The organism is Paenibacillus sp. J22P143 (assembly GCF_059692035.1).
The window spans coordinates 1-57,671 of record NZ_JCAUAQ010000026.1; the positions used below are offsets into that span (position 1 = coordinate 1).

At 42.7% G+C, this 57,671-nt stretch carries 45 protein-coding genes, 4 pseudogenes and 1 riboswitch (1 of these 50 running past the window's edge); of the genes and pseudogenes, 31 read left to right on the forward strand and 18 right to left on the reverse strand.

Annotated elements, in window-relative coordinates; all coding sequences use genetic code 11:
- Nucleotides 1-374: 374 nt before the first annotated feature.
- Nucleotides 375-1,868 carry a peptide MFS transporter gene (locus AC58PQ_RS24315; RefSeq protein WP_497246198.1) on the reverse strand — a complete coding sequence of 498 codons (1,494 nt, stop codon included), beginning with the start codon at nt 1,866-1,868 and terminating at the stop codon, nt 375-377.
- Nucleotides 1,869-2,715: 847 nt separating this feature from the next.
- On the opposite strand from AC58PQ_RS24315, the gene AC58PQ_RS24320 reads away from it, so the two are divergent.
- The 3 genes from AC58PQ_RS24320 to AC58PQ_RS24330 all read left to right on the forward strand — a co-directional run bounded on the left by AC58PQ_RS24320 (nt 2,716) and on the right by AC58PQ_RS24330 (nt 8,013).
- Nucleotides 2,716-3,393: a class D sortase gene (locus tag AC58PQ_RS24320; protein ID WP_497246200.1), complete on the forward strand. Its 678-nt coding sequence runs from the start codon at nt 2,716-2,718 to the stop codon at nt 3,391-3,393.
- A 73-nt stretch (nt 3,394-3,466) separates the two neighbouring features.
- Nucleotides 3,467-3,557: riboswitch (cyclic di-GMP riboswitch) on the forward strand.
- A 12-nt stretch (nt 3,558-3,569) separates the two neighbouring features.
- Nucleotides 3,570-4,376, forward strand: coding sequence for a transglutaminase-like domain-containing protein (locus AC58PQ_RS24325; RefSeq protein ID WP_497246202.1), 807 nt, complete (start codon nt 3,570-3,572; stop codon nt 4,374-4,376).
- 301 nt (nt 4,377-4,677) lie between these two features.
- Nucleotides 4,678-8,013, forward strand: a complete 3,336-nt coding sequence (locus AC58PQ_RS24330; protein ID WP_497246204.1) for a collagen binding domain-containing protein — start codon at nt 4,678-4,680, stop codon at nt 8,011-8,013.
- Between the two features lie 143 nt (nt 8,014-8,156).
- On the opposite strand, the gene AC58PQ_RS24335 is transcribed toward AC58PQ_RS24330, so the two are convergent.
- Genes AC58PQ_RS24335 through AC58PQ_RS24355 form a run of 5 tightly spaced genes read right to left on the reverse strand, consistent with a single transcriptional unit; the run spans nt 8,157 to nt 14,154 of the window.
- Nucleotides 8,157-9,281 (reverse strand): Ger(x)C family spore germination protein, encoded by a 1,125-nt coding sequence (locus AC58PQ_RS24335; protein ID WP_497246206.1) that lies wholly within the window; start codon nt 9,279-9,281, stop codon nt 8,157-8,159.
- Nucleotides 9,278-10,378 (reverse strand): GerAB/ArcD/ProY family transporter, encoded by a 1,101-nt coding sequence (locus AC58PQ_RS24340; RefSeq protein WP_497246208.1) that lies wholly within the window; start codon nt 10,376-10,378, stop codon nt 9,278-9,280. Before AC58PQ_RS24340 ends, AC58PQ_RS24335 begins: the two co-directional genes overlap by 4 nt.
- Nucleotides 10,379-10,403: 25 nt before the next feature.
- Entirely contained in the window at nt 10,404-11,522 is a 1,119-nt protein-coding gene (locus AC58PQ_RS24345) for a Ger(x)C family spore germination protein (protein WP_497246210.1), read from the reverse strand.
- Complete coding sequence (locus AC58PQ_RS24350; protein ID WP_497246212.1) at nt 11,519-12,619, reverse strand: GerAB/ArcD/ProY family transporter; 1,101 nt, start codon at nt 12,617-12,619, stop codon at nt 11,519-11,521. Before AC58PQ_RS24350 ends, AC58PQ_RS24345 begins: the two co-directional genes overlap by 4 nt.
- On the reverse strand, nt 12,616-14,154 hold the full coding sequence (locus AC58PQ_RS24355) for a spore germination protein (protein WP_497246214.1): 1,539 nt from the start codon (nt 14,152-14,154) through the stop codon (nt 12,616-12,618). The genes AC58PQ_RS24350 and AC58PQ_RS24355 overlap by 4 nt, the downstream gene beginning before the upstream one ends.
- Nucleotides 14,155-14,617: 463 nt before the next feature.
- Between AC58PQ_RS24355 and AC58PQ_RS24360 the strand changes: the two genes are divergently transcribed.
- The 7 genes and pseudogenes from AC58PQ_RS24360 (at nt 14,618) to AC58PQ_RS24390 (ending at nt 19,920) form a co-directional block, all read left to right on the forward strand.
- Nucleotides 14,618-14,812 (forward strand): hypothetical protein, encoded by a 195-nt coding sequence (locus tag AC58PQ_RS24360; protein ID WP_497246216.1) that lies wholly within the window; start codon nt 14,618-14,620, stop codon nt 14,810-14,812.
- Nucleotides 14,813-14,845: 33 nt separating this feature from the next.
- Nucleotides 14,846-15,739, forward strand: coding sequence for an SMP-30/gluconolactonase/LRE family protein (locus AC58PQ_RS24365; protein WP_497246218.1), 894 nt, complete (start codon nt 14,846-14,848; stop codon nt 15,737-15,739).
- A gap of 6 nt (nt 15,740-15,745) precedes the next feature.
- Nucleotides 15,746-15,853: pseudogene (locus tag AC58PQ_RS24370) on the forward strand (transposase); the annotation flags it as partial.
- 997 nt (nt 15,854-16,850) lie between these two features.
- Nucleotides 16,851-17,618, forward strand: a complete 768-nt coding sequence (locus tag AC58PQ_RS24375; protein WP_497246220.1) for a hypothetical protein — start codon at nt 16,851-16,853, stop codon at nt 17,616-17,618.
- Nucleotides 17,619-17,808: 190 nt separating this feature from the next.
- Nucleotides 17,809-18,459 (forward strand): DUF3885 domain-containing protein, encoded by a 651-nt coding sequence (locus tag AC58PQ_RS24380; protein WP_497246222.1) that lies wholly within the window; start codon nt 17,809-17,811, stop codon nt 18,457-18,459.
- Nucleotides 18,460-18,728: 269 nt separating this feature from the next.
- Nucleotides 18,729-19,265, forward strand: coding sequence for a DUF4352 domain-containing protein (locus tag AC58PQ_RS24385; protein WP_497246224.1), 537 nt, complete (start codon nt 18,729-18,731; stop codon nt 19,263-19,265).
- A 208-nt stretch (nt 19,266-19,473) separates the two neighbouring features.
- Entirely contained in the window at nt 19,474-19,920 is a 447-nt protein-coding gene (locus AC58PQ_RS24390; RefSeq protein ID WP_497246226.1) for a hypothetical protein, read from the forward strand.
- A gap of 377 nt (nt 19,921-20,297) precedes the next feature.
- On the opposite strand, the gene AC58PQ_RS24395 is transcribed toward AC58PQ_RS24390, so the two are convergent.
- Nucleotides 20,298-22,685: a glycoside hydrolase family 2 TIM barrel-domain containing protein gene (locus AC58PQ_RS24395; RefSeq protein ID WP_497246228.1), complete on the reverse strand. Its 2,388-nt coding sequence runs from the start codon at nt 22,683-22,685 to the stop codon at nt 20,298-20,300.
- Between the two features lie 208 nt (nt 22,686-22,893).
- Here AC58PQ_RS24395 and AC58PQ_RS24400 point away from each other — a divergent pair, with 208 nt between their 5' ends.
- Nucleotides 22,894-23,682 (forward strand): helix-turn-helix domain-containing protein, encoded by a 789-nt coding sequence (locus AC58PQ_RS24400; RefSeq protein WP_497246230.1) that lies wholly within the window; start codon nt 22,894-22,896, stop codon nt 23,680-23,682.
- Nucleotides 23,683-23,801: 119 nt separating this feature from the next.
- Nucleotides 23,802-26,207, forward strand: coding sequence for an ATP-binding protein (locus AC58PQ_RS24405; RefSeq protein ID WP_497246232.1), 2,406 nt, complete (start codon nt 23,802-23,804; stop codon nt 26,205-26,207).
- A 457-nt stretch (nt 26,208-26,664) separates the two neighbouring features.
- Here AC58PQ_RS24405 and AC58PQ_RS24410 read toward each other — a convergent pair whose 3' ends face one another.
- Nucleotides 26,665-27,327 (reverse strand): hypothetical protein, encoded by a 663-nt coding sequence (locus AC58PQ_RS24410; RefSeq protein WP_497246234.1) that lies wholly within the window; start codon nt 27,325-27,327, stop codon nt 26,665-26,667.
- A gap of 221 nt (nt 27,328-27,548) precedes the next feature.
- Between AC58PQ_RS24410 and AC58PQ_RS24415 the strand changes: the two genes are divergently transcribed.
- From AC58PQ_RS24415 to AC58PQ_RS24435, 5 genes are all read left to right on the forward strand, one after another.
- Nucleotides 27,549-29,708 carry a hypothetical protein gene (locus AC58PQ_RS24415; protein WP_497246236.1) on the forward strand — a complete coding sequence of 720 codons (2,160 nt, stop codon included), beginning with the start codon at nt 27,549-27,551 and terminating at the stop codon, nt 29,706-29,708.
- Nucleotides 29,709-30,043: 335 nt separating this feature from the next.
- Entirely contained in the window at nt 30,044-30,244 is a 201-nt protein-coding gene (locus AC58PQ_RS24420; RefSeq protein WP_497246238.1) for a hypothetical protein, read from the forward strand.
- A gap of 23 nt (nt 30,245-30,267) precedes the next feature.
- Entirely contained in the window at nt 30,268-30,435 is a 168-nt protein-coding gene (locus AC58PQ_RS24425) for a hypothetical protein (protein ID WP_497246241.1), read from the forward strand.
- A gap of 74 nt (nt 30,436-30,509) precedes the next feature.
- A complete protein-coding gene (locus tag AC58PQ_RS24430) occupies nt 30,510-31,070 on the forward strand; it encodes a hypothetical protein (protein ID WP_497246243.1) in 561 nt (186 codons plus the stop codon).
- Nucleotides 31,071-31,833: 763 nt separating this feature from the next.
- A complete protein-coding gene (locus AC58PQ_RS24435; protein ID WP_497246245.1) occupies nt 31,834-32,313 on the forward strand; it encodes a PilZ domain-containing protein in 480 nt (159 codons plus the stop codon).
- A gap of 130 nt (nt 32,314-32,443) precedes the next feature.
- On the opposite strand, the gene AC58PQ_RS24440 is transcribed toward AC58PQ_RS24435, so the two are convergent.
- Nucleotides 32,444-32,866 (reverse strand): MarR family winged helix-turn-helix transcriptional regulator, encoded by a 423-nt coding sequence (locus AC58PQ_RS24440; RefSeq protein ID WP_497246247.1) that lies wholly within the window; start codon nt 32,864-32,866, stop codon nt 32,444-32,446.
- A 204-nt stretch (nt 32,867-33,070) separates the two neighbouring features.
- On the opposite strand from AC58PQ_RS24440, the gene AC58PQ_RS24445 reads away from it, so the two are divergent.
- Together AC58PQ_RS24445 and AC58PQ_RS24450 are read left to right on the forward strand one after the other, a co-directional pair.
- Entirely contained in the window at nt 33,071-33,526 is a 456-nt protein-coding gene (locus AC58PQ_RS24445; protein ID WP_497246249.1) for a CBS domain-containing protein, read from the forward strand.
- Between the two features lie 31 nt (nt 33,527-33,557).
- On the forward strand, nt 33,558-35,393 hold the full coding sequence (locus tag AC58PQ_RS24450; protein WP_497246251.1) for an LTA synthase family protein: 1,836 nt from the start codon (nt 33,558-33,560) through the stop codon (nt 35,391-35,393).
- A gap of 323 nt (nt 35,394-35,716) precedes the next feature.
- Here the strand turns inward: AC58PQ_RS24450 and AC58PQ_RS24455 are convergent, their stop codons facing one another.
- The 4 genes from AC58PQ_RS24455 to AC58PQ_RS24470 all read right to left on the reverse strand — a co-directional run bounded on the left by AC58PQ_RS24455 (nt 35,717) and on the right by AC58PQ_RS24470 (nt 39,753).
- Entirely contained in the window at nt 35,717-36,376 is a 660-nt protein-coding gene (locus AC58PQ_RS24455) for a putative endonuclease domain-containing protein (RefSeq protein WP_497246253.1), read from the reverse strand.
- Nucleotides 36,377-36,919: 543 nt separating this feature from the next.
- Nucleotides 36,920-37,276: a Uma2 family endonuclease gene (locus AC58PQ_RS24460; protein ID WP_497246255.1), complete on the reverse strand. Its 357-nt coding sequence runs from the start codon at nt 37,274-37,276 to the stop codon at nt 36,920-36,922.
- A 475-nt stretch (nt 37,277-37,751) separates the two neighbouring features.
- Entirely contained in the window at nt 37,752-38,738 is a 987-nt protein-coding gene (locus tag AC58PQ_RS24465; RefSeq protein ID WP_497246257.1) for a GNAT family N-acetyltransferase, read from the reverse strand.
- A 112-nt stretch (nt 38,739-38,850) separates the two neighbouring features.
- Entirely contained in the window at nt 38,851-39,753 is a 903-nt protein-coding gene (locus tag AC58PQ_RS24470) for a helix-turn-helix domain-containing protein (RefSeq protein WP_497246259.1), read from the reverse strand.
- Nucleotides 39,754-39,870: 117 nt separating this feature from the next.
- Here AC58PQ_RS24470 and AC58PQ_RS24475 point away from each other — a divergent pair, with 117 nt between their 5' ends.
- Together AC58PQ_RS24475 and AC58PQ_RS24480 are read left to right on the forward strand one after the other, a co-directional pair.
- Nucleotides 39,871-42,387: a glycoside hydrolase family 2 TIM barrel-domain containing protein gene (locus tag AC58PQ_RS24475; RefSeq protein ID WP_497246261.1), complete on the forward strand. Its 2,517-nt coding sequence runs from the start codon at nt 39,871-39,873 to the stop codon at nt 42,385-42,387.
- Nucleotides 42,388-42,412: 25 nt separating this feature from the next.
- A complete protein-coding gene (locus AC58PQ_RS24480) occupies nt 42,413-43,567 on the forward strand; it encodes a glycoside hydrolase family 88 protein (protein WP_497246263.1) in 1,155 nt (384 codons plus the stop codon).
- A 413-nt stretch (nt 43,568-43,980) separates the two neighbouring features.
- Here AC58PQ_RS24480 and AC58PQ_RS24485 read toward each other — a convergent pair whose 3' ends face one another.
- Entirely contained in the window at nt 43,981-44,541 is a 561-nt protein-coding gene (locus tag AC58PQ_RS24485) for a helix-turn-helix domain-containing protein (protein WP_497246265.1), read from the reverse strand.
- Between the two features lie 189 nt (nt 44,542-44,730).
- On the opposite strand from AC58PQ_RS24485, the gene tdh reads away from it, so the two are divergent.
- From tdh to AC58PQ_RS24505, 4 genes and pseudogenes are all read left to right on the forward strand, one after another.
- Nucleotides 44,731-45,819: an L-threonine 3-dehydrogenase gene (gene tdh, locus AC58PQ_RS24490; protein WP_497246267.1), complete on the forward strand. Its 1,089-nt coding sequence runs from the start codon at nt 44,731-44,733 to the stop codon at nt 45,817-45,819.
- A complete protein-coding gene (locus AC58PQ_RS24495) occupies nt 45,812-46,990 on the forward strand; it encodes a glycine C-acetyltransferase (RefSeq protein WP_497246269.1) in 1,179 nt (392 codons plus the stop codon). The genes tdh and AC58PQ_RS24495 overlap by 8 nt, the downstream gene beginning before the upstream one ends.
- Before the next feature lie 325 nt (nt 46,991-47,315).
- Nucleotides 47,316-48,125 (forward strand): MBL fold metallo-hydrolase, encoded by an 810-nt coding sequence (locus AC58PQ_RS24500; protein ID WP_497246271.1) that lies wholly within the window; start codon nt 47,316-47,318, stop codon nt 48,123-48,125.
- A gap of 86 nt (nt 48,126-48,211) precedes the next feature.
- A pseudogene (locus tag AC58PQ_RS24505) lies at nt 48,212-48,355 on the forward strand (chromate transporter); the annotation flags it as partial.
- 352 nt (nt 48,356-48,707) lie between these two features.
- Here AC58PQ_RS24505 and AC58PQ_RS24510 read toward each other — a convergent pair.
- Entirely contained in the window at nt 48,708-49,274 is a 567-nt protein-coding gene (locus AC58PQ_RS24510) for a hypothetical protein (protein ID WP_497246273.1), read from the reverse strand.
- 259 nt (nt 49,275-49,533) lie between these two features.
- On the opposite strand from AC58PQ_RS24510, the gene AC58PQ_RS24515 reads away from it, so the two are divergent.
- Entirely contained in the window at nt 49,534-50,019 is a 486-nt protein-coding gene (locus tag AC58PQ_RS24515) for a peptide ABC transporter substrate-binding protein (protein ID WP_497246275.1), read from the forward strand.
- 279 nt (nt 50,020-50,298) lie between these two features.
- Here AC58PQ_RS24515 and AC58PQ_RS24520 read toward each other — a convergent pair whose 3' ends face one another.
- Nucleotides 50,299-50,700 (reverse strand): VOC family protein, encoded by a 402-nt coding sequence (locus AC58PQ_RS24520; protein ID WP_497246277.1) that lies wholly within the window; start codon nt 50,698-50,700, stop codon nt 50,299-50,301.
- Between the two features lie 302 nt (nt 50,701-51,002).
- On the opposite strand from AC58PQ_RS24520, the gene AC58PQ_RS24525 reads away from it, so the two are divergent.
- The 5 genes from AC58PQ_RS24525 (at nt 51,003) to AC58PQ_RS24545 (ending at nt 54,586) form a co-directional block, all read left to right on the forward strand.
- Nucleotides 51,003-51,218 (forward strand): hypothetical protein, encoded by a 216-nt coding sequence (locus AC58PQ_RS24525; protein ID WP_497246279.1) that lies wholly within the window; start codon nt 51,003-51,005, stop codon nt 51,216-51,218.
- Between the two features lie 335 nt (nt 51,219-51,553).
- On the forward strand, nt 51,554-51,961 hold the full coding sequence (locus AC58PQ_RS24530) for a hypothetical protein (protein WP_497246281.1): 408 nt from the start codon (nt 51,554-51,556) through the stop codon (nt 51,959-51,961).
- Between the two features lie 390 nt (nt 51,962-52,351).
- The gene (locus AC58PQ_RS24535; protein WP_497246283.1) at nt 52,352-52,984 is read left to right on the forward strand and encodes a hypothetical protein; all 633 of its coding nucleotides are present in this window, start codon (nt 52,352-52,354) and stop codon (nt 52,982-52,984) included.
- Between the two features lie 171 nt (nt 52,985-53,155).
- Nucleotides 53,156-53,650, forward strand: coding sequence for a DUF2716 domain-containing protein (locus tag AC58PQ_RS24540; protein ID WP_497246285.1), 495 nt, complete (start codon nt 53,156-53,158; stop codon nt 53,648-53,650).
- A 735-nt stretch (nt 53,651-54,385) separates the two neighbouring features.
- Nucleotides 54,386-54,586 carry a hypothetical protein gene (locus AC58PQ_RS24545; protein ID WP_497246287.1) on the forward strand — a complete coding sequence of 67 codons (201 nt, stop codon included), beginning with the start codon at nt 54,386-54,388 and terminating at the stop codon, nt 54,584-54,586.
- Between the two features lie 394 nt (nt 54,587-54,980).
- On the opposite strand, the pseudogene AC58PQ_RS24550 reads toward AC58PQ_RS24545, so the two are convergent.
- Both AC58PQ_RS24550 and AC58PQ_RS24555 read right to left on the reverse strand, forming a co-directional pair.
- Nucleotides 54,981-56,246: pseudogene (locus AC58PQ_RS24550) on the reverse strand (IS110 family RNA-guided transposase).
- A gap of 431 nt (nt 56,247-56,677) precedes the next feature.
- Nucleotides 56,678-57,671: pseudogene (locus tag AC58PQ_RS24555) on the reverse strand (IS4 family transposase) (its annotated part continues 350 nt past the right edge of the window); the annotation flags it as partial.

Consider the following 57,671-nt stretch of genomic DNA (forward strand, 5'->3'; position numbering starts at 1 on the left):
GAGAATGTTCTTGATTCTCCCTTTTTTCGAACCACCGACTGGACAGCTTGTCCGTCAGGGCTAGGACAACTTACGCCGTCAATTGGCGGACGGTATGGTTTAGCAGTAACATTATGTATATTATAATTAAAAGGGGGTCACTTATTATTATAAAGAGTGGACTTTACCAATCGATGAATGTGATATTTCATTTTTGTTACAAAACAGAACTTCGACATCACCACGTTAGTTAGATTTCAGACTCCCTTACGATTTGCATACTGTGAAAATAACAAAGAAATGTCCTTTATACATGGGAGTTGGTGTCCCGGCAACCGGGAACTTTCTCAGGAAACAGGAAGCCGTCTTGCGATATGTGCAAGGCGGCTTTGTTTTTATCGTAAACCCTTCATATAACTTTGAACTTTCGGGGCAAGCAGTAGCAAGATGAGACCAAGGATTAGTGATATCGCTCCAATGACACCGAAGTAACCCATTTCGTTTTCTGGTGTGTAGAACTTAACAATCTGTGCATTAACGGCCTGAGCGGCAGCGCTTGATAAGAACCACAGGCTCATGCTTTGCGCGTAGAAGGCGGCGGGCGCTAATTTGGTCGTAGCGGAGAGACCTACAGGTGATAAGCATAATTCACCGAGCACACATATGAAATAGCTCAGAACGAGCCATAATGGATTAACCAAAGACCCGGTGCCGCCAAAGTAAGCAGGTAATAGAATGATAATGAAGGATAAACCGGAGAACAATAAGCTTAATGCAAATTTTACAGGGATGGATGGTTGACGTTCTCCAAGCTTTACCCAAAACCAGGCGAATATGGGTGCAAAAACGATAATAAACAACGGATTTAACGATTGGAACCAAGCAGGTGAAATATGAATGCCTGCAAAGTCTAACTGTGTGCGTTCATCGGCATAATTGGCAAGGATGGTTGATCCTTGTTCTTGGATCGCCCAGAACATAACGGAAGCAATGAACAGCGGAATGTAAGCAATGATTCTGGAACGTTCGATAGCTGTTGTTTTAGGACTTCTGTACATGACAACGAAATAAAGGGTTGGAATGAGAATTCCGAGAATTCCCACTAACTTAACAAAAGTACTAAATGTAAGCAGCCCCATTGGAATTGTAATAGCCAGTGCTATAGCGACGAGAGCAACACCCAAGCCAATCCTGAAGAACGCTTTTGCCCTTTCAGCCGGTGAAAGAGGATTGGCGACGAATGTGCCGGCAAGACCGAGATTTTTTTTCTTGGTGAGCGTAAAAACGACGAGCCCTAGAAACATCCCTACAGCTGCAAATGCAAATCCTAGATGGAAGTTATATTGTGTGCCTACAGTTCCGACAACCAAAGGAGAAAGAAATGCTCCAAGGTTAATCCCCATATAGAAAATGCTGAATCCGGCATCGCGGCGGTTATCTTTTTCACCGTAAATTTCACCTACAACACTGGAAACATTTGGTTTTAACAAGCCTGTACCCAGCACGATGAGCACCATGGAAACAAAGAACAACGAGACGCTTCCAGGCACTGCAAGAACAATATGGCCAAACATAATCAAGATCCCGCCGTAAAATAAGGCTTTTGAAGTGCCGAATATTCTGTCGGCCAGCCAGCCGCCGATGATGCCGGACATATAAACTAGCGAACCGTAGATGGACATAATGGCTAGAGAATGGGTTTTGTCCAGTCCTAACCCACCTCTTGACACCTCATAGTACATATAGAAAACAAGGATAGCCCGCATACCATAATAAGAGAAGCGCTCCCAAAACTCGGTAAAGAAAAGTGTAAATAATCCCTTTGGGTGTCCGAGAAAGCCCTGTTGGGGGACACTCTCGACAATTTTTTGTTTATTTGCATCCGACATAAAATCAACCTCATTTATTTTTTCTATTTATTGCCAATAAGTTATTAATTCCCATGTTGAGTATGATTTATGTGTTCAACACAAGTCGATTTAACTAATGGAATAGAATTCCCACTAATAAATACTACAAAGTTTGATTCATATACTGAATTAGAAGCAAATGTAAAGAAATATGCAGTTTCTGGTTATTTGGTGAGCGAATGGCTTGAGAGAATGAAATTAACTTATTTGTATTATGGGATCAACTCATTTTTAATATTTAATATACTTCTACTATTGGCAATGATTCTTGGAAAAAGAAAGAGTCTCACGAGGAGTAGTCAGTTGAATTCCCTCGGTATGATTTGATTTCCTCACGCAAGCTCGTCTATTCGCAGGATTTCATTCTTTATATATTGTTGATGAATGAAAGAGAGCGAGATATATTAGGACGTGTCGTTAAAAAGGCATGCGGGAACAGATGTGGAGTTGATTCACCCAATTCATTCCAAATGCTGCACGTATTCTCCACGGTGCCCTTAGCGATTTTCTCTCCCATGTCGGGGCGGGTCAAGTGCCCTTACATTCGTCACATCTATCTAAGGGGTGGAGTAGGACCAAGAACGGATTCGCTTGAATATATTTGTATTGCTTATTACCCTTCGAAGCATATAGAATTATGGTCAATGGAATGAAATTAAAAATATTAAGAGCATTTTCTAAACTACACCGTCTGTTAAATCTTACGATAAAACTTCGATGACCTGAATCAACAGGATGGTGAAGTTTTGAGAGCTACAATTATTGATAATCAGAGGCTTGCTTCTCTTCATAATGGATTATGCAAATATTAAGGAGTGGAACCCTGATGATAAAAAGAAATCTTTCACTTGTGTGCATCTTCCTAGGATTTATTATGTTGCTCTACCCGACGGTTAATGATCGTTATGAGAGCTATCAGCAACAGAAAATATTGAAGCAATGGCAGGAAAATATAAAGCATATCGATCAGGTTGCACCTGTGACTGATGCGGCGGTGGACTTTATTCCTTCTCCAATTTCGGCAGATGTGATGTCTTTGAATAGCCAGCCCAAACCTCTCATCTCAGAGCAGACATCTACCCCGGCCTCTATAATGCAGAAAAATATTGAGGGTGTTTTAGTCATAGACAAGATCAATCTGAAGGTTCCGATTCTAACGGATGCAACAGTGAACAATATGAAGCTTTCCGTAGCCAGCATCGCCAATACAGGCAATGTAGGCGCTATAGGAAATTATGCTATTGCCGGCCATAGGAACCTTACCTATGGAAAGAATTTTAATAGATTGGATGAAGTAACTGTCGGTGATTTGATCGAAGTGGATACGGTGAGCAAAAAGTATTTGTACAAAGTGCAAGTCAAGCAATACGTGCTTCCAGAAGATGTTTGGGTTCTTAAAGGAAACGGGAAGGATCGTGAGATTACGCTGATTACCTGCCACCCTATGGAAAATCCGACACATCGGATCGTCGTTAAGGGGATATTAGTAGAGCCAGCGGTATGAATAATTTAACTAATTAAGCCAACTAGCATATGATACCATAGCAATATTTAGAAAATATGACTTCGGTGCTCTTCACCGATAAAGGCAAATCTAGCGAAAGCTAGAGACGCAAAACTAAAGGGCCTTCCTTTGCATTTATGCAAAGTTGGCAGCCAGTTACCGAAAGGGGAGTTTTTGTGTTCAAAAAAACCTTGTTAATGACGATGCTTGCTGCACTTCTCCTGATTCTTACACCGAAAGGAACTTATGCAGCGTCCGCTCCATCCATCACAGACAAGACTTATTTGGAAAAGGGAATTATTACACTCAACTACTCCAATGATAAATACACGAAAGCCATTGTCCGTATTAAAAAGGGGAACGTCATGTACGACTATAATCTAGTAAAAGGGGCTCAATACCCCCTGCAATTGGGAGACGGCACTTACAATGTCCTGATCGCAGAATTAGTAAGCAACAACAAATATAAAGTAGTCGCGCAAGAAAGCATAAATGTGAAGATGGAAGACGAAAATGCAGTATTTTTGCAGTCAATTCTGCTTTTTAACTGGAACACGGATACGCAAGTCGTCATTGAGGCGAAAAAATTAACTGTGGATGCCCAGTCGGATTTGGATAAAATTGCAACAATTTATTCGTACATAACCGAAAATTTCGAATATGATTTTGATAAAGCAAAATCTGTAGAAGCTAGCTACATTCCTGATCTGGATGAAGTTTACAATGCCTCGAAGGGAATCTGTTATGATTATGCAGCTGTCTTCGCAGCTATGGTTAGAAGTGAAGGAATTCCTACACGTTTAGTTATGGGATACGAAGTAAGTGCTCCTGATACCTATCACGCGTGGAATCAAGTTTTCTTAAAGGATAGCAATGAATGGGTAACTATCGATACGACGTACGATTCCGCTCGTGTTCAAGGCGGACAAGCTACACCAATGCTTAAGGATGCGGCGGACTATATAATTACTAAAATTTATTGAAATGATACGTTCTATTTCGAAGTTTAATAAATAAGGGCCTGAATTTGAATCCAAATGCAGGTCCTTATTTAATTATTTATTTATAGCTCTTGTTCAAATTATGTTCAGGTTACCGTGAGATTCTTGGATTATACATTGGTGGTCACGAGAGTGCTAATGGCTGGCGAGACGTTCTAAATGACTGCTTTCTTTATCCATCGTCCCGATGGGAAAACCTACCTGATCCAAACTCCTTGACGCTTCCAGAATAAAAGTTGTAACTTCTTTATAGAGTCGGATGAGAATGGAGTGTTGAAAGACAATGTTGTTGAAAAAGACAAGTGCTCTGATGATCTCACTTATGATTTTCATGCAGGGGATATATGGAATCGGCTTTATGATTCCAGCTAATGCAGCCACCGCGATTTCAGGCAATATCATTGATAGCGTGACAATGGCTGTATACGACGATGAGGGACATAATGTGACCGATAACGTTTACGAACAAGGTTCCAAGGTGCAGGTGAACTATACCTGGTCACTACCGAATGACCATGGTTACGGTAACGGGGACACATATACGTTCACACTGCCGCAGCAATTTCAACTTTTTAATGATATCAGCGGACCTCTTACGATCGATTCTGAGAGTGTAGGAACGTTCAGCGTAAACTCGGATAATCATCAAGTTCTCATGACCTTTAATGATTCCATTCAGACTCATGATTATGTACATGGCATCATGACTTTCACAACGAAATTCGATACGCAGATCATTACAGGAAGTACGACTCAAATTATTAAAATTCCGATTCGCAGCGGAGAGCAAGTTTTTTCAATTAACTTTAAGCCGAACGTCACCTCAACAATTGAGAAAAGTGGAGTTCCGCAAGGTTTCAATGCCAAAAATATTGATTGGACCGTGGATGTGAATAAGGCGTTGAATTCCGTAGAGAACGCGGTCGTAAACGACCCGATTCCTACTGGTCTGTCCGTTCCAGTTACCGTTGCTGTCTATGATCTGGACGTTAAGCTGAATGGTACAGTGACGCAGGGAGCTGAGTTAGATTCAAGCAAGTACACAGTGGCTATGACGGGAAAAACTTTGACGGTCAATTTTACAGAGAGCCCTATTCGAACAGCATATCGTATTCAATATACGACACCGGCTACTGACTTTGCATCATTTGTCAACACCGCAACGTTTGAAGGTGCAAACAAAACGCCTATCAGCGCAACTGCAACTGTTGCAGTGCAGCATGGGAGCGCTTTAGAAAAAGAGTCGACGAGCTATGATTCAAGTACACAGACCATAAATTGGGCAATCAAATACAATTACAATGAAAAGACGATTGCCCAAGCGGTTGCCGTTTTGACAGACTTGTTCGATGATTCCCAGGAGTTGGTTGCTGACTCAGTTCATGTTTACTTGGTTACACTGAACGCATCCGGTGCTGAGTCATTGAGCAGTGAATTACCTAGTACTCAATATACAGTGTCTCCCGCGTCCGCGACTGGCAAAACTGGATTCAAACTGCAATTCAATAATCAGATTACATCGGCATACAAAATCGCGTATCAAACTAAGACAATCGAACGTGTTGTCGAAGGTGCAACAATAACGAATAAGGTTACTATCGAAGGTGGAGTTAGCGAAACGGCCGTTCGTGCCATTAATCAAGTGGTTATTGTCAAGAGTGTTGGAGTAGTAGACTACCAGGCTAAAACGGTAGCATGGAACATTGCTGTTGACGATGATAGCCAGCTGATGAACAGCGTTGAACTTACAGACGCTTTTCCTAATCTAGGGCTCAAATTCATACCAGGCTCATTGATTATTAAAAAAGGTAGCACAATATTGAATAATCCCGCTGATTACTCAGTGGACAATGCTACTCCAATTGATCAAGGCATTAAAATAACATTCAATAGTTCTCTTTCTGGACCGGTCACAATCAGCTACAATACGGAATTCAATAATGATTGGATCAATGGCAACACATCAGATTTCAAAAATGATGCCACAATCGACTGGATTGACGGCTCTGCCAACTCGCAGACGAAAACAGTTTCTGCAACGTTTGTCCCAAGGAATGAAGTGAAGAACAATGGATTCAAGTTTGGATCGTACAATGCAGTTACGAAACGAATTTCATGGACCGTTGGGGTAAACTATAACGGTAAAGCTCTTACCACAGCTGAAGTTCAGGATATTCTAGAGTCGGGTCAAAAACTAGTTGAGGGAACTCTTAATGTGTACAACATGAACATCCCAGTCAATGGTAATCCTTCGCTAGGAACGATCGTAACTAACACCTATAACTATTTAGTTGGCAATGACAATAAGCTAGTTGTGACATTCTTACAGCCCATTACTACGCCATATTATATCGTCTTTAATACAAGTCTTGCCGGTGAAATAATCGATAATCAAGTCAGCAATACGGCTAAATTGTTTGACGGGACTAATAATCCAGTATCCAAGGACCTGAAGGCTTCTGTTATCATCCCCCACGGGGGGGAGTATGTTAACAAGGACGGCATACAAAACGGCGACAAAATTAACTGGACGATTAATATGAATCGCGGACAGTCTACAGTAGCAGATGCGAAAATCATTGATACTCCAACAGGCAACCAGCTCTTATTGCCAGATTCGTTCCATCTATTTGCAACAAGTTTAGCTGTTAACGGTGACGTGTCCAAGGGAGCGGAACTGACCAAGGGCACGGACTACACCTTGGTTTTCCGGACTGATGATGATGGCAAGCAGACTTTCGAGTTAAGCTTCTTGCATCAGATTACTACCGCGTATATCTTAGAGTATCAATCGTTGATTGTTGCCAACGACCATGATTCGGTCTCGAACGCAGTCAGCTTTAGCGGCAACAATGTGACTACAGGGACTATAGCTACAACTAAAAGCATTGTGGTCGGTGTCTCAAGCGGATCCGGCACAGGCACCGGTGTCAGAGGCTCGCTAACCGTACAAAAAGTTGATTCAGCTAACAGTACTTTACTGCTAAGCGGAGCAACCTTTGAATTGTATAGGAAGACTGGTTCGACACAGTCACTTATCAGTACATTGACAACGGATTCGACAGGTAAGGTCGTTTTCAAGAAGTTATTATCAGGAGACTATATTGTTAAAGAAACAGTGGCTCCAGCTGGGTACGTGCTTGATTCAAGCGAGCATCCAGTCACAATTAATTCAGTGTCAGGCTTCAGCTTAAATGTAACGAATGCTAAACAGGGATCGTCGGGAACGGGGGGAAATCAACCAACTCCGACTCTGTTCAAGTTAACACTGACACCATCGCCATCGGCAGCACCGAGTACGAAACCAACATCTACGCCGACGCCGGTATTACCATCGCCAACACCATCGCCAACTCTGTCCACAGATGATAAAACAACGGATAAGGACACACCAATTGAAGTAGACATTGATGTGCCGAAGGGAGGTATTCCGTCCATCAGCAAAAAACCGGAGCTCGGAAAAGTAACAATAGATCCGGATACTGTATCTGACAAAGAAACACCAGGACAGACACTTCCTAAGACTGGGGAAGCCAGCCATTTGTATGTTGAAATAGCAGGTGCCGCTTTGATTCTTTTAGGAGTCATTCTGAGAAAGAGATTACTGAAGAGCAAATAAGTTAAAGGATTTCCAATTGAATTACGCTCCACAAACTCTTTCATTTTCGTGAATTGAGATGTATTCAACCTTTTCCTAATGAAATGTTTTGTCTTACATTCGTCGTCGAGCTTGATCTGCGCTTACTCTTGTTCCAAAACCAGTCATTTCACTGGTCCCATGCTTTCAATGGTCACCTTAACGGAGACGTGAATGTCCGCCTTTGACAGCGCTTCTCCCCAATGATCCTCCACTTTCTTGAATTGACTATATTCGTGGGCCCGAGCGTAGAGACCAAGCCCTATCGGATCAATTTTATGCTTTTGTATGCTTTTGATAAGGTTCTCGAATTGCTTTTGCATATGTTCAGAAATCATTTTCTCTAACTCTTTTCCATTCTTTCGTACATCAAAAGGGAATAAAAGTTCAGTAAGAGCGGCTGGCATATTAATGTTGATATCGAATCGAAACTTGTTCTGCTTGTACGAAGTTATTATTTTCGCTTTCATTCCTTGAACCGAAATACTTAAATGGTCTGTATGGAATGGACCGCTCTTCTTTTCGCCAGGAATCGGAAGTGTAAAGCTTACTGATTTCTTGGCGTTTTTATTCAATATCTGAAGTAACATGGTTTCTTCTACATTCAGCGAGGTCGCATATTTCCCTTTATGATCCAGCAGCGTTACACCAGCCAGATTGATCCGTTTGGCCTTGTCCAACTGAATTTTGGAAATATAAGGCGTCACTCCCTTCTCATACATTTGCCAATGCAGCTTCTGCAGCGTTGTTTTTGCCGTTTCCGATCTAGCGCTCTTCGTATCGACCATCCCCCGCAATAATAAAGGCAACATCGGCTGATCTTTCGGATGAAGGTATACAATGTCGGAAATAGATCCATCGACAACGATGATTCTGGGTGTTAATGGATTTTTCATATCACGAAAAAAGACATCAAGTATCTGGAACCAGTCCTCATGTTCCAAGATACGTTTCCCGATAAGTATGACCTGAACATTTCTGCCTGTAATAACGCCAGGCGCAAATTCATCTTGTTGCTCTCTCGATTGACGAATCGTTTGCGATTTCACTTCAATTTCTATTGTTTTCTTCTTGATATCTCTGCCGTATGAAGGGCTATTCATAAATACAAGCAGGTTGCCTTCATTATCAAGATCCATGCCAAGTGCAAGGGAGTTAGTGGAATCTTCCATTTCCAACCGGTCGCTGCACCCTGGAGCGATAACAATAATCATGATAATAATCAAAATGTACAGCGGCCGCTTGTTCATATGTGCTTCCTCCATCCCAAATGATCATGTATCCATAAATAAAGGAGTAAACAACCAGGCACTAAGTACTCAACAACAAAACCGATTTGTCTAAGAAGCGTATTCATCTTTTCGCTTTGAAAAAAATTAGGCATGAAGAAATACGTGCCCACAGCGATGAAAAGCCAAAGCAGCCGCAAATGATTACGGTGGTCCTGCTTTCCGATTAGCCAAGTTGTGCAAAAAACGCTCATGTACATCGTGGGTATCCATGACAATGAAAAGATAAGTAAATAAAACCCGATAAATAGCACTTCGAATCTTGATATGATCTTAAACTCGATAGCTCTCAATACATTGATCGTCGGTTCGTTGTACATGATAATTTCATCTGGACTGAAATAGACGAAACAGATCACCGTTATGAACAAATATATGAGCATCGCCAGTGTATACGAGATAACGATTCCTGCTGAGGCCTTCCGTTTGTTTTTGAGAAACGGATACAAAATAAACGTGGTCGAAAACCCTATATGATAATATAAAGTGCCGGGTAAAGCTGCGAAAACAGGTTTCCAACCTTCTTTAAGCACAGGAAGCAGACGGAGCCAATGAGCGTCCTTAAGCGGAAGCAAATAAACGAAGGGGATCCAAAGAGATAGGAGTATAATCACTTCCACATACCTGCCCAATATGCGTGGTCCATTCCGCACAATGACATAAGTGGGAACGAGCAGAAGAAGCATAATGATATAAGCTGGGGTTTGCTGCAAAAGGTATTGCTTTGTAATCAATATTGTATATACGAGACCTGTGTATCCGTAGTAAAAGAGATAGAGGGCAAATAGGACAGCTCCGACTTTGGCTGCCCATTTGCCCAAATAAATTGACAATAGATCTAACAAGGTACCATCTGGGTACCTCTTCATCACTAGTATGACGATCAGACTCGCCACTATGGAGAGGACCCAAACGATGATGAGCGTAATCCAGCCTGCTGTGCCTGCCTTCTCGGCTAATACTCGCGGCAGCGACAAAAATCCGATGCTCACTACCATACCAAAGTTGAGAAGGATATACTGCATAAAGGTGATTTCATTCAAGGCATATTTTTTCACTTGTTGTGGTCCCCCTAGATGGCTGTTATTTCATTGTTCCCATAGCTCCGATAATTGTTTTCAAGGAAACTTGAATGTCCGCTTTGGCCAGCGTTTCACCCCAATGATCCTCCACTTTCTTGAAATGGCTATATTCATGCGCCTGCGCATAGAGCCCAAGCCCTATCGGATCGATTTTATCCGTTTGTATTTTCTTTATGAGATTCTCAAATTGCATTTGTACTTGTTCGGTAATCTTATTCTCCAATTCTTTTCCTTGATTACGTACGTCGTAAGGGAACAAAAGCTCTGATAGTTCAACGCGCATAGTAATGTGAATATCGAACTGAAATTTGTCCTTGAGGAAAGTGGTATTGATTTTCACCTTTATTTCATCCGCGTTTAAACTTACTTTATCTGTATGGAACGGTCCAATCTTCATTTCTCCGGTAATGGGAATTGTTAAGCTGACGCTCTTTTTTGTATTTTTTTGCAATATGCGCAGTAGAATAGTTTCCTGCATGTTCAGAGAATCCGCAAATTTCCCATTATGGTCCAACAGTGTCGTACCTGTCATCGCTATCTGTTTATCTTTCACTCGAACTTCAGAGATGAAAGGAGTGACCCCCTTTTCACGTAATTGTTGGTTTAGCCCCATTAAAGTCGTCTTTACCGTTTCCGATCGGGCGGACTTCGTTTCTACCATTTCCCGCAGCAATAAGGGCAGCATCGGCTGATCTTTCGGGTTCAGGTATATGATTTCAGAGAGAGGTCCATCGACAGCAATGATCCTTGGCGTTAATGGATTTTTCGCATCGCGAAACCAAACATCCGTTAATCGGAACCAATTTTCTTGCTGCAATATTCGCTTAGATATTAGTATGACTTGAATACTTCTCCCTTGGAAAACACCCTCTGTATAACTGTCTTGTTTTTCTCTTGATTGACGATTCGTCTTTGGTTTCACTTTAAGTTCACGCGTTTTTTTCTTAACATCTTTGATGAAAACTGGAGATGTGCTATAAAAAATGAACTCGTTTTCTTTATCTAGATCAAAACCTACTAATAAGACATGAGGAGCGTTTTCCATATCTAACCTGTCACTGCAGCTCGGAAGGATGACGACAACGGCGATGAGTAGAACATGAAGGAGCCGCTTGTTCATAAGCGCCTCCCCCACTGAAAACGATCATGCAGCCATAAATATACGAGTAAGCAACCCGGAAAAACGTATTCGACTGCAAAACCAATCTGAATGAGAAAATCACTCATGCGATCGTACTGATTAAAAGTTGGTATGAAGAAAAACGTGCTCACAGCCGTAAACAACCACAGTATCCGCAAATGATTTCGGTGATCTTGCTTTCCGAAGAGCCAGCTTGTGCAAAAAACGCCCATGTATATAGCCGGTATCCACGCTAATGAAAAAATAAGCAAAAAAAACGCGATAAACAGCATTTCCATCCGTTCTACAAAATTAAATTCGAGGGCCTTTAAGATATTAACCACAGGTTCGTTGTACTTCTGAATTTCGTCAGGGCTGTAATAGACAAAACAGATAACCGTAATGAACAAATATCCAAGCATCGTCAGTGTATTGGAGATCATGATAGCGCTAGAAGCTTTTTGTTTGTTCTTCAAAAACGGATACAAAATAAATGTGGTAGCAAATCCGATATATGAAAAGAAAGTTGTAGGTACCGCTGAGAATACAGGCTTCCATCCTTCCTTTAATAAGGGGACTATATTGAGCCAGTGGGCGTCCTTGAGCGGAAATAAATATACAAGAGGTATCCACATAGAGATAATAAAAACAAGTTCTGCATATCTGCCCAAGACGCGTAGTCCATTACGTGCAATCACATAAGTGGGAATGAGCAATAATAGCGTGACGGTAGATGCCGAAGTCTGCGGTAAAAGCCACGCCTTCGTGAGCAAAACCGCCTCAACGAGTCCAGTATAAGCGTAGTAAAAGAGATAAAGGGCAAAAAAGATGGCAGCCACCCTGCCTGTCCATTTGCCCAAATACCGTACTATTAGATCAAACAATGTTCCTTCGGGGTGCTTCTTCATCACCTGAATAACAATCAAGCTTGCTGCAACCGTAATAGCCCAACCGATGATAAGTGCGATCCAGCCATCCGTGCCTGCCTTCTCAGCTAATTTTCGCGGCATAGCCATAAAGAACACACCCATTTGAATGCCGCTATTCAGAAAAATATATTGCATAGAGGTGATCTCATTGTAAGCATATTTCTTCATTTCCCATCACCTTTTGGACGATTTGTTCCTTGCCTCTTCGATTGGGTCGCTCTAGTGCTTAGAGGTCGCTTGCCCATTGCCCACAACGGCAAACGAATGAATGTATCTTTCCAATCGGCAAAACGAACCGGCGCGAAAGGGGTACCATACGGCGTTCCAAGCGATTCGAGCGCAATCAGATGCCCGATCATCGTCATCAAACCAATAATGATGCCAACTATGCCGAACATGGCGGCAGCTATCATCATGCCGAAGCGGATAAGCCGGACGGCCGCTGCCATATCATAATTGGGCAGGATGAACGATGCAATAGCCGTAAAGGCAACTACAATCACCATGATATTACTGATGAGTCCTGCCTGTACGATCGCCTGCCCAATGACAATCCCTCCAACAATGCCAACGGTTTGCCCGACCGGAGCGGGCAGGCGCACACCTGCCTCACGCATCATTTCTAAAGTCACCTCCATGAGGATCGCTTCTACAAATGGCGGAAATGGCACTCTTCCTCTGAACTCGCCAATCGTGAGCAATAATTTAACAGGGATGATCTCGAAACTATAGGAGATGACGGCAATGTAGAATGCCGGCAAAAATATGGCGACGAAAAATGCCAAAATCCGCAGGAGCCGTATAAAAGTAGCAATCGACCAGCGTGTGCTGTAATCGTCGATGTTCTGAAAAAAAGATATAAATGACACTGGTGCGATCAACACGCTTGGCGATCGATCGACGACAACAGCGAATCTTCCTTGCAATATTTGTGAAGCCACTGCATCAGGTCTTTCCGTCGTAATAAATTGCGGGAAGGGGGAAAACGGATTGTCCTCAATCAACTCTGCCAACTCACATGTGTTAAGTATGATATCGATATCAAGTAGCTGAATCCGGTCTTCCAGTTCTTTCAATATCTCAAGATTCGCGACATCTGCTAAATATAAGATAGAAACTAAACTGTTCCCTCTTCGTCCAACGATCAGTTCTTTAATTTTCAATTCACGGTTTTGAATATAACGACGGATTAAAGCAATATTTTGGCTTCCTGTTTCAACAAAGCCTTGATGTGCTCCTTTTAAAGAAACCTCCATCTGTGAATCTTCAATCGCCCGCTGCGGCCACCCTTGCGTTCCTAAGGCATAAGTTTCCGTTCGATTGCCAACTAAGAGAACACTACTGCCTTGAAAAATAGCAGACTCGATTTGTGGCCAAGATATCAACGGATTGATTTGACCTACATCTATCGTAAAACCATAACTCGAATCGCTGCTTCCCGTTTCAAATTGAAGTGGGCGAAGTACATTGTTATTAATGGCATTTTTATCTACTAGTCCACTTAGGTAGACAAGTGCTGCTTGTTCACCAGACTGCTTGATGATAAAATGACGCACAATCAAATCGGGAGTTTGGCTGAACTGACTTTGTAAATAAGTTATATTTTGCGCCAACGACGCACTGATCGAGTCGCTAGACGGCTGATTAATTTGCGCTGGAACCGAACGATACTTCTTCCTTCCGAACAAATTTGAAAATAGCAACGAATTACACCACCCTCACCCTATTATTTCTTGTATTGTTAAAATTATGCGCTAGCGTTGCATTGAATTTCTCTGAATCTTAATAATCTTCTGTCCTTATTAAACCCAAGCATAAAAAATCCTTTACAATGGAATGGCAGGTAGTTCCTGTCCAAAATCCACTGAAAAGGATCAGCTCATGGACAAGGTTGCCCTATTTTCTTCATTTGGTAAATGGTTAGAACCAATTTGTTTAAAACATTCAAAAAACGCATTGATGAAACACATCGGTGAAAAAGTTGACAACTGAGGCCTACTTGAACCGATCTCAGCTGCGCAGTTATGTCGCAAACATAATCAGGTAGATTCTTTTCTATTCGATCAGATTTTTGCAGACCTCGTAGCCCAAATTTTAAAAGAAGCCAGTTCCACGAAATACCGAAATCACTTCAAAATCATTGATTCAACAACCAACGGGCTTTGGTTGCAAAAGTACAAATGGGCTGTTTTTCGAAAGATAAAGGCAGGCATCAAGGTACACTTGCGCCTGGTCTTTATTGGCGAAAATGATGCGATTCCCGAAAAAGCGGTCGTAACACCAGCTAAAAAAATGATCGGACTAGGATTTTTGATTGATGATGGGTATCATTTTGGAGATGTGAAATATAACTATTTGTAGGCGTCAAATTTGATCGGGAGAGAGGTGTTGATCATGGAAAGGGAACTCGAAATGCATGCGGTGCAATTGGTGGTAGACTCAAAAGCCGAAACTGGAGAATTGCCAACTTGGGATGCTCGCAGGAAAGTGCTGTACTGGGCCGATACTACGAGATTCAAGCTGCATGTCTACAATCCGTCGACAAAGACAGATATCGCCTTTGACACAGGCCAATATATCGGCGCGATTGCGCCGAGACAATCAGGTGGCATAGTTATTGCACTGCTGAATGGATTTTATACGTACGATTTCGAAACACGGAAATTGACGCTGATCGCTGCCGTCGAGCAGGATAAGCCGAACAACCGGATTAACGACGGGAAATGCGACCCGGCCGGACGCCTCTGGGCAGGGACGAAGAGCTTCGACGGTACGCCGAATGCGGGAGCGTTGTATTGTTTGGATACGGACTGGAGCGTGAGGAAGGTTCTGGATCGGGTAACCGTATCGAACGGCATCGCTTGGAGCCCGGATTATTCGACGATGTATTATATTGATACGCCAACGATGAAAGTGATGGCCTTCGATTACAATTTGGCTGCCGGAACGATCAGGAATCCTCGGGTTGCCATCGTATTCGCCAGTGGCGGAGGGGTCCCGGACTCAATGACGTCGGACGAAGAAGGGATGATCTGGGTAGCGGTCTGGGGCGGGCATGCGGTGACGCGATGGAACCCGAGAACCGGGAAATTACTTGAAACTGTGAACGTTCCAGCTACACGGACATCGAACTGCGTTTTTGGCGGAGACTGCTTGAACGATCTATACATCACCACGGCGCGAAAAGGGTTGGAAGAAAGTGTGTTATCAAAAGAACCCTATGCTGGGGGGTTGTTTGTCCTCAGAACGAATGTCAAAGGAATGCCGACCTTTACGTTCGGCGGGTAGGCAGTATGCCAGGGGCACCTGTATAAAATGAAGTGGCCTTATGGGTATTGCTGTCCAAAGTGTAAGCACGATAAGGCTTATGAAATCAAAACTAGAAGGTTACCTCTGTACGAGTGGTCGGGGCGTGATGGTTTTTCCACGTTTCAGGGACCAAAACGACACCGGTATCTGTTGTAAAGAGTACCGACGTAATCCATTCACTTCTCAGATACTAAGCAGGGCGAAGCTTTGTTCTTTGTAGGGGATGAAACGGATGATTGATCGTGACCATTCCTAAATGCGAGTTGACTATATGTGCATTTTGCATTGACCGTTCCAGCGTATGAGGACAAGCTAGTACAAAAAGCGGTGAAGAACCTGCTTGAGGCGATTTTGTTCGATCATGCCAGTTCCTCCAATTTCCTTACTTTACCACTTTACGTACCCTAGATTGGAGGAGAACATACGAAAGGTTATGACAAGAAGGTAATTATTGAAAACAGCAGAGGTGGAGTTGATTCACCCAATTCATTCCAAATGCTGCACGTATTCTCTACTATGCCCTTAGCGATTTTCACTCCCATGTCGGGGCGGGTCCATAGCTCTTACATTCCTTCGTCACATCTATCCAAGGAGTCGAGGTCGGTCTTTCTAACGGAATGGGTCGGAGCCCTTTTGTTTAACGTATACCGATACTCCGTGCTTTCTTTGTCTCCTGCGAATACGCCAACTTGCGTGAGATAAGGTTTATTTTAGGCTGCCAGCGCAAAGATTCTTTTGGGGTTGTAGGCTTCGCACTACGAACCACTCCAACTAAGAGTCGAGCTAGCTTTCCACATAACTTCATTATAGATGGAAAACTGTTGGATCTAAGCAGGCAACAAATGCTTACAAACTCCATCTGAGCAGCTCCTTGAAGAACATGACTTAGCTACAGAGGCGCTCCTTTTATTACAAAGCTGAAATTTATCCATCTACAGGAATCTAACGGATAACGATAGTGAAGGAGCTTGCCTCGCGGCAGCTCTTTTTTTGTTCAGTCAAGTAAGGGGAGTTTAACACAGGTGTTTGCATACAAGTTCATCTTTTGGAAAACTTTATATATTATGCTTTCCAAAGGAGAAAGAAAAACATGAAAAAAACTATACTAACAATACTTCTATTTGTTGCAAGTGGCATCACTTTTCAATCGGTTTGTAATTCTGCTGAAATAGTGCCTTTTACAACAGATGATTACCAACAGATCCAGTTTATTAATTTTTCTTCGCCTGACAAAAAAGTAATACATAAAGCTGAATTATTTGGTCCTTTCAGCGGAGGTGTTCCAAGAGGTAAGTATATAAAAATTGATGATAAATTAGTGGATCAAAATAGGTATTTCACGAGTAGGATCATGCTTGGAGATGTGACGAATGATCAACTAGATGAGGTGTTTTTTTATCAATATTCACCAGGTAGCGCAGGAGAGATGGGATTAAATGTTTATAGTCTGATCGATAGTAAATGGAGTTCAATTTTCAACGAACCAAGCAATTCACACGATAATAATGAAACCGATCGATTTAGTAATGAATATCTAACAAACAACCGAATTCGCTTTTATGATAAACGGACAGATTTATCTGGAGTTATTGATATTTCAAGGTTGAAATTTTCAGAAGAACGTTTGAGAACGATGAGTCTAAAAACTGATCCAATCTCTGAGTATGTAATTCATTATGAAAACATTGGTTGTGGAATTGAATCCATACAATGGATTTTTGCTTTTTCTCACCCTAACGCTGTTTTTTCTTTGCATAACCATTACATTTATAAATTTGATGAACATAAATTCTCGCTGTATGAAACGAGAATTCATGATAACGAAGGATTAATAATTACACGAAAAAAGTATTATTAGGTTAAGGTTAATTCAGTTATATTGTAATATTGAGGAAGAAAGCTCAAACGGAGGGATTTCTGATGTTCGAAGTATTCCAATTACAAGATAAAATGGAGTATTTTGATGAAGCGGTAAACTATTCTGGAATCAATGGCGATGCTACAAAGATTTATGAAGTTTCAACTCGCTAATACTAATGAGGTGTGAGTTGGTTTTAGATGACTATTTACAGATGTATTTTCCCAACTTAAAGCTTTGTCCACCTCTTTTTTATAATTGGGAATTTGGCATTCGATTTGAACTTGGAAACCCGCCGATATTTAAGGTTGATAAAGCGTTATATATGCAACAAGTTTATGATAGGGCAATTAGTATCTACAGGTACTTACATAAAGATAATGATGAAATATTTATTGTAACAAATGCACATTTTGCTGATAAACCGAATCCAATAAGACGAAAACCCAAGGTTTACAGAAGATATATAAACAATAAAGATGTATTGAAAGGGTTGCAACACAAAGTAATTCCATATGTTTTTGCTGATGTTTATGAGATAGATGATTTTGAAACTCATCGGTTTATTTTAAAGTGTCATGGAAGGAACACTAAGTATGGAAGTTTGATTAAGGCAATATGTAATAATGATGTTGCAATCAAACCTTCGATTTATCATGATGTTTTTTTTGTTAATATTTCCGCTGGTACCATATTTCATGTTTATGATGACAGGGGATGTGATGTAGTCGCTTCATCAAAAGAGGCGTTATTAAACATCTATAGAGATTATGAAGAATGGATTTTATACTACGATAGATCAAGAATTGACCAACTATTTGCAACCTTAGACGATCATTAATGTCAAAAGGCAAACTGTAAGCAAACATGAAAGTACGTTTAAACTCTAACGCAGAACATTAGTTCAATCAACTACAAATTGAGGCTGTCATCGTGAAAACGCCACAGACAAAATATCGCTTATTCCTTAACTAGGAATGGCGGTTTCTTTTTATTAGGTTATAGCAGGTTATAGAAGCATAGTTAAGCGGGTTGTCGACCTGCGTATCAGTGTATAAATCAGGGCATGCTGATAATATGTATTCTTATTCAAGGAAGGAACATTGAAAGATGACTCAGTCGGACTCAATAGACCAAGACCAACAAGAAGAGTCGAAGCAAAAAGACAATCGAAGTCCTGGATGCTTTAGCGCCCTTGTTGGATTAGCAATAATAGCAGCCATCCTATTTGGCATATTTAAGTTTTTCGCGTGGTATTTTTTTCCATCCAATGTGAAACCTACAACTATTACTACACCCGATCAACTCGAAATTCAGATTACGGGCGGTAAAATGAGCTCATTCGGAATGTTACCCCTTATGTTAACAAGGGACGTGTACGTTGGTGTCAAAGTAACCAATCATTCAAACAAGACACTGTCCATCGATAACTTAGATTTTACCCATATCAAATCGGGCAGAAATTCTACAGCTTCCGATCCTTATGAGGATGAAGAATGGCTAAAGGGAAGCATCAAGGCAGGAGCAACAAAAGAAGGGAAAATCGTTTTCGATGATATATGGATATTTGCAGATCAAATTCAAATTGAATATAAAAAAGTTTTAACCGATAAGGATCCCATTCCATTCACCATTCAACTTGATTAAGCAAAGAAGAGACGCTAACGCAGAATCAATTGTCAGCAGAGAAACATGATGCATTAAACTCTTACTTTGTCTGGGTTGATAAAGAAAAGCAAGAAGTGAAAATAGCACCAATTCAAAAGGGAATCACTAATCTCTATAAGCTGACATCGGAATCGGCGCAAGAGATTAAAAAAAAATTATTTTGAGATACAACAAATGGAGGAATAACATGTATAAATATTTAGCACTTAATGATCACAACTTAATAGGCAGTTCATTCTTTGCATATCCAGGAGTTGAATATGGGAAAGAAAGTGCAAAGTTTAGGGGATCATTAATTAGTTTATTCGCAGAACCTGTATATAAAACAGATAATGCTTCCAATGCTTACACATATGTGATTCAAGTCAAAGATAACAATCAAAATTCATGGATTTTCACGATTTACGAAGGGCCTAGCGGAACAGCTATTGGTTATAACGGTAAAGGAGATATGGAAACGGAAAGGGCATCTGAAGCTTTGATAAACGAAATTAAAAAGACGATACCTAGTGATTTTGAAGAAGTAGTTTTCTATCATGATTTTGGTAATAAAATCACATATGGATGTAGTAATGGAGTTTGCTATTTTAATGAGGAATTAGGTGAAATGAATTTGGATCTTGATCAGGAATAGACAAAGAGGAAATTAAGGAATTCTTAGCTATTGAAATTTTCTAAATGATTCGGCATTCCGCTAAACGAGAAACGATAGTTCTTGTATCAGAATTCAAATCAGCTTGGGATTGGCAGTTAAAATGCGCTGATTGGCTCAACTAACGGCAAACGATATCACAAAATCTACAACAGGCTATCACATGAACGGCAGCCCTTACTCCCTTAATGGGCAGAATATTGAAATTTAGGCTTCCATACATTGATAATACATGGGTTGAACAGATACGCGGTATCGCTTATTTACATAATCTTCTTGATGTTGTGTCAAATAAGGAAGGACAGTAGATTGAATATAAGAGGCTTCCTACTCAAAGGAGAGCCTCTTTATTTTGAACGCTATTTGACTTGAATGGCAACACTAGTGGACATCAAGTCCTGTGCAGTTGCCTTCACGATAATCTGGCCAGGCGTGATGCCGGCTCTAACGTAGGCAAGCAGCTTTCCATGATAAGCCTTTCTAGATGTAGAGCTATATGGCTCCAGATCCTGCGCATCACCATTTTCCAAGCCTATGATTTCACCGGGCCCCTCGATGGACAGTTGGATCAGATGATCTGCCAAATAAACGGGCTTCCCGTCGCAATCGGTGATTTGAAGCTCAATGTGGGCTATATCCTGTCCATCAGTGCTCAATTCCGTTGAATCCACAAGCATGGCGAGTTTTTCCGGTATTGAGACTGTTTCCAACACAGAGGAACAGTGGATGCCTTCAGGACCTCTGGCAACGACATGCAATGTTCCTTCCTCAAAGTCAACCTCCCAAGTCAGGTAGCCAAGCGGAGAATCCTTGAGCGTCTTCGTCCCCTGCGATTTTGCATTAAGGAACAGCTCCGTTTCTTCACAATTCGTATAACAGATGACCTCTACGTGTTCGCCCTGTTTCCAGTTCCAATGGGGAGCACCGCCATGCCATCTTTTGTTACCTGCGTAGGCGGGATCACCAGTACTTGCAGTGGCGAGAAAGGCCATCGACTCCTGGCTCCATAGGCTCTGACGGAAATAATAGCTGGATTTCTTAAAGCCGGCAAGGTCAAGGAATCCAGCCTGTGAAGCCCGAACGGGCCACCCTTTGGCCTCACCCATATAATCGATTCCTGTCCAAATAAATTGCGCACAGATCGCATCGTTATCTCTGACTGCGAGCCATGCCTCTAGGCTGGCGCCATTTTCACTGCCAAATGTAACGCGCTTCGGATATTGCTGCCGCGCTTCTTCGTAGAGATGTTCTTTATAATTGTAGCCCACCACATCAAGGGCATCCGCATAGCCAATCAAATTCGCCAATTCCGGAAAGGCCAAAGCGGCAGTGACAGGTCTCGTCGTATCGCATTCCTTCACATAGGTCACGAGGCGTTTGGCAATCGTAGTCAGCCTGTCACTTTGCGGTTTTTTCGGATCATATTCTCGTTCAGCCGCCGGTTTGTTCGCATCGTTATTGCCTGTCATCGTTTGGAAATAAGGATGGCAATAAGGATCATTCGGATAATCCACTTCGTTTCCTATACTCCATAAAATGATGGAAGGATGGTTCCGGTCCCGCAAAACCATTTCCTTCATGTCCAGTTCGCTCCATTGCGGGAAATCCTCATAGTAGCCGAAATGCTTGGGTGGGTAAACATTATGGCCCGTGGACCATTTGTGCTTGACGCCTTCCCATTCATCAAAGGCTTCATCGATGACCAGGAATCCCATAGAATCGCATAAATCGAGCAAGTTCGGAGCGGGTGGATTATGGCTCATTCGAATGGCATTGCAGCCCATTTCCTGAAGTGTCTGAAGTCTGCGCACCCATACTTTGGCAGGGACTGCGGCACCAAGCGCCCCTGCATCATGATGAACACAAACGCCTTTTAATTTCATATTCACGCCATTCAAGAAGAACCCTTTCTCCGCATCAAATTCAAACCATCGAATTCCCACGGTAGTGTTCACATGATCGATGACTACGCCGTCTTTACAAATTTCCGTACTTAAAACGTACAAGTTAGGGGAGCTAGGGGACCATAGGCTAGGGTTACTCGCCTTGATCGTTTGATCCAGTTCAGTACCGGAGCCACTCCGTACGATTCTAGTGTCTGCTACCGAATCGATCAGGTCTCCGTCGGCATTCCGAAGCGTATTTGTAATTTCAATCGTCTCATCTGTCGCCATCTCATTGGCTAATCGAACATGAACGGCTACCGTTGCTTGTTGTTCGGAGACCTCCGGCGTGGTGACAAATACACCGTATTGATCGATATGTATCGCATCGGTGATGGTGAGATAAACATCCCTGTAAATACCAGACCCGGTAAACCACCTGGAGTCCGCAATATCTTTATGGTCAACCTTAACGGAAATCACATTGTCCAGTTTCCCGAAGGAGATGAAGTCCGTGATCTCATAGGTAAAACTGCTATAGCCGTAAGGACGCTTCCCGAGATAATAACTGTTGCACCATACTTGGGAGTTGTTATAGATGCCTTCGAAGGTGATATAGACGCGTTTGCCTGCTAATTCCTGAGGTAAAGCCAAGTTTTTGCGATACCACCCCATGCCGCCCGGCAAGTAACCAGTGCCACTGGAATGCTCTTGCGAAAAGGGTTCTTCAACGGACCAATCATGCGGAAGGGTCACATCACGCCAGCTTGAATCTTCAAATCCACGATACCAAGCTTTGGGTTCATCTCCCTTGAAAAACTTCCAATTCAAATTGATATTTTCAATGATTCTGCTCGTATTCATCGTCGTTCTCCCTTCACATCTGAGCATTCATAAAATTGCAAGATTATTCGTTGTCGCGCTTTCATTATAAGATTACAATGAGAGTTAGTGAATAAATCAAATTGCTAGTTACATGCACAAAATTGCTAATGGAGTGATCACGCTGATAAATATATCTGGCAATGCGCTTGAAGACTGGTTTGAACATGGGGTTGAGAGGAATGACAGTTTGCTGACTGTCAATTGTTGCGGATATCAGAAGCTGATGACGAGAGATTTAACGCGGGAACGAGAGCAGGGCAGAGTGGATTATCAATTGATTTATCTTGTGGGCGGGAAAGGGAACTTCATCTTCAATCACCAAGCGACAGAGGTGTATCAAGGTCAAATCGTCATATATTCACCCAATGAACCTCAAAATTACACCTACTACGTGAAAGATGCCACGGAGGCATATTGGATTCATTTTACCGGGCATGGTGCGCATGATTATTTGCAAGAATGTGGGCTTCTTGACTCATCTATTCATACGGTAGGCCAGGTGGATGAAGTGGCTGCACTGTTTAAAAAAATCATCCAAGAACTGAATATGAATAAGCCCTTTAGTCACCATTTGATAACAGCCTACTTGTTCACTTTGATGGCTCTACTAGGCAGAAGGCTGCAACACACGGAAAACCAAAGGAAAGTGGACCACCATGCCGACATTCATAAGATCATGGAAATCATGCATGAAAGCTATAGTCAGAATCTGATCGTCTCAGACCTTGCCAAAAGGTGCAACTTGAGTCTGTTTCGATTTATTCATAAGTTTAAGGATGTAACGGGAACGACGCCAGGCAAATATGTGACTGGTATCCGTATCAATGAAGCTAAAAAGCTGCTTTCAGAAACTTCCTTGAATGTGAAAGAAGTCGCCTCGATTGTCGGCTATGAGAATCCCTTATACTTTAGCAGGGTGTTCTGCCAAGCAGTAGGAATCCCGCCAAGTCAGTATAAAAAACAGCTAGAGCTATAAATAAAGGAGTTTGAAGTCTATTACCGAATTCACAATTATGAGCTTATCGAATATTGCAGATCGCCATTTTTAAACGAGATCATTGAGGAAGTAGAAAAGCAGATTAAAGGGGATACAGAATGGCGAACATATTACTAGTCGGAATGAAAACGAGCCTTTCTCGCCGGTTTGTTAGAATGATTTTGTTTTTCGCAATACTCGTCATGGTTGGGGCTATTGGCGTTTCCCTCATTGGAAATAATGTCCAACAGTCCTACCAGGAACGGATTACACTGTTACAAGAGAAAGAGAAGGCTACTGCCTCGATTTATCTCCATTACAATCAAATCTTTTTACATGCCAGGGCTTTTTACGCCTTCCGCCAGGAGTTCGAATATGAGGCCGTTATGAAGGAAAAGCCAGAGCTTGAGCAAGCGTTAGAGATATTTGCGAAGCTTCCATTAACGGATCAGGAGCAACAACTGCTCACAACGCTAAAGTCATTCGAGAAGAACTATTTTGACAATGTATTTCCGAAATATGTAAAGCTTGCACATAATGAGGATCCTATGGCCTTAGTGAAAGCAGGCGCACCGACTGGAAGTAGTGGCGGAGTAGGGACCACGATCTATGATCTGTTAGGGAATATCAATGACATGTCCATGCAAATCTCGTCCCAATCGGAAATGGAAGCCCGGAGCTTGTTTAAGACTTTAGCCAATCTCAATTATGTTTTCTTTGCGTATGTGTTTGGTATCTTAGTTTTCATTATATTTATGACATCGAATATGGCCAAAAACATCGGCAGACCGCTGCGCAAGCTGGCAGATAATGCAGAAAAAGTGACATTAGGTCAGTCGGTTGAGCTGGAGCTGGACAATCGGAAGGATGAGATTGGACTGCTCAATCATTCTTTTCAAACGATGCTCCAGAAGATTCAAGTGAAGGAAGAAGAGCTCCTTTCGCAGAATGAAGAGCTGCTTGCCCAACAGGAAGAGCTTCAGATGCAGCAAGATGAACTTCAAGATATGCTGCGCAAAATGGAAGAAAACGAAGATCTGCTGATCAGAGAAAGGGCCTTATCTAGAGACATTATGGATACGATCAAAGAAGGCGTTCAATTCGTCAATGTCGACGGCGTTATTGTATCAGCTAACTCAACGATGCGTGATATATTCGGTATCCCTATGCATCAGCCGATGTCTGATATACAGTTAAGTGAATTTTTCGTTTCCGCATCCAGTTCAATAGTCGAAAGCACGGACTTAAAGCAATTTATGATCAAACAGGTTAACGAAGATGGTTTGGATCAAAGGACTTACACCTATGAAATCGATTATCCGATTCGACGTGTTATTGAGGCTTATGCGGAGCCGTTGTTTAGGGGAACAACTAGAATCGGGACTGTTTTTGTCCATAGAGATATGACGAAACAAGCCGAAGTGGATCAAATGAAGTCCGAGTTCGTAAGTACCGTTAGCCATGAGCTTCGGACACCGCTATCCAGTGTGCTAGGCTTTGCTGAACGGTTGTTGACCAAAGAGACAAGTCCAGAGAAGCAACAGAAATATGTAAAAACCATTCATCAAGAGACGGTCCGTCTGACATCATTGATTAATGACTTTCTGGATGTACAACGGATGGAATCAGGCAAGTCCACTCATCAGAAAAATCCTGTTGACCTTTACGAGGTGTTGAGTAGTGTATTCATGTTGCAGCAAGGAAGTTCCAACAAGCATGTCTTCGAGGTTCAAATGCCAAATGATCCGTATGTCATCTCCGGAGACCAGGATAATCTGACACAGCTATTCATGAACCTCGTCAGCAACGCGGTCAAATACTCACCAGATGGTGGACGTATTACGGCTAAGCTTTACCGTATAGGTAAGCAAGCTGTTATTGATATTACGGACGATGGATTGGGAATTCCTGAAGAAGCAATTCCGAAGCTATTTACGAAGTTTTATCGGATTGATAATTCGGATCGGAGAGCAATCGGCGGAACGGGGTTGGGCCTTGCCATTGTGAAGGGAATCGTAGAAGCACATGGCGGTGAAATTTCCGTTACTTCTAAGCTTGGAGAAGGAAGCACGTTCCGCGTAAGCTTTCCCTTGATTCCTAAGCCTGAGATCATCATCGAGGCCGAGCTGCAAGCCGCAGCTGCAGTTGAATCCACAGGTAAAACCGTGGTACTCATCGAAGATGATATCAGCTTAACGGAGCTGCTCACCGAAGAGCTGACAGAGAAAGGCTTTCGAGTCATCCATTATACGACTGGCGAACAAGCGCTCAATGCCATGCCAAACAATAAACCGGATGCGGTTATTGTTGACATCATGTTGAACAACAGTATTGACGGCTGGGAAATCATTCATCAAATCAAAGAAGATCCCCAATTAAATGATTTGCCTATCTTCATTTCTTCCGCTCTGGATGAGATTGCAAAGGGGAAGGAAATCGGGGCAAATATGTATTTTGTTAAGCCGTATCCGCCCAGCCAATTATCGGGCATTTTGCTAGAGATTCTTGGTTTGAAGCGGGCGTAAGAGAATAAATATTTATGATAAAAAATATTCCTATTCGTAGAGATACGTACACTTCTGCATGTCATGGCGCATGTTTCCTCTTGGCAAGGGGATATTGGAGGTTGGCGGGAAGCGGACACACGTCAGGTTCAGCGGGGATTGCTGGGGCGCTGGCTCTAAAGAGGGTGTCCCAAAAGCCATGTATGTGGCGGGGGGCACGCTACAGGGTGAATTGGAGGAAGACATTCCTCCAATTCACCTTGTTCAGGTTGGGAATGCAGCCGTGAAACATGCAAAAGTGCATCCTTTTTTTCGAATTAACCACTTTAAGTTTTCCTCGAAAATAAGTGTACTTTCGCATTTTTGACCATTCATGCTTACACGCAACTTTTCTTCATCTTCTGTAAGCATGATGTTCACCGTTACAGCGCGAGGGCGAACGATTGTGGCTCATTTCGCCACAGCCTTTCTCTTTTTGCTATTCCGTAGGTTCAGTTAACGACGCTGCGCTTCGATAAACATTCTTGTCTAACAAGTACGGAATGAAACTTCTACTGCAATGAGCACAATACAGGACTTCTATCTCAAAATTTTCGATTTTCGACTTGCTGTCTGACTCGACTTCGCCTTGTTTATTCATCGCAAATAATTGAATACTACGAAATCTGGTTACAAAATACAATAAGTCTTCTCCGCATAAGCAAGTAGGCTCATACAATTGATCTAAGGTAAGTTCAGTCGGGTATATCTTTTTGTGAAAATAATGTTCAATCCCAAATGGGGAGCTAAGTGTCATATAAGGCTTGCCGCGCTTTAATTGACAAGTGGTGGAAGTGGAAGGCTTAACCAAATAAGTGTTGTAGCAAGAGGAGCATACAAAGTAAGACACATGTGAAAGTTCTTCAGAGAGTCTAAGCTTTGCTGACTGTAGTAATTTCTGCTTGTCAATACGATACAGCTTCATCATTTTACTCGCTTGAAATAAGACTAAGGCTGAACCGCAAGCACATCGTGTAGTGGCATCAACGGCATTTTTGAAAAAATCAATCATTAAATCAATAGCACTCTCGGCTGCTTTTTCGACTAATTTCTTTTGCATCTCAGTAACATAGCTGGAAAGAAAAGCAGAAAAGAAACTCATTGCATTCACCCTTTCATCGTGGTTACTTCGTACTAATTTAGTAGTAACAACGAGGTTATGTGTTCCTTTTTGTCCATGATTTCGAAATAAATCTGTATTTGTTATATTGAAAAGAAAACTACAGATTCCTCCAATTTCAAGCCATTCACTTCCCCCAGCTAGGTTGGTAAAGTTGGATTAAACCACGTGCCAGATTCGGCTTGAAAGGGTAGTGATACGCGATGTTGATAACAACCGATCGATGGATCGAGATAGATTTAAGCTGGTTTAGACTCCATGCTATTGTAGAGCAAGTCCATGCCTTTATGGATAGAGTGAATCCACTATTTGAGGATATTAGCGGCGAAAAGGGGGTCATTCTGAATTGCGGTTGGGTGATCGACCTTGTGACCGAATGGACCGGAAATCCGGATCATCTACTTCCTTTTCGCAGCCAATTGATGAAGCCGTGGTCAGGCCAATCCTATCTCGACTTGCAATCGCTGGTTGCGGCGCTTCGCCAATCTGCGGAGGATCGAGGACTAAAGGATTTCCATATCGGGGTGCTTTTTGTTGCTTGGGGACAATTCGTCATCCATGGAGATTTGTACGATATTGAAAGCAGCTGGTTTGAACGACATGGGGAAATGTATGCCGATCATGAAGCACCACAGCCTAATCTTCTGCCAGGCGTGCCGCTTAGAGGAGATAGATATCCCTATGCATCACGCCCTGATGGCTTAGCGGAAGGGGAGTCATTTGCCACATTTTTCGGTGAACAGTGGGGGAGTTTGTCTCGTTTTCTCGGATTTACGGCGATTCACCTGCGCGATCAATTTTTGGGGGCTATGGTGTATAACCGTAAGGGACCTTATGGGGTCACGGGGCCTTCTGATCCACAGAATTTGATCCGCTATTCGCAGGACTTCATTGAGATATTTAGAGAAGTGAAACGCGGGAATCCGAATGCGCTTCTAATGGGGTATTCATCTGCCATCAGCGCTGTAGCTGAGTGGCGGGTCGGGTGCGTGGATTTGGAATCTTTAGTGAAGGATGGCGCGATTGATATTTGGATTGATCAAACCTGGGGCGGTGCCTGGCAGGATTGGTGGGGGCTTGAATGGCTAGGCTGGACGTTCCAGCTAGCTAATTTACTCACGCATCGCGCGGTCATCGAAGGCGGGAATCGTAATCGCACCACACCATGCAAGCACTACCATCTGATCGAGACTTGGGATGCTTGGGAACCTTGGGATACGCTGCATCAAGTGCCAGAGAAGCTGCGCTGGGCGATTTGGGCATTTTCACATGCGGCTGTCCATACACCTGAGGGCATTCGTGTACCTGATGGCTCTTATATCTCATGGGCGAATAACAGGGAAGCGGAGCTGTTGAGCGAGCTGGACATCGCTTTTTTGGTTACACAGTTGAATGCTGCGCAAAGGAGCGCTTCAAAATTAGAGCATGTGTATGGCCCGACGCTCATCTATAATCGGAACATGATGGCGTGGTTGACTACCACGGAACCGGATCGAAACTGCAGTGAATGGATAGACGATCAGGCAGCCATGCTGATGAAATGGGGAGTGCCTTGTCTCAGCGCTTCGCGTATGGAATGGTTGGGGGAGATCACGGAACCTGAGGCTTGCTTGCTGCAGGTGCCAGGGCAATTGTCCCAAGAAGAGAAGGGGCTTCTTTGCCGAATGAAGGGTGACGGTGTTCCTCTTCTCATCATTGGCAGAGCGGATCAGATCGACCCGGATATTCTCCAATTGGCTGGAGTGTCACGGAGAGATAACCTCATGAAACAAGGCTTTTATAGGGGATATAACCGACAGGGACATGAGAAGGATATGGCTTCTGCGGTCACCATCCATCTTCCTGTGACGCAGCCGATCCAAGTGACAGATGGGGTTGTGATTTTTGAAACAGATCGTACACCGATTGTGGTGAAAAGCCAAGAAAATCAGGCGATCTATTGGCAACCGCAAGATTTGAGAGAGCCTGATCGCACGCATCTATCACAACACCAACTGGGAAATCTCTTGCCGTATGCCGTCGTAAGTCAACTTCTGATCGAAGGGTCTGTTGAGCGGCAATTGTCGCACGTGCAACCACCACCGTTTACGCAGCCGATCACGGTTCATTTGTGGAAGAGTGATGGCTTTGTCCATATTCTTATTGGGAATTTGGAGACCGGCATCATCGGGGATTCCCGCACGCCAAGAACGGTCGAGTTGCGTGTGAATAGATCACACGTTGGTTTACCAGTGGGGCAGCATCATTTGATCAGTATAGATGATGATGAGATTGTTATGCCAAAATCCGATGTTGCAGGGGTTCTGCATTTTACATTGGAAATCGGAGCTGAAGCTTCTAAAGTTTACTTGCTTGCCCAATAAGCAATTTATTTCTGATTAGGACGTTTTCCTGCCGATTGCATTCCCTTCCAACACATCCATGAGTTTAACGTATTATGATAAATTAACGATCGATACCGCAACAGGAACGATTTCCGGATCTAACTACAGCTTTAACACAATGACGAAGCGAGGCATGGAGCAATTCCATGTCTCGCTTTTTCCATACGTCCATACGTTCATACGTCCATGCGCCTAGATGAATCACATACATCACTACCTTCCCTAAATTGATCATAGACAGTGCAAAAAGCAGTAGCTCACATTGTATTATAGAGAATAATTGGCAGCAGGTTGTCTGACAGGAGGAAGTGTCGATGTATAAGATTCTGGTCGTGGATGATGAGCCGACAGTTAGCGCGGGGATTACGAGGAAGATTGGCTTCTTGTCAAAGAAGCCTTTCCTTGGGCGACAACCAAGATCGCTGGTAGAGGTGAAAAAGGGATCCCTTGGGGATCCTGGTATGTGGATAGCCACCGATACAAGGTTCCACACGCTGGCAAAGGCCAAGTCTTAGCATGCGAGTGGACGGCACGGGACTTGCATCTGTCTTACCATACAGGCAGCCCTGTTATCTACTCAACCGATCCCAATGATGTGCTGCGCGCTGGTCTGTGTACAGGTGAAGAGATTACGTATTGGCAAATGCTGTTTGATGAATATTTGGAGAATACCGACCATAATGAGCAGGTGTTTTTCCTTCAATAGCAGGAGGCACATGAAATGGAGTTCAGTGATCGCTTTCAAGTTTTCCGGCTTCACACGTTGAGGCCTGCGAAGGGATGCTGGACCGATTCTTTGCCTATGTTGCACAATGCGTTGTAACGCTCACAACCTTGCCGAAGGCATTGGCGATGTATCATGAATGCAATGCGATAACAGCACCGTCCTATATGTTAACGAAGGATAAACCGATCCGCCCCGAAGTGAATGACTACACGATGGCGCTGGGCGGTGTGGCTGCAGGGCCTTGGCCGGATACGTTCCTCTACTATGACAGCCAGTGTCAGATGGTTTTCGTCAAAGGGGAATGCAAACCGCGTCTTGCCCGCAATTACGTAGGCCAGTGGAATATGCAAGATGAATTCGAGGAAAAGATTCCCCCGATATTCATAACGACGTATGTGAAAACGAGCGATCGCATCGAGCTTGTCTATGAAATCGGGAACTGGAAGCCGATACCATTTGGGCTTGTGTTTTGGGATGATGAGTTGAGCGGATATGCGGTCGAGAGCTGCTCTGGTGATGTGGAGACGAAGATGATTAAAGATCTATTGGTGTTTCTTCGCTTCAATCTGACGGGAGAGAAACGGACGATTCGCTTAGTACTTAGGAAAAAGTAAGTAAAGTGATAAAGGAGCCTCGCTGGTGCGGGTTCCTTTATACTTGTTTCAATGCTCGATAAAGTGGGGATCGCTTTGCCTACCTTATATGGAAAGACGGTGCACTGCAATTGAGTGTGACGGATACGGCTTTCGCCAGCGAGAAGATCGGCGCACGCACGTATGCGAATACGTAAGCTTACATCGATAATGTTTTGGTAATTAAATAGTGAAATGACGAAAAACTTTCAGTTTATCGACAGGGAGTTTTTCTTTTTGCATAGAATCCAGTGTGGCATTAATTGTAACCATTTTATGACGGTTTTGAGTTGTTCGTATTGCCTGCTTGATCCTTGCTGCGGTAGCCTAGCTTACTTTTAATCTGGTTAGATTCGATACATTTCCTACGGCATCCGTTCCTCTTACAAATCCGTAAATTTCTAATTTCACGAGAAGTAAATCGATAAAATACTTATTTTTGAAAGTATTGAAGATATATAAGGAGTTCATTTTTTTCTGATAATTTAGTATTTTTTTGGGATATTCAATGAACAACTGATAATATAATATTTAGCATACATTGCGATTTTGGGTAATTCCACAGAGATTGAGTGAAGCGGATGACTGGATTCATGATTGCTCTATCTTATTTATTAAAGGTATCGTTTCGTGCGCTCATCACATTCGAACATGCCTTAAAGTCATAATAACAAGAAAAAACATGCTTAATACACAATGTCTTTTTCTTGGAGATTACATCGTAGAGAAGCGGAGGAGTTAGTAAATGATTAATTCAAAAAGAAAACAAGCAAATACACGTCAGTACTATCGTGTAGAACTTAAACACGCATTAGCTTCTGACATGACAATTGTCAGAGTTCAAGGAAAAGAAGTGGATATTGGACAAGCTCCAGTTTTGGTTCTTGATATCAGTGCCAGTGGATTACGGTTTTTATCGCATTTAAAATTACCCTCTAATCCAAGCATATTATTCAGTTTTAGCGCAAAAATCTTGGGGGGGTCCCTCACGGTGAATGGTTTTATTGTTAGATTTAAAAAATTAGCTAATGATGATATAGATTTATACGAATATGGCGTGAGCTTTCAAATCGATCATCGCGATCAATCTCAATTGTATAAACTGCTTAATGAATTGTCACTGAAGCTTCGAAAGACACCTCTAGTTCAAAATTGCAGTTTCATTAAAATGGATCGTATAAATTACTTTAGACTTCTTAAACACACAGGACTGCTTGGCAATTAATAAAATTACTACCTCTGATAAGAAATAAGGCTGGGATATAATGGTACGTGAATATACAAATGTAATTAAAAACAGCGGTAGTCTAGGACTTTGTTTTCATGTCCAAGGCTGCCGCTGTTTTGTATGAGTTTTATAGAAACTCACTATTAAACTTATTCAGAAGTTCACCGAACCTTATCTGATCTTCCAGCGTCCAATCATGAAGATGCCTTGCTAGATACTCCAAGCGAGCTTGTTTGTTTAAAGCCAATTCCGCCGTTCCGCTTTCCGTGATCTGCATGGCATAGGCGCGGCCATCTTGGGGATCCGGTATCCGATAGACATAGCCTTTTTGTTCCAAAGCGGCTGTCTGCCGACTGATTGTCGACATATCGAGATGGAATTCCTCAGCCAATGCTTTCACACCAGCGGATCCGCGTGACGAAATTTGATGAAGGAGTAGATAAGCGGCGCGATCCAAATTGCCAACTTTTTTATTGGTAATGGCTGCGATATAACGGCGTATAAATATCGCTAATTCGACTTCAATGGTTTCAACAGGATTTTTCGTCATTATGTACCTCATCTTTAGGCGTTATCATTTATTTATGCTTGTATCGTAACATAAGCCGGATTATTTGAATATCTTCCAAAGTAGGGTTGAATGACTGTTGCATAAGGATTGACTTAAACTCGCATAGTTGTATAATGCAAGTATATAGTGTCATCAACCTTTTTGTTTGAGCAGCAGGCAACAGTAGACGGGAGAGGACACAATTTGAAAGCAATGGAAATTATGGTTCAACAGGTTTATAAAGTAAAAGAAAATGATACTGTCCGAGTAGTCATTGAAAAGTTTCTTATGCATCGTATTAGCGGACTTCCCGTCGTTAACGATCGGAATGAAGTCGTCGCTTACATTAGTGACGGGGATATTATGCGATATATCGGCAAGCATGATGATTATATATTCGGTTCTTATCTGTACACGGCTATTATCAAAGGTGACAATGATGAGTTCCAAGATAGAGTTCGCAACTTGCTTCCTTTGAATGTAATGAAAATAGCTCAAAAGAAGGTAATTGCTGTAGATGTAGAAGAGAATATTGAGCAAATCGCGGCTATTTTAGGTAAAAAACGAATTAAAAAGCTACCTGTTCTCAAACGAGGTGTGCTAGTAGGAATCATTAGCAGGGGAGATGTAATTCGGCATTCCTTCCAGTCCATTTTGTAAAAAAATGTGTCAAACGAAAGGAGCTCTCTGTATGTTGGAACGGCTCAGGCATCGATTATTTCTATTTCCATTATTCATTGTCATTAAAATTTATGCAGCATGGATGATTCTATTTGAAACAGGTCCGTCTGCGAGAATACTATTAACTGAAATACCAGCGATCTTGATCACGTATTGCGTCATCGAGTATGTTGTGAAAAAACATAAAATCGCCTGGTATCTGGCTGTTGACCTGATTATTACGATTTTGTTTTTTTCACTTGTGATTTATTATAAGCATTTTGGTGTTATCGCTACGTATCATGTATTAACGCAAGCCAAACAGGTTGGAGCAGTAAAAAAGAGTATTTTCTCTGTGATAAGTCCCCAATATTTTCTGTTTTATTTGGATATTGTTATTGTTAGCTTTTTTGCGTTTTTCAAACCTAAGTCGCGAGAATGGAAGCCGATTAGTATGAAAATAGTTGCTAGTGTTGCTGGCTTATCCCTTATACTTTGTGCACTTAGTGTTATTCCTAACCGCAGTTCGTTTAATGAAAATGTAAAAGCAAGTAAAATGGGCATATTAAATTATGAAATGTATAACCTGCTTTCTCAAAACAAAGAAGAAATAATCAGCACAGATCAAATCACACAGCCAGTGATTGATGCATTGAAGAACAAAGTTACGCTTGTAGAACCAGCTTTACAGGGCGCTGCGAAGGGCAAAAATTTGATTATCATTCAAATGGAATCCTTTCAGAACTTTCTTATCGGCTTGAACATTGATGGGACAGAAATTACACCAAACTTGAATCAGTTGGCCCAATCCAACTATTATTTCCCTAAATTTTATCAACAAATTGGTCAAGGAAATACATCGGATGCCGAGTTTATCGTGAACACGTCTTACTATGTACCGCCTGATGGCGCGGCCACACAAGTCTATGGGAAGAAGGATTTACCGAGCCTTCCAAAGCTTCTCCAGAAACAAGGTTACACGACGATGAATTTCCATACGAATGAAGTTGGCTTTTGGAATCGGGACGATTTATATAAAGCCATTGGTTATGATAAATACTATGATAAACAATTTTTCAAAGATGAGGATGCCTTCTTTTACGGCTCGTCCGATGAAGTGTTGTATAGGAAAACAGCGGAAGAATTAGCGACGTATCAAAGCAGTTCTACACCTTTTTACGCGCACGTTATTTCAATGAGCTCTCATAACCCTTTTTCGATACCTGAAGAAAAATATAAGATGACGCTGCCTGAGCGATATGAAGGCACCTTTGTAGGGGATTACATTCGCGCGGAAAACTATGCGGACTATGCACTTGGATTATTTATCGACGATTTGAAAAAGAGAGGGATTTGGGAGAATAGCGTGGTGGTTCTCTATGGCGATCACCGCGGCCTTCCTTTATTTTCTTTGAAAGCTGACGACAAAGCATTGATGACGGAGATCTTGGGTCACGAATACGGCGAAAAAGAACTCATTAATATTCCTCTTATTATCGCTTCCGAAGGTGTGACCACCTCCCAAGTTAACATGCAGCTCGGCGGTCAAGTCGATATTTTACCAACGGTTGCCAACCTATTAGGTGTACCGCTGACCGACTATCTACACTTTGGTCAAGATTTACTTAACCAAACAGCCTATAACCTTTTGCCACAACGATATTATTTGCCTACAGGCTCTTTTGTAAACAGTGAAGAACTCTTCATGTCGGGTAAAGGATTTGAGGATGGCAACTATTATACGCTTGCTGGTAATGCTAGTGAACATCAATCTGCGACAGAAGATGAATTTAATCATGCGTTAAAGCTGCTGCAGTTATCGGATAGCTATGTATCACAATTGCCAGATCGTTTGGAGAGTGAATGAAATGAAAGTTGATGCGTATAGTGTCGTATATAGGGAAATGAGAATTAGCTAGTTGGAGAGAAATTCCCGCGACTCTAGGCTTGAACTAAGGTGATGCCATCACCTTAGTTCGGGCTTTTTGTTCTTCTTATGCGAAATAAAGTGATGGCGTACCGCTATTATGATAAAACCTAAGGAAAAACCAACTTTTGGCGTTAATAGCTTTATCGCGTAACGCTAATTTGGATTTGGGGGCCACTTGGTGCCGAATAGCGTTATCGGATAAAGCTAATTTGTAAAATAGGGTGTTCATTGGTGCCAAATTGCGTTACCTGTAGCGTTGTCTAAAACCGCTGTTGCATGGCCCTTGGTCCTAGACGGTAGGTACGAATACGATTGGAGCCTGATGCAGGAAGCAATAGTTCGGAGTGAACTAACTCGTGAAGCAATCCCCGAGCATGCTGCCCCTTAATGTCAAGTAGCTCACATACCTCTTCAGGGATGAAAGGTCGCTGTATATGTGTGGCGAAACGGAGAATTTCCCTTTGTTTTAATGACAGATTGAGATCAGTAGTCACGCCACCACCGTAAAGTTTTCCTAATACTTGCATGATGAGCTGCTGGCATCGTCGCGGCTTCTCTTTGATGGTATCAAGAGGGAAGCGATAAATTTGCCAGCCGTCCAGCATCAATTGGTTTTGTCTTTCGCGCTCATACTCAAAGCTGCGACGAGTCACATGTTTGCCATGTGTGCTGAAATCATCAACTTCCAAATCAATTAAATACGGTGGTCTAATATAAGCGAAGTCTAAGTAGAAGACACCGTCCCGAAAATTGGTGACCTCGTATTCCGCGTGCAAAAAGTCTAAGTTGCCGACGGCAGGCAACCATAGATCATGTACAAAAAGCTTTTCGTTGTGAGCATGTCCTTCGTTGAATCGTCGGAGAGCTTCACCAGTAAGATTTTTCCGTTGTTTTGCCATCCATAGCTCGTATATGTCCAAGAATATTCCCCCCTCAGTTGAAACGAAAAACACCGCGCCTTCCCCAAACAGGGAGGAGCGGTGTTCTTCACGCGCAACTATATGTAAATTCTACTATAGAAGAAAAGAAGCATTTTGTCACGAAATTTCATATTTTGTTTAAAAATATAGTGTGAAATCCGCGGAGGACGTGTCTGCCAAAGTTCGAGAGAGTAACGCTTATCGGAGTTCGAATACCATGTTTTAAATGCCCGGCTCCGAACGGAAGCCAATCAGATCGCGATTCCTGGTGTACACTGTGGCGGCCTAAAATAAGCTGAGTGAATCACCTTAATTTAGGCTTTTTACTATTCATGCAGGAAATAAAGCGATGGCGTAACACTATTTTGTTAAATTCCGATGAATTAGTAACTTATCGAGTTAATAGCGTTATCCCATAACGCTAATTTGCTAGTGGGGAACTATTTGTGTCTAATAGAGTTATTGCGTAACGCTAATTTGTAACTGGGGGGTCCTCATCGGAGCTCACATACCATTTTATGGACGCTACCGCGAAAATAGCGGCTAGTATTCTTGGAATCTGGCAATTGCTGCAAACAACGAACTAAGATCAATATCGAGGCAAGACATGATTTCTGATGATAGTTTATCCCCTGTTCCGTAGGTAGCGTGCAGTTGCAGTTTCTGTCCTTCAAGATTAAATTGATCGATTGTGTGTAGCACTGGGTCCACGATCCAATATTCCTTTACTCCAAATCGCTCATACAACGATTTTTTACGAATTTTATCATGGCTGCCCGTGCTTGGCGATAGGATTTCAACGAGAAGATCGGGTACGCCTACTATTTTGCGGTTGACGATAATTATGTGAGTTTTCGTTCGAGATGAAGATGAGATCTGGCTGAACGGTGTTTTGTTCACTCAAATGAACGTCCATCGGTGCGACGAGAATGATGCCGTTTTGATGGCAGGTTGTCCTTATTGCATAATAAAGTTCGGTTACCAATACTTGGTGATCGATTGCCGGAGATGGTTTACATTCGTATCGAACCCCGTCAATGATTTAGTAACATTCGTTGTGATCATATATTTCATGATGTTCTTTTATCATATTGGGTTGTTTTGAGTGGTTTTTATCATTCATGGACATAACCTCCTCATTCAATACTTGTACCCAGTATAACATACGAGAATACTCATGAGCGACGTACCGAATTGGAGATTCCAAACTACCAAAATGATTACTATTATTTTTCAGGAGGGAAGGGAATGGGAAGTAGACCTAAAGAATGGATGGAAAATAAGTGTACTTTAGCATCTTTGACCAGTATGGATTATGCAACAAAAAAAGGAGCTAAGCGTAAAACGCCTCTTAGTTCCTTTTCCATTTCTTCGCTCATCGAAGCTCGCACACCATCTTATAACTGCCCGGCTCCGCACGGAAGCCAATCAGATCACGGTTAATGCGCAGCATAGGTCCATTCATGGAATCATTGTGTGTTTTCAAATAAGGTGCACCACAGGAACGGGCGGTTTGTATGCCGAGCATCTTTAAGGCGAGTGCAATCCGGCGACCTCGATATGCCGGAAGAACACCCGTGTATTCGTGATACATCGCCTTGGTTTGCTCGTTTTGCTGAAGCGTAACAACGCCAATGAAGCGGTCGCCATCCTTCGCGATATGGATCCATTCAGGGCGTACCCCATTTTGCTCGATGCTCCACTTCCTCCATTCTTCGAACCAAGGAAAGTCCTCCGTGTTGCCTGGAATATCCTGATGCGTAATCTTATATAGCTCATGCAGCTTTTTCTCACTTGCTTCTCCTGGCTCATCCGCCAGCGTAATAAACTGAATGCCTGTTTGTTCGGCTTCCTTTATAGCGTTACCTAGCGTACCGCCATCAAACGATGCCAAGTCCAGAACGGATTCGAACGTGTGGCGTTCTTTCACGTGGTTACGACATTCAGCAAAAGCTAACGACCGCTCGTCGGTCTCCTTCATAAAGCCAATTAGTCGCGATGCTTTGACCTCGAGCGCCCATTGATGAAGCACACCATACAGGGTATTCCCCACACCGTTACCGCGGATTTTCGGGTCAACAACGAGGGTATAGATTAGTGCGCCAGGCTCCGTCCATGGTGCTCGCCATGCGATTGCGTAGGCGACAATTTGTCCGTGCTCGTTTTCTGCTACCCATTTGGGACGATCCCATCCCATCAACTTTCCTTTTCCATTGTAATGCAGCTTCCCAGGAGGGATTTTGTCCTCGTCTTCATTCAGCTGTGCAGCTGTTGTTGGTTCTGACCAGATCAAATTGAGAAACGGTGCAACTGTCGTAAAATCGTCAGGTTGTTGCAATTTTCGAATAACACAATTGTGCACGATATGACCTCCAACTTAGGCTTATAATCTCTTGATGTCATTATCACATGCCCGACGACTGACAGCATGGTAAAGTATGGATATATGGAAAGATTCTGAGCGTGCGCGAAGGTCATTCTATGAAAATGGTATAGGCACTCATCCCTTTGAATTTATAGGGTGTGAATCCCACATGCTTCTTAAATAGTTGACAGAAGTACGAAAAGTTACCTAATCCAACGGCTTCTCCAATTTCTTGCACGGACATTTCTGTCGTACGCAGAAGCCAGCAAGCTTGTCGGATCCGGCGTGCGGTTAAGTACTCTGTTATTGTACTCCCAATGGATTGATGAAAGGTGGCAGATACATGATTGGGCGTAAGGTGTACAGCAGCAGCAAGCTCGTCCAGCTTGAACGGCTCCATGTAATGCGCTTCGATCCAAGCTAGCATTCGTTCGGCTGTTGATGAGCTTTTGGGTGAAAGCATGGGAACGGCATCTGATTGGGACAAAGCGGCTTTCTCCGAATCTGATCGGAGCTGGTGCAAGAAAGCCGTGAGGAAAAGCAACTGCTCCTCCAGCAATCGTTCCGGACCTCGTTCCTTTGCTGCATCAAGTCTAGGCACGTAGCTTTGAAAAAAGACTTCAAGCTCCGGAAGACTTTCGCTTTGGAACGTCTGCGGCATTAGCGGATCCTTCCATAGCTTTCTTAGGAACTCGCGAAGCGAGGGGAAGGCTATTAGGGCAGCTTCGAGTACGGCTGGCTCGAGAACGAATAAGGAACGGACATAGCTGTCTTCGGGCAGGTTATGAATGCGGATGCGATGCAGTTGAAAGGGTCGGAAGCAGAAAATGGAGCCTGGCTTCAGCTCGACAATTTGTTGTTCTATTACGACATACCCTGTGCCTTCATGGACGACGAGCAGCTCCATGCCTTGATGTGCATGAAACACTTCTTCGAAGGTATGTGTTCTATCTTTGAAAAACGATAATTGCACCGGATGCACGTTTATGTTCAAGTAATTCATCAGCTTCATAGGTGATCTCCTCATCGTAATATAACAACATTTTATCATAAGAGGGCTAAACTTTTTCGTCCTATTTTTTGATACGATGGAGTCATGTAATAGCGCAACTAGGAGGAGACACGACACATGTTGAAACAACGGTTAAATGAGCAATGGGAGCACTATCGCGGATCTTTAGGCGGGGTTTGGGAAGTGTGGCGTTCAGATAAGCTTCAAAATCATTATAATGTGCCATGGGAATCGGTTACGCTTCCACACACGTACAACGGGTACGATGTTATGGATCCAGATTGCAAATATTATCAAGGACAAGGCTGGTATCGGAACAAGATGGAGGTAAATAACCCTTATCCGAAGGGTAGAACACTGCTGCATTTTGAAGGTGCAGGGCAGCGAACGGACGTGTATGTCTATACCGATAAGGTGGATTCCCACCTCGGCGGATACGATGAGTTCACGGTAGATATTACGGAAGCGATGGAGCGGGCAAAAGAGATCGAGCGATATGCGGGGCGTGTCCCTGTGGCGATTGCCTGCGATAACAGCCGGGAGCTCGAGACGATTCCTTCGGATGCGAGTGATTTCAATCTGTATGGCGGTATGTATCGCTATTTGAACCTTGTCTATGTACCGCAGATTTCCTTGGCTCAGATGCATGTGGTAACACAAGTGGACGATGTTTCTGGACAGACAGCAGGATGCGGGAAAGTAATAGTACGTGCCAAGTTGTACAATCCTGATCAGCTTGCAGAGACTATCCAACTCACGATTGTGCTGAAGCAGCAAGATGGAACGATTGTCGGGCAAACGGAGATTTCGTTACCAGCTTGGCAGGATGAGAAAGAGATCGGGGCTTTCGAGGTGGCGAATCCACACCTGTGGTCGGTCGCAGATCCCTATTTATTCGACTGTTCCGTATCGTTACTCTGTGCAGACGGCGAAACGACAAGCCAAGAACGGTTCGGCTTCCGTACGTTTGAGTTTCTCAAACAAGGGCCGTTCAAGCTGAACGGCGAGCGCCTCTTACTGCGCGGTACGCATCGGCATGAGGACCACGCGGCAGTCGGGGCAGCGATGACGGAAGAAATGATCCGCGAAGAGATGCAGCTTATCAAAGAGATGGGAGCTAATTTTATCCGTCTAGGGCATTATCAGCAGTCCAGAATCGTGTTAGATCTCTGCGATGAGCTGGGCATTCTCGTCTGGGAGGAAATTCCTTGGTGCCGCGGCGGTCTTGGTGGTCCGGAATACCGTCAACAATGCATTGATATGTTAACAGCGATGATCGAACAGCATTATAATCATCCGTCCGTCATTTTATGGGGATTAGGCAATGAGAATGATTGGGAGTGTGATTTTGACCATTTTGATCAGCAGGAAATTCGCACCTTCATGAAGGAATTACATGAACTATCGCATCAGCTTGATCCGAGCCGATTAACAGCCATTCGTCGATGTGAATTTTGCAAAGATATTATCGACGTATATTCGCCTTCCATTTGGGCAGGTTGGTATCGTGGTGTCTATACGGACTATGAATCGAGCTGCAAGACAGCGTTTGAAAATGTGGATTCGTTCTTCCATATGGAGTGGGGGGCGGATAATTTACCAACTCGTCATGTGGAGAAACCGTTCACGGGCTTTGCGTTTATGAAGAATACTGATGACGGAGTCACGGATGAACGTGACGGGGATTATTTATTGACGGGTGGCGAGCCGCGCGTGTCGCGTGATGGCGATTGGTCGGAAACGTATTTCTGTGACATGATCGATTGGTACTTAAAATCGCAGGATAAGATGGACTGGCTGACGGGTGCGGCACAATGGTCGTTTAAGGATTTCGCAACGCCAGTGCGGCCGGATTCACCGATTCCGTACTTGAACATGAAGGGGATCGTCGAACGTGATCTGACGCCGAAGGAAGCCTTTTATGTGTTCCAATCCTATTGGTCAGACAAGCCAATGATTCGCATCTATGGTCATACGATGCCGATTCGTTGGGGCATGGAGGGTGAACGTAAGATGATTAAAGTGTACGCCAATGCCGACCAGGTCGAGCTGTTTTTAAACGGAGAGAGCTTGGGCGTGAAGCAGCGCGATTCGCAGGATTTCCCTTGCGCCGGTCTGCGTTGGGAAACGGAGCTTACAGCAGGTGAGTATCATTTGCGCGCGGAAGCGCTCTGTAATGGCGAGGTCGTGAGCGATGAGCTACGATTCACGTATCAATCTGAGTCATGGGAAGAGCCGACGGAGATTCGACTAACGACGGAGACTTTAGCGGATGGACGCGTTTACGTCGAAGTGCGTGCTTATGATGCGCAAGGTGTCCATTGTCCAGATGCAGCTAATTTTGTTCGATTTGGATTAGCGGGTGATGGGAAGCTGCTCGATAATCTCGGCACGATCCGTGGTTCTAGACAAGTTCAACTAGCTGGGGGACGTGCAGGGATTTACGTTGATCCATGTGGCGGCTTACCCGCTGGCATCACGGTAACGGATTTCGTGAGCGCAGGTGGCCCAGCATCTTCATTAGCTTACATATCCAAAGATGCTCATGCTGCCCAGCGGACATACACATCCGTCATCAGCGCTGCATGCGAAGGCATGTCTACAGTAACAGCCATTATAGAAGTTGTGAAGTGAAAACCACTTAGAGGAGACGTATAGGATGAGTGAACTTATGGATGCAGCAAAGTGGAATAACGCACAGAAGCTCGGGGATATTTTGCCTGACGTATGGAAAGAGCTGCAAGTGAAGGTTGATCGGATGATTGAACAAATCGGGGAGAAATCCCCTCATGTTGCCAAAGAAGACGGCGTTTATGATGATATGCGGATCGATTGGTGGACGTCAGGCTTCTGGCCTGGGATTCTATGGATTATGCATGAAATGACAGGCAAAGAGCACTACAAGGAAGCCGCTTGGGAGTGGGACGGTAAGTTTGAGCAGGCAAGCATCCGGGATAATAATTTCCATCATGACGTCGGTTTCCAGTATTTGCCGACGGCCGTGATTAAACATAAGCTGACAGGTGATAAGGATGGATTGCGCCGTGGACTTCAGGCAGCCAATTTCCTGGCAGGGCGATTCAATATCGCAGGTAACTTCCTTCGTGCGTGGAACCAAGATAAGCTAGGTTGGTCCATCGTCGATTCCACGATGAATCTGTCCATATTATTCTGGGCAGCAGAACAGACTGGCGATCCGCGCTTTGAGCACATTGGCACAGCGCATGCGAATACGGTTGTCCAGAAGTTCATCCGTGCGGACGGCTCCGTGAACCATATCTTGAGCTTTGATCCGTGGACAGGCGAGTTCATTGAATCACTAGGCGGTCAAGGTGCCGGCCCGCAATCGGCTTGGAGCCGAGGCGCAGCTTGGGCACTGCATGGATTAGCCAATGTATACCGTTTCACGGGAGACATACAGTACTTACAAGCAGCACAGCGCGTGGCGAATTACTTCCTCGCCTGCTTGCCAGAGGATCATGTGGCACACTGGGATTTTCGTGCGGACGCGTCGCTGGAGAACGAGCCAAGGGACACATCCGCTGCTTCTTGCGCAGCTTCTGGGTTAATTGAACTAGCGGAATTCCTGCCTCCTACAGAAGGTGCGATGTACCGCAATGCGGCAGAACGAATGCTTTTGTCCCTCACACAGAAATATGCAACATGGGATAAACCAGAGCACCAAGCCATTCTGCTAGAGGGTACGGGAAATAAACCGACTGGGCAGAACGTGAATGTGTCGCTCATTTATGGCGATTACTATTACGTTGAAGCGCTTGCTAAGCTGCTAGGCTGGAAGCAACGGATATTCTAAATTTATTTGCGCAATAGACTGTTTGATGAAGCGACACCGCATTTCTTTTCACTAGGAAAAGCGGTGTTTCTTTGTTTACATATAAGCGTTTAAATGATTCACATAATAAGTTAGATTTTCAGGGGGATTAGGAGTCCATTTGAATTGAAAAATGATTGCTCAGAATGTATGATAAATGAAAGAATGTAGTTCAAGGAGGCGTACCTTAGACTATTATCTGTTGTATATATATTCCATTGGATGTTTACTAAGAGAAAACAATCTTGAGTTAACTATAACAATGAATGACATTAAAGCATTGGAAGCATCGAAAGAAGTTACCCTGGAATAGTCAATATGCAATTACGTCAAAGAGCTTCCACAAGGCAGAATAGTCTGCCTGTAGAAGCTCTTTTTATTTCCCCGGAAATCTCTTACAAAGGATAACAAATGATGGTGTTATACATCGTTTTCTCATCTGCGATGTTCTCATAAACATGGGGCTGATCGGCGGAAAAGTGAATGGCATCTCCGGCCTTCAACTCGTAGGTTTCATCCTGAATACGAAGTCGAAGTGCACCGCTGATCATCAAAATATACTCTTCGACACCTTCATAATGAGCTTCCGAGGCGTGGGTACAGCCGACTTCAATTTCGACGGTGTAGATCTCAAATTGCTTTTTTTGCTCAAAGGGGACGATCGGAAATGCCCGATAATTCCCATCTTCTTCTAAGAATGGTTCAATCTCATCGAGGTGGATGTGGGTCACCTTCGGGACATTGTCCTCAATGAGCGAAGTAAACGAGATGTGAAGTCCATTTACGATTTTCCATAAAATAGAAATGGTTGGATTCGAATCACCACGCTCTATCTGCCCGAGCATTGCTTTGCTGACGCCTGTTAATTCTGCGACCTGATCTAGGCTGAGTGACCTTGCTTTGCGTATATTTTGAAGGTTTTTCCCGATCTTCTTATGAATTTGCTCCTGATCCATTGATTTCTCCTCTTCCTACAAGTACTTGAAGTACCTCAAGTATAAACCCAATTTAGCATAGCTGTGAATTATTTTCAAATACGTATGTACAATATCTCATCCGTATGTATAATATATTGTATATACAAGATAACGCACAAAAAGTTAATATAGTAAACTTTCTTCTTTTGAAAAAAGGGGGCATTCAACATGAGAGAGACGATGATCGGACTTGTCAAAGAGGTTCGTGGACCAGGTGCGGTTTTACGAGAAGTACCGATACCACACTGTGGACCTGACGAAGTGTTGGTTAAAATTAAAGCTACATCCATTTGCGGGACGGATGTTCATATTTATAAATGGGATGATTGGGCGGAAAGCGCGGTCGTAACACCGAATGTTTTCGGGCATGAATTCGCTGGTGTGGTCGAAGAGATAGGCAGCCAAGTGACTAATGTGAAGGTCGGAGATCATGTTTCAGCAGAAGGCCATATCGTATGCGGTGTATGTAAGGCGTGTCGAACCGGCAACGCGCACGTCTGCCCGAATACGGTTAGCTTCGGGATTACAGCGCCAGGCTGCTTCAGTGAATATGCGGTCGTTAAGGCAGCGAATGTTATTCACAATAGACCGGATATGCCATTCGAGCTCGCTTGTTTGCAGGATCCGCTGGGTAATGCGGTGCAGACCGTATTGTCAGGCGACATCGTTGGGAAGTCGGTCGTTGTTATCGGTACCGGGCCAATCGGATTAATGGCTGTTGCCGTTGCCAAAGCGAGCGGCGCAGGCGTCGTGATTGCTGTTGATATCAATCCTTATCGACTATCGTTAGCTAAGCAGATGGGCGCAGACTATATCATCAATAGTAGAGAGGTATCCATGGTGGATGCTATTCGTGCATATACCGACGGTGAAGGCGCTGAAGTCGTTTTAGAAATGTCAGGTTATCCCGATGCGATTCGCGGGGGCTTTGAGGCAGCGGCTTCTGCCGCTAGAGTAGCTTTGCTCGGTATTCCTACACAAGAAGTTCCCCTTGATTTGTCGCGCCATATCATTTTTAAAGGCTTACGTATTGAAGGAATTACCGGTCGGCGCATGTACCAGACTTGGTATCAGTTGAAAGGCTTACTAGATCAGAAACGAATCGATTTGAAACCGCTGATCACTCACACATTTTCACTGAATGACTATGAGAAGGCGTTTGAATTGATGATATCGGGGCAATGCGGTAAAATCGTTTTTTTACATGACACGGAAGTTCAATTACCTTCAATTAAGGAGTGTGCGATTCATGGCTAGTTGGAACACATTAGAGAAAGAACTGGAGCAATTGCAAAAGGAGGGGCGCTACCGTCCTCTCACCGTATGGGAAAGCGGCTCAGGTGCTTGGATGTCATTGAAGGGGCGTTCTGTTTTACAAATGTCTTCGAATAATTACTTGGGACTCACCGATCATCCTGGCATGAAGGAAGCGGCTATTCGTGCGATTGAAAAATATGGCGTTGGCAGCGGATCCGTACGTACGATCACCGGGACGCTTGATATTCATGATCAACTAGAACTTGAGCTGGCCAAATTCAAGGGAACGGAAGCGGCACTTGTTTTTCAATCTGGTTTCACCGCAAACCAAGGCGTCTTAGGTCCACTACTTGGACCAGAGGATGTCGTGATCAGTGACGAGTTAAATCATGCGAGTATCATTGATGGTATTCGATTAACGAAATCGCAACGGAAAGTTTTTGCCCATAAAGACATGGATCACTTGGAGGCGCTACTAAAAGAAAGTGCTGGGTTTCAGAAGCGTATCGTAGTCACGGACGGTGTTTTTAGCATGGATGGAGACATCGCGCCGCTGCCAGCTATTGTTGAGCTTGTTGAGAAATATGATGCTTTTGTCTATGTAGACGATGCCCATGCGAGCGGTGTACTCGGCAAGAACGGGAAGGGATCGACGGATCATTTTGGCCTGCACGGACGTGTACACATCCAGATCGGCACGCTTTCGAAGGCAGTCGGCGCTGTTGGGGGTTACGTGGCTTGCGAGCAAGTTGTCAAAGATTACCTGATCCATAAAGCACGTCCTTTCTTGTTCAGCACGTCCCAAACACCGGCAGTTGCGGCTACTTGCCTTGCGGCAATCCAAGTGCTTCAGCAAAGCGGAGATCTCATCGCAAAGCTTTGGGAGAACGCTGCGTATTTCCGCTCGAAGGTGCAAGCTCTTGGCTTCGACACAGGCGCCAGCGAGACGCCAATCATTCCTGTTATCGTGGGGAATCCGGCGAAGACGATGCAGTTTTCTGATTTGCTTTTGCAGGAAGGCGTCTACGCTCAAGGGATCGTCTATCCGACAGTGGCGATGGACAAAGGACGCGTGCGATTCATTGTCACGGCTCAGCATACACGGGAAGATCTGGATTTTGCGCTGGATGCGTTGCATAAGGCAGGAAAACAGCTCAATCTGTTGATGTAACAAACATAGATCGTTTGTCAAAGAAACACCACTTTTCTATTCACATGGGAAAGCGGTGTTTCTTTGACCACATTAGATAGTATAAGTTTTCGGTTCCCGAAAAAATATCTTTCTAATTGGCGATAAAAACAACCTTTAAAACGCGGTCGCTCATCCTCGAACGACTTCGATAGAAGTTTTTCTCATGAAAACAGCGGTGGGCAAAAATCCACGTGTACAAGGAATTTATTGACACCCCTACGAAATCAACATAAAATTACAACAAACAACTCAAGAAACATCACAATCCAACATGATCAGTACGATTAATTGGAGGTAACATCGGATGCTCATACATTTTCTCGGAACTGCTGCCTATGAAGGAATTCCTTCACTCTTTTGCCAATGTGACACGTGTCAGCAAGCTCGCGAACGCAAAGGGAGAAATATTCGCTCACGCACCTCGGTGATCATCGACAATGTGTTGAAGGTCGATTTTCCGCCGGATACGTTGTACCACTCGCATCAATATGGCTTGGATATGAATCAGATCCAGGATTTGTTGATCACACATTCGCATTCCGATCATCTGTATGCAGAGGATATGGCGATTCGAGCTAGAGGTTTCGCACAATATGGTGAAAGTACGATGCATGTATATGGTCACGATATCCCTTCCCGACTCTGCTTCCAAGCGCTCAACGGACTCTCACATAACTATGAATTCCACAGAGTGCTGCCGTTCGTACCCGTTCAGACGCAAACTGCAACCATCGTTCCCCTATTAGCCGATCATGATAAATTAGAGACATGCTTGCTTTATTACATTGAAAAAGATGGGAAGTCCATCCTCTATGGCAATGACAGCGGTTGGTTTCCGGAGAAGACTTGGGCATGGCTCCAAGATAAAAAGCTCGATCTAGCTATACTTGAATGCACAACGGGTCGAAGTCATCATCGTGAAAATCACATGAACGTCGATGCTGTTCTAGAAGCCAAAGCATGGATGGACACGAACGGAGTTTTGAAAGAGGGAGCTCAGGTTTTCGTTACGCATTTCTCCCACAATGCAGGTTTGCTGCATGAAGATCTGGTTGATATTTTTGAGCCCAATGGCATACAAGTTGCTTATGATGGTTTGAAGGTTACTTTGTAATTGGGTGATATAGGCATTCATCAAACAAAAGTACTCATCGAATTGCTGCTCGTGTCGTTCAAGCTAGGGCTGTCAAGTGGGGATTGGACCTAAGCCAAGCGGGTTGGATTCATGGATTGAAAATCGTGGCTGTTGCCATTGTAGCTGTGGCCATTCTAGGCATGGGGCAGAAACTCACGCCAGACAAGAAGCGTGCCACCTTAGCCGTTATTGTGGCATCCGTTACACTCTTCAAAAAATGAGTGAACGAATTAGAGAAGTAACGAATGATTGAGAATATACTGTTTTACAATCATGGCAACTTTTACGCTAACCCAGAACTTCTTTTAAATACTACAAAGTAAGGCTGCCGCGATGGCAGCCTTATTAAGTTATTGGGCAGCAATCTTAAATAAGATATTGTTTGTATACAATCGGATACTAGTGATATAAAATGGTATTAATTACCATGTAATGGGCGAGAAATTCAAATGTCATGCTACCGTATTAACTGTTATTTTTGTAATTGTTTCTTCAACTGGAAGTGCTGCCTGTACGAACGGCAGCCTGTTCAGCCAATGGTTAGGATTCTTGTGTTTCTTACTAGCATTCAAAGACAAGATTATAGCGCTTTCCGTTAGACAATCGGACAACAAATAAAGGACCGTATATGCTGATAGTGGCGGAAACAATAAGCTTTGAATTGACGGCGTTATTGACCAACCGCAGCAAATCAGCCTGTTTTCTCGTTCTCACGAGCCTGATGAACCGTGCTGCAAATATGCGAACATTGGCAAGTTTTCTCAGCAGCTGCAGCATGATGAGGCTTACTCTACAGATATCCTCGGTTTGTATACGCCCCGACCTATAGATACCGTTATCAAAATAAACCTTCGTCTTTTTTGTGATCATGAGACTGTGGCTTACGCTGAAGCCGCCTCCAATAGAGACCCCTGCGCCTGGCAGCACCTTTTGGATCACTCTTGTTGTTCGATCTAAATCCAATGTCCTCATGACGCTTATCAGTCGCCTCGCATACAAACGGTCGTTTGCTATGCGTTCATAAAGAGGCAGTATCCGGCGGGATATGATGCTCAGTTCCTTCACGGTAATGGGTGTCCGAACGGCGTCATCCTGATTTTTTGTGAAAGCTTTTTTGTAAAGCTTCATTCGAGTTACCCTCCTTGTTTCTCATCATTTGGTAGAGATGATTAGGATGAATATAACAAGATATGAGAACCTTAACCGAAAGTTTTGGACAAATGTTATGCTGTTACCAAATTAATGGACTGCTCGTTCAACGAGGAGCGATTGTTGAATACGTGGCAGCCCTTCACTCCGTTAAAGGGCAGGATAGTTTAATAAACACTTGTTGAAACATAAGTAATATCAATAGCGTCTATGTAAGGTATAAGAGGGGGGATAAAAATTGAAGTATAAACAATTTACAATCTTTTTTGGTATCTTTTTATTGCTCTCTGCTTGCAGTACAAGTATAGAGCCCAAGGAACATTTAGGCGAAATTTATAGTGTTGCTTTGGACTCCATTGTGGAGCAGGATGAAGCACTAAACCACGAAATGAAGTTTATAGCTATTGATATGAGTAATTTCAATGAACTCGATGAGAATGCTAAAGAGGGTATTATCAACTACTTCAAGCAAAAATACAAGGTTGAAGTAATGAATGCCACTTTTGAACAATTAAAAGAAATGGGATTATTCAATCAAGAGACCATGTCTTTGGATGGAATACTACTCAGGATAGTGAAAGTTGACTTTAAATTTAATAATAATGTCTTTTTTGAGGGTTCCAAATACCGCTCAGGTTTAGGGGCAGTAGGAGTGGAAGTTACTGTGCATTATAAAGATAACAGTTGGAAAACCAAAGAAGTCAAAATGACTTGGGTAAGCTAATAATTGAACTCCCTCGGGTAACGAGAGTTCAATAACTTGGCAGCTGACCTTAATGGTACGGCTGCCTTTTCTCAACTAAAAGGCAGGTTAGTTCCAATATGTGTTAATCTAGTTTATGTAAGACCAATAAATTAACACGGGCTAACCCAGGTGATTTGTAATAGTTTCACCCACGAATTTTTCCTTCTAAGCAACGTTTTGAGTTGAATGACAGATATGAGGTTATACGGGGTGTGAAAGAACGCCGGTGACCTTAAGCAGGTGACCGGCGTTTTCATATTAGCGTTTCGGCATTTTGCTCTCATCCATGTACAGCAGATTCCAACGGTGACCGTCCAGGTCGGCAAATCCTGCGCCGTACATCCAGCCGTCAATTTCACTCGGCTTGCCAAAGATGCTTCCTCCGGCAAACTCTACTTTTTGAATAAAGGCATCTACTACTTCTCTGCTTTCAGCGCCAATGGAAAATATTACTTCTGCGCTATGGGAAGTATCTGCGATTTTTGAACCTGTAAATTTCTCAAAGGCCGCATCCGGGAACAGCAGAATCGTTGTTTGGCCTATGGCAAGCTTAGCTCTCTCGTTACCAACGCTCACCGCATGGAATCCAATCTCGTTGAAAAAAGCAGTTGACCTCTCAACATCTTTGACCGGCAGGTTAATCCAAATCTCCTGTGACATGGCTGTAGCCTCCTCGGAATATATTTCCAAACTACTCCTACTATACTCTACTTCTGGGAGCAGAAGCGAATCTTATAAAAGAAACCGCAACATAAATGACACAAGGACCATTTACTCATTATCAAAGAAATCGACTGGGGAGGTTTACCAACTGATGATAAGTTATTATTAAGCTCCCTCGCAGACCTATAGCTCAATAAACATCAGGAAAAGGCTGCCAAAATCAATTGATCGGCAGCCTTCTCAGCTAACGTATTTCGCCACAACATATCATCAAGTTCGTCTAATAATAAAAAGGAGGCGTGAAAATTATTCTCTCAGTAAAACGAATTTTTGTAGGAGTCACACTTGTGCTGATAATAATTGGGGGATTTACTCCTCTTGGAAAGAAAATAAGGATAGAAGCAGCAAAAACTCTCATTTCAACAAGATACCAACAAGAAACTTGGATATTAGTTGGCAAAGAAAAAAGAGATGAATTAGTCCAAGAGTTTTATGATAAATACGGCATTGAATAAGTTTTTACTAACGTAAATACGAAAAATGGAGGATAGTTGATACAAATACAACAATCATGGTATGTATTTTCTTTAATATCAATATTAGAACGAATCCATCTAAAATTAGTTGTTTTATTGATAGGATTAAAATATTATTATATTCACATCCAGAATAATCCTAAGGGTGAGAAAAATGAGTGGTTGGCAGGATTCTTATTTAGGCAAACTTCGCAAAGTCATTGGCACACAAAAGATTATCATAAACTCAATACGGGTGCCGCATTAATCGGCAGCCTCGTAATTTTGTAGGTACGTATATAAATGCTCTGACACGAGGCAAAGAATATGAAGTATTGGTCGAAGATGAGGAAAAACAACAGATAAAAATTGTAGGTGATAATTGCCGAGCAAGGTGGTTCAGAAGAAGCCATCATTTCTTACCTGCTGGAAGTGATGTAATCATTATGGTTTCATGGCAATATGATGATGAAATAAAAGATAGAAGTGAAAAATCATTAGAACATGTTGAGGTTACAATTGCTTTTAGCAATGGCGAAAAGAGATGGTGTTCAATATGCACGAAAGATGGATTGTTTGATTACATCGAGCGAAACATGATGGGTAATGTTTTTTTGATTGAGAATGAAATAATAGTGAAAAACTTTTCTAATGAAGTAGTAGATGATGCTTTAAGAAGTTTAGACCAACAGAATCAGTTAATACGTTTAACTAGACCGTTAAGCTCCCTCGGCATGATTTGATTTCCTCACGCAAGCTCGTCTATTCGCAGGATTTCATCACTTAGATATCGATGATGAATGAAAGATAACGAGATATATTAGGATGTGTCGTCATCCGACAAAACTGTCGGTTGACAAGAACATTGTCCGAATGAAGTCCGCGTAAACCGCGGGCTTTTTTAGTTATCGGATCAAGTTCTTGTCATTTGTCAATGACAAGAACTTGATCCGATTCCCGATTCGTGACAAGAACATTGTCCGATTGCCGACAAGAATTAGACTGACCTGTAACTTGCTAAACTATCGGGCAGGATAGTTCAATCACTTCGCGAATACTTCAATTATGAAGAATTTACGAAATTCGCAGATTAATTGTAATCGGAAATTCATTTAGACCATGGAGGAGATAAAATGGGCACAAAGTTCGCCAATCTTCATATCAAAACTATTAATCATGAAGTAATATTGGATGCACTGCAAAGGTTGAGCAACAAAGCTGGATCAATCCTTGCTACTCCTGATTATTCTGCTATGAGCATTATTGACCAATATGTTTACGGATCTTCTAATGAGAAACAGATTAATAAAACAGCTTCTTCAGTATCTTTTTATCTTAACCAAGAAATGAATTGGTCCAATGTCCTAAATGATCACCTTTCATGGGGAACAGTCGAGCAAATTGGAGAACTCCTTTCTAACTTCGTATCAGAGCCTGTAATGACAATTGGATTTTTTGATGAAGATATATTTGAATTTACTCTATTTCAAGAAGGAGAAATAAAAACTAAAAAATACTTTTGTGAAGAGTGGGCAATAGAAGAATATGGCTTAGAATCGGAAGTAATTGATCTTGATTATTTAGAGAGCGTACTTGAACTAAATCATGAAGAGATAACCAAATTATTAGAATTACGCAATCCTGAACAAGCCATTGATGAACTTTCAAGAATGATACAAATAAATCTTTGGGTTCATTCAGAATGGATTAGTGAAGATAATGAGATTGAGGAAAAATATACAAAGCTAGAATTAAAGATAATGTAAGTATTTCAAGAGGACATGAACTTCCGATAACACCATATTCACGTTTCGGGGCATTCGCCCCTCAGTCCGATTTGACAGCTTTGCGACAGATCCTCTTTTGTTTATTGATGAAATGGGCAGCGTTGCTGCAGTTGTAAGGAATAATATTATCATGGGTGGGGGGATGTAAAAATGGATGGATGGACTTTATTAGAAGATAACGAGCAGAAAAAAATCTGGTCAAGATTTAATAAAGAGTTTAATTTTAATCCTAGCACCAAAATATTTCCATCGTATTGCACTCCCAGCCCGTTCATCAAATATGACATATCCAATTGTTATATTGAAGAACTCTTTAGAGACTTAGAGGAAAAGTCTGTAATGGCGTTTCAGCAATGTACCCAGCCAGGCGAGCTTATTTACGCTTTAGATTGGCAACATGAATGTTATTTAGTGGATGCACGGCTGGAGTTTCCAAGACATGTGCCATGGAGAGTGGATAATGGAGATTGGATAATTTCCATTCATCCAGATGGCGATTATCATTTCTTTCTCGCTAGGGATTTTTCATGGGGAATTCTAGGTCATCCATGGGAAGAAACAATTACTATCTACGGAGAAAAACTTGTAGGCAGTTTGTTAAAAGAAAAACCGCTGATGCTTCACAAAGTGGTTCAACAAGGATGAGAATCGACTAACGATTATTGAACTATCGGATAACTATAGTACAACCAATAAAGTTAGGCTGCCGGTCACATCAGCAGCCATGCTGTATTAACAAATTTAATAATATTTGAACAATGAAAGCTGCCTTAACCGTCCGACAATCGGGTTTTAAAGGTAGTTTTTCATTCATTTGGATGAAAAACTACCTTCAGATAACGCCTGTTGTTTGTAAACTGATTTGTAATATCGCTGAACCTTGCTCTCATAATAACTACGGACTTCGCAGTCAGGTATCCAAATTCCCTTTTGCTCTATAGCAATTAAAGTCTCCTTTAATATCTGTTCGAGTTCAGGACGTTTTAATTGTCGTTGATGCTCGAGCATCAGAGAGATCGTTTTACTTCTGAGTAAGGAAGCGATCCACTCTTTTTGTCTCAACTTTAAAGCGGAAAACTTCTTGTTAGTTTGAAGCAATTTTCCATTTACCCGTATGTGATTTTTCAACACTTAAACCCCATTTTTTTGACATTCATGCTCTTAAATCAAGGATACCATGCCTTTTTCTATTATAACTGATATTTCGAACTGTCACGACAAATTGCAGTAAGCTATTTTACGTAAATGAAGTACTCCCTTCATTGCCCTTGTGATGCCGTTAAACTCGGGCAGGATTGTGGGGTCAACTGTTGAATATTCATGTTATGATTTATATTTCATTCTAGTAGGAAAAGACACTCTAAAAGGTGGTATGAGTTAATGAACCTTGAAGTTGGAAAACATTACAGATTCATTTATGAAAACGGAAGTAAGATTGCTGGGGAATTAACAGACATTAAAATTATTGGAACTGAGATTTACTCACTTTGGATCGATATAGGCAGGCTTCCTGTCTACTTAGCTTACCGCGATTTGAGAGAAATAATTGAAATCGATTCATATGAGAATGAACTGAGCTAAAGCCAAGTAATTAAACTCCCTCGGTATGATTTGATTTCCTCACGCAAGCTCGTTTATTCGCAGGATTTCATCCATTAAATATCGATGATGAAAGAAAAGATAGTGAGATATATTATGGCGTTTCGTTAAATAGGCGTGCGGGAACAGAGGTGGAGTTGAATCACCCAATTCATTCCAAATGCTGCACGTATTCTCAACGATGCCCTTAGCGATTTTCACTCCCATGTCGGGGCGGGTCAAATTGCCCTTACATTCCTTCGTCACATCTATCTAAGGGGTGGATGTCGGTCTTTCTAACGGAACAGGTCAGAGCCTTTTTGCGTAATGTATCCCGATACTCCGTGCTTTCTTTGTCTCCTGCGAATACGCCAACTTGCGTGAGATAAGGTTTATTTTAAGCTGCTAATGCAAAGATTTTATCGGGGTTGTAGGCTTGATCACTACGCGCCATTCCTACTAGGAGTCGAGCTAGCTTTCCACATAGTTTCATGATAGATTTCATCTTTTTGAGTTTTTTTACTTGAACATTATGGTGATGTAAGGCTTTAAATTCTTGGTTACTCATGACCATGCACATCGTGATTAAATAGAGAAAGTGACGCAGGCGTGGACGGCCTCGTTTACTGAGCTTCAGTTGTCCCTTCCATTTACCCGAGCTTGCTTCGGTCACATTGAGGCCTGCGTGACGAAGTAGAGCATTCCCGTGCGCATAACCTCTAAGATCTCCAGACTCTCATAAAATACCAGCTAGAGCAATTGCACTTATACCAGTAATGGCAAGTATTTTGCCTGAATAGGGGATACGTTCAACAACGTCTTTGGCCTCTTTTTCTATCCTCTGTAGTTGTTTAGTGGCTAAGTCATGCTCCTCAAGAAGCTGCTCTAGATGGAGTTTGTAAGCATGTGTTGCTTGCTTAGATCCAACAGTTTTCTTAGCAAGATCGATGAGTAGATGTGCTCTACGCACACCAGAATGTCGCTTCATTGATTTCTGCCATCCTTTAATTACATCGTCAGGACTTAGTTTACATAGCTCAGCCGGGAGCGGAAAAAGCCGAAGGGTTAACAATGCACCCTTGCAGGTTAAGATCTTAAAGACTTGTCTCAGTTCAGGGAAGACAATGTCGACCCAGCGGTGGATCTGGTTAACGGCACTTACGAGTCGTTTAACGACTGTTTCTCGGTTGGCCATTAGTACTCGCAGCTCCTCGTATTCAGAGGAGTGGAAACGAACAGGGGAGTAGTAGCCGTTTTTCACCATGTCGGCAATAACTAAAGCATCTTTTTTGTCGCTTTTAGAGCGTGTATTGTCGCGGTTTTCTTTATTCTTTTTAACAAGATGAGGATTAACAAGTACGGCTTGGATTCCTTTGTTTTTTAGCCAACCAGCAAGGCTGAACCAGTAATGGCCAGTCGGTTCCATACCAACGATAACTTGGGATAATTTATATGAAACTAACAAGTCGCAGATCCAACGGTCGAGGGACTTGAAACCATCTTCGTCATTACTAAACACTAAAGGATTGCCAAGTGCGACACCACGGAAGTTAACTGCTCTAGCAACATGGGCCTCCTGAGCAATGTCTACACCAACAACAATATGATTAAAGGTAATGTTTTCAATGAGTTGATTTTGCTTATCTTGTGATTTAAACTTCATAGTAGAGCGTCCTCCTGGATGATGGAATTAAAGGGCTTTTGACCCGTAGCATACTTCCATCGTACAGAGGCGCTCCTTTTTTTACAAAGCTGAAATTTATCCATCTACAGGAATCTAACGGCGAACTTTAGTTGAATGAAAAGGGATAAATTCAAAAATTAAAAGGATGTGATGTTCTATGGGAGGAATTATAGTTTGGCTACTATTTACTGTTATTAGTGGTTTAATTCTCTATGTAATCATCAGGGCAGCAATTAATAATTCAGATATAACTAACCAAGATGGAGAAGTTAGAACAATAAATAATCAACTTAATCGACAACATCAAGAAATGATGAAACAAATGGAAGATCTAAAACAAATAATAATTGAACAGAATCTCTTATTAAGTGAAATGAAATCAACATCAAATAAAGAATAGTATCGGAAACTAATTCCTTGTAAGAACCCTTGATGTAGCTGGGCAAACCTGAAATCCACTCGTGGAGTTGACAAAAAACCGAAGACTTATCACGTTTAGTCTTCGCCTGAGTTATCTGAATAAATAATGCCATGAGTTGTTGTAAAGCCGTTTCATAGTCCAAATCCCTAATTTCATCCGCAAAAAGAAAAAACAGACCACCTAGAGATTTTCCGTCATTTTCCTGTCGACGCTCAAATTCCATCACCAAATAACGGCTAAATACAACCGTCGTGTGGCTAATCAGCATGTCAAAAGAACGACCCTGAAATTCGGATCCTAGTTTTAAATAGCTCTTTGTAAATTTGAAAAACGTCTCGATACTCCAGCGCATACCATAGATTCGCACGATTTCATCTTCGCTTAATGTCAAGTCTGTGCTGATGATGGCAAGCTATTCTCTACGCTTATTGCGATTTTGAACAAACACGAATTTAGCAGGTAATCCGCAAGCCGTTTCCGCCGTGATGGATCCCAAAATTTCAGCAGATTTACTTCTGGGAAGTGTTGCGTAAAGATCTTTTAGGGACAATAGCTTGCCATTTAATCGGTAGCGTTGCTTCAATTCTTTGACCATACCAATGACGGGAAGTCCCATTTCATTGAGCTGGCGAAGCAATGGTGCTTGCGTGAACCAACTGTCCATAAGCACATAGTCCGCTGTAAAACCACCAGTTAACGCCCGTTTTAATAAGTCCACTACGGCATCTGGTTTACGATGGAGTGCCTCAAGCCGACGCTTGTAGCCTTGGCTGCGCTTAGAAACTTGTTCATTCATTTCACAAATCCGGTTTGCAAGTTTAGCGGAAGAAAGCATGACAAAGTCAATGGGAGCAAAGCTAAAACCATCTGACCAGCCAAGTGTCAACATCGCAAACCCTTTGGTAAACCGACCGGTCGTGTGGTCGAATACACGTGCCAATAGTTCGGCTTTTTTACTGCGATTGCGTTTCAAAACCGAGTCG

Coding starts and splice junctions, on each gene's coding strand:
- AC58PQ_RS24470 (WP_497246259.1), bottom strand. CDS start 39,753: ATGAAGCTGATGAATTACTTGAACATAAACGTGCATCCGGTGCAATTA.
- AC58PQ_RS24410 (WP_497246234.1), bottom strand. CDS start 27,327: ATGAGTTTCTTTTCTGCTTTTCTTTCCAGCTATGTTACTGAGATGCAA.
- AC58PQ_RS24315 (WP_497246198.1), bottom strand. CDS start 1,868: ATGTCGGATGCAAATAAACAAAAAATTGTCGAGAGTGTCCCCCAACAG.
- tdh (WP_497246267.1), top strand. CDS start 44,731: ATGAGAGAGACGATGATCGGACTTGTCAAAGAGGTTCGTGGACCAGGT.
- AC58PQ_RS24435 (WP_497246245.1), top strand. CDS start 31,834: ATGATTAATTCAAAAAGAAAACAAGCAAATACACGTCAGTACTATCGT.
- AC58PQ_RS24475 (WP_497246261.1), top strand. CDS start 39,871: ATGTTGAAACAACGGTTAAATGAGCAATGGGAGCACTATCGCGGATCT.
- AC58PQ_RS24450 (WP_497246251.1), top strand. CDS start 33,558: ATGTTGGAACGGCTCAGGCATCGATTATTTCTATTTCCATTATTCATT.
- AC58PQ_RS24440 (WP_497246247.1), bottom strand. CDS start 32,866: ATGACGAAAAATCCTGTTGAAACCATTGAAGTCGAATTAGCGATATTT.
- AC58PQ_RS24495 (WP_497246269.1), top strand. CDS start 45,812: ATGGCTAGTTGGAACACATTAGAGAAAGAACTGGAGCAATTGCAAAAG.
- AC58PQ_RS24545 (WP_497246287.1), top strand. CDS start 54,386: ATGAACCTTGAAGTTGGAAAACATTACAGATTCATTTATGAAAACGGA.
- AC58PQ_RS24345 (WP_497246210.1), bottom strand. CDS start 11,522: ATGAACAAGCGGCTCCTTCATGTTCTACTCATCGCCGTTGTCGTCATC.
- AC58PQ_RS24480 (WP_497246263.1), top strand. CDS start 42,413: ATGAGTGAACTTATGGATGCAGCAAAGTGGAATAACGCACAGAAGCTC.
- AC58PQ_RS24520 (WP_497246277.1), bottom strand. CDS start 50,700: ATGTCACAGGAGATTTGGATTAACCTGCCGGTCAAAGATGTTGAGAGG.
- AC58PQ_RS24510 (WP_497246273.1), bottom strand. CDS start 49,274: ATGAAGCTTTACAAAAAAGCTTTCACAAAAAATCAGGATGACGCCGTT.
- AC58PQ_RS24320 (WP_497246200.1), top strand. CDS start 2,716: ATGATAAAAAGAAATCTTTCACTTGTGTGCATCTTCCTAGGATTTATT.
- AC58PQ_RS24485 (WP_497246265.1), bottom strand. CDS start 44,541: ATGGATCAGGAGCAAATTCATAAGAAGATCGGGAAAAACCTTCAAAAT.
- AC58PQ_RS24385 (WP_497246224.1), top strand. CDS start 18,729: ATGACTCAGTCGGACTCAATAGACCAAGACCAACAAGAAGAGTCGAAG.
- AC58PQ_RS24420 (WP_497246238.1), top strand. CDS start 30,044: ATGTATAAGATTCTGGTCGTGGATGATGAGCCGACAGTTAGCGCGGGG.
- AC58PQ_RS24430 (WP_497246243.1), top strand. CDS start 30,510: ATGCTGGACCGATTCTTTGCCTATGTTGCACAATGCGTTGTAACGCTC.
- AC58PQ_RS24330 (WP_497246204.1), top strand. CDS start 4,678: ATGTTGTTGAAAAAGACAAGTGCTCTGATGATCTCACTTATGATTTTC.
- AC58PQ_RS24540 (WP_497246285.1), top strand. CDS start 53,156: ATGGATGGATGGACTTTATTAGAAGATAACGAGCAGAAAAAAATCTGG.
- AC58PQ_RS24500 (WP_497246271.1), top strand. CDS start 47,316: ATGCTCATACATTTTCTCGGAACTGCTGCCTATGAAGGAATTCCTTCA.
- AC58PQ_RS24375 (WP_497246220.1), top strand. CDS start 16,851: ATGAAAAAAACTATACTAACAATACTTCTATTTGTTGCAAGTGGCATC.
- AC58PQ_RS24535 (WP_497246283.1), top strand. CDS start 52,352: ATGGGCACAAAGTTCGCCAATCTTCATATCAAAACTATTAATCATGAA.
- AC58PQ_RS24335 (WP_497246206.1), bottom strand. CDS start 9,281: ATGAACAAGCGGCCGCTGTACATTTTGATTATTATCATGATTATTGTT.
- AC58PQ_RS24395 (WP_497246228.1), bottom strand. CDS start 22,685: ATGAATACGAGCAGAATCATTGAAAATATCAATTTGAATTGGAAGTTT.
- AC58PQ_RS24365 (WP_497246218.1), top strand. CDS start 14,846: ATGGAAAGGGAACTCGAAATGCATGCGGTGCAATTGGTGGTAGACTCA.
- AC58PQ_RS24405 (WP_497246232.1), top strand. CDS start 23,802: ATGGCGAACATATTACTAGTCGGAATGAAAACGAGCCTTTCTCGCCGG.
- AC58PQ_RS24350 (WP_497246212.1), bottom strand. CDS start 12,619: ATGAAGAAATATGCTTACAATGAGATCACCTCTATGCAATATATTTTT.
- AC58PQ_RS24415 (WP_497246236.1), top strand. CDS start 27,549: ATGTTGATAACAACCGATCGATGGATCGAGATAGATTTAAGCTGGTTT.
- AC58PQ_RS24390 (WP_497246226.1), top strand. CDS start 19,474: ATGTATAAATATTTAGCACTTAATGATCACAACTTAATAGGCAGTTCA.